Source organism: Egibacter rhizosphaerae, from assembly GCF_004322855.1.
In the GTDB taxonomy this organism is placed as follows: Bacteria; Actinomycetota; Nitriliruptoria; order Euzebyales; family Egibacteraceae; genus Egibacter; species Egibacter rhizosphaerae.
Genome location: NZ_CP036402.1, coordinates 4,424,927 through 4,482,110, shown reverse-complemented (window position 1 = coordinate 4,482,110; position 57,184 = coordinate 4,424,927). Strand labels below are relative to the sequence as shown.

Sequence of the window (57,184 nt, the reverse complement as noted above, 5' to 3'; positions counted from 1 at the left end):
GCACCTGAAGCTGAACGATCAAGCCCAGCGCACGGTGCTGTGCAAGGATCCCTTCCGCTCGAGCGACGAGCGCGTCGACAAGCTCATCGCGAGCATGTAGGGCCGCGCGGACCCGCAGTCCACCAGCTAGGGGTCCTCCTCGGCGCCGTCGTTGTCGTCGTTGCCGCCGCCGTTGTCGCCGTTGTCGCCGTTGCGGCCGTCGCCGCTCTGCCCGTCCGCGCCGTCGTCGCCGCCGTCGCCGCCGCCGTTGCCGTCATCGGCCCCATCACCGTCACCGCCACCGCCACCGTCGTCGGGCTCGTCCTCGTCGTCGGGCGGCGGGTCGGGGTCGTCCGGCGAGTCCTCGTCGTCGGTGCCGTTCCCACTTCCTTGCGAGACCGCGATCGTCACCGTGATGTTGGCGGAAACCGCTGCGCCCCCGCCGGGGGACTGGTCGACGACCTGGCCGGCGGGGGAGGACGAGCCCACCGGGTTGACCTGGACGTCGAATCCGGCGTTCTGCAGTGCGGCGATGGCCGCACCCTCGCTCGCGCCGACGACGTCAGGGACGTTGACCTCCGGCGACTCGCCGGTCGAGACGTACAGGTCGACCGTCGTCGCGATCTCGGTGGTGGATCCACCGGTCGGTGACTGCTGCACCACCTCCCCGGCAGGAGCGAACGAGCTCGTCAGGGTGATCGAGGAGCCCAACCGGGCCTGCGCGAGCTCGGCGACGGCCTCGTCCTCGTCCATCCCGGTCACGTCCGGAACCTCGACCTCGTCGCCGTCGAAGTCGGCGGCGAACTGGTCCCGATCGACGTCGGGGAACCGCTCGGGCTCGGCGTCCTCGAGCACCCGGGTCATGAACGTCTGCCAGACCGGGGCGGCGAGGTCGCCGCCCGTGGCCCCGGGCATCGGCACCTGCCCCGAGGGGTGGCCCACCCAGACCGACGTCGAGAGATTCGGCGTGAAGCCAGCGAACCAAGCGTCGGCGCTGTCGTTCGTCGTTCCCGTCTTGCCGGCGACGTCCCACCCCTGCATCCGGGCCGCGGTACCCGTGCCCTCGTTGACGGTCTCGAGCAGGATGTCGCGCCCCACCGCGTTCACCCCTTGGGGGATGACCTGCGTCCCGTCGAACTCGTGCTGGTAGAGCGTCTCGTCCCGGCTCTCGACGCGGTCGATCAGGTACCAGTCGTGGTGGATCCCGTCGTTCGCGATGGCCCCGTACGCGCTGGCCATCTCGACCGGCTTGATCCCGTGCGTCAGACCCCCGAGCGAGTACGGCCCCCACAGTTCATCGTCGTCGCCGTAGGCGGCACGATCGATCCCGAGCTCCTCGGTAAAGTCGACCACATCTTCGGGGCCGGCCATGAACCACAGCTGCGCGTAGTACGTGTTCACGCTGTTGCGGGTGGCCTCCGCGAGGTCGATCGAGTCGTAGTCGGCCCCTCCGAAGTTCCTGGCCTCCCACGTGTCGTCCCCGGGGGCCTCCTCGAACTCCATCGGGCTCCCGGACTCCAGCATGAGTTCCGGCGGGAACCCCTGGCGCAGGGCCTCGAACAGGGTGAACGTCTTGAACGCACTGCCGGGTGGACGTCGGCCCTGCGTGGCGAGATCGAACTGCTCGTCCTCGAAGCTGCCCCCCGAGTGCACGGCCTGTACCGCGCCACTGGCCGGCTCGACGGTCGCGATGGCCGCGGTCGGCTCGCCCTCAGGGAAGGACTCGGCGACCACGTCGCGGGCGATGTCCTGCAGGTCCGGATCGATGGTCGTGTGGATCTCGATCCCGCCACCGAACAGCAACTCCGCGCGCTCCTCCCGCGTGTCGCCGTACCGCTCGTCGGCGAGGAACTGGCGCTTGACCTCCTCGACCACGAAGGGCTCGCGGACCTCCCGCTCCCGGCGTTCCGCGATCTCGAGATCCGCCTCGGTGAGGTCGTCCACCACCCGCCCGCTCAGGTACCCCTCCTCGGCCATCGCACGGAGGACCCCGTCACGACGCGCGAGCGCAGCGTCGGGCTTCTCGCGAGGGTTGTACGCGTTCGGGGCGGCGATGAGCGAGGCCAGCAGGGCGCTCTGGTCGGGGCGCAGGTCGGCGGCGCCGACGTCGAAGTACTCCTCGGCCGCCGCCTGGATGCCGTACGCCCCCGAGCCGAAGTAGATCTGGTTGAGGTAGCGCTCGAGCAGGTCGTCCTTGTCGTGCTCGTCCTCGAGCGCCATCGCGTAGAGGACTTCCTGCAGCTTGCGGTCGAGGGTCTGGCTGTCGTCCAGGAAGTTGTTCTTCGCCAGCTGTTGGGTGATCGTCGACCCGCCCTGTGACACGCCACCCTCGCGGATGTTCGCGAACAGCGCGCGGCCGATGCCCTCGGGGTCATAGCCCTCGTGCTCGTGGAAGCGGCGGTCCTCGGCGGTCACGACGGCCTGCCAGACGTGATCGGGCAGTGCCTCGAGCGGCACCACCCGGCGGTCCTCCTCGTCCGCCAGCACCGACAGCAGCGTCCCGTCCGCGGCGTAGACGAACGACCGCTCCCGCAGGTCGGGCAACTCGGTGTCCTCGGGCAGGTCGGCGCTGACCTCGACCGCGTCGGCGACATCGAGCGCAGCCCTCGGCAACAGCGCCGTCACGAGGAGCGCGATGCCGACAAGGCCGGCCACGCCGACGATGAGGAGCGTGATCGCACGGACCGGCCAGGGACCCTCGCGCCGGGGTGGCGGCGCCTCGGGCCCCTCCGTGCCGGTGCTGGTGCGGCTCCAGCCGCTCGTGCCACGACCCCCGGGTTGATCGGCCACGCCGGTGCGTCCTCCCGACAACTGCGTCGCGCGCGTGCCCCCCGACACGCGTCGCCGGGCTCCGATCGGAGCCCGGCGACCCAGGGTATGTGACGCGGTGCGGTCCGCCACGAGGTGCACGGGCTACCCTCCTGGCCGATCGGATCGCCCACGCGACGTCGAAGGTGCAGGGGGAGTCGTTGGCAGGCCGGCTGGAGCGGTTGCTCAATCTCGTCATTGCCCTGCGCGACGCCCGCAGGCCGCTCACCGCCGAGGAGATCCGCACGACCGTGGCCGGCTACGGGCAGGAAGCCACCGCGTTCCGCCGCATGTTCGAGCGCGACAAGGCCGAGCTCCGCGCGCTCGGGGTCCCGATCGAGACGGCGCGCGCCGATCGCCTGGGCGAGGTCGAGGGCTATCGCATTCCCACCGACGCGTACGAGCTCCCACCGCTCGACCTCACACCGGAGGAGCTCACCGCGCTGGCCGCGGCCGCCCGAGCGGTGCAGCTGGACACCGCCGGGCTCGACGCGCCGGGTGGCCTGCGCCGCCTGGCGGCGACCGAGCAGGGCCAGGCCATTCCGAGCGCTCACAGCGGGGGACTCGCCTTGCGCCTCACCCCGGACGGCGAGGTGCTGCCCCCGCTCCTCGGTGCCTTGCGCGAGCAACGGCGGGTGCGCTTCGACTACGCGCCACCGGACCGCCGGCCCGAGACACGCAACGTCGAGCCGGCCGGGCTCGTGCATCGCAGGGGTCGCTGGTACCTCGTCGCGTGGGATCGGGACCGGGGCGCGGATCGCGCGTTCCGCGTCGACCGCATCCGGGGCGGGGTGACGTTCAACTCCGAGCCCGGCGCCTTCGAGAGCCGCCCGACCGTCGACGTCACCGAGGTCGTCCCGCCGGCCGAACCGGTGGAGCTCGAGGTCGCGGTCGCCCCGGGGGTCGAGGCCGAGGTCGCGCGAGCCGCCACCGAGCCGGGCCGGACCCGGACCGACGGGTGGACGCGATTCCGGGTGCTTCACCGTGACAGCGATGCGGCCGTGCGATGGGCGCTCGCGCACTTTCCGGAGGTCCGGGTCGAGGGGCCGCCGTCGGTCGTCGATCGAGTGACCGCGGCGCGGGCGCTGCTCGCGGCCGAGCCGTCGGACGCCCAGGCCGCCGACGTCGACGTGGACGGCTGGCGGTCGGCCCTGGTGGAGGCCGAGCGTGTGCGCGGCGAGGTCGAGGAGGCCGGGACACGGGAAGCCGCGGGGTCCGACGGCGGGGTGGCGACCCGCATCGACCGCCTGCTGGCCCTGGTCCCGTGGGTGTTGGCCAACCCCGGAGCGACGCTCGACGAGCTCGCGAACCGGTTCGGCGGGAGCCCCGAGGACATCGCCGCGGACCTCGACGTGCTCGGTTACTGCGGGGTGCCCGGGTACGGCGGTGGGGATCTCGTCGAAACGCGCGTGGTCGGGGACCGGGTCACGATCCGCCTCGCCGACTGGTTCCGGCGCCCGCTGCGCCTCGACCTGCCCCAAGCGCTGGGCCTGCTCCTCGCCGCGCACGCGGTGGCCGCGATCCCGGGCGGGCAGCCCGGGATCGCGGGGAGCGAGCCCCGTGCGGGCGGTCAGGCACTGCTGGAGCACGCAGCGTCACGGCTCGCGGCCGCGCTCGGCATCGACGAGGTGCCGGTCGCCCTGGACGTCACCGGCGACGGCGACGAGTGGGTCGCCGACGCGCGCGAGGCGGTCGAGGGCCGCCGCGTGGTCCGGCTCGTGCACCGCGCCGCCGACGCCGCGGAGCCCACCGTGCGCGAGGTCGAGCCGTGGGCGACGATCGGCGCGGACGGGTGGTGGTATCTGCGCGGCTGGTGCCGCAGCAGCCAGGCACCCCGGGACTTCCGGCTCGATCGCGTCCACCGACTCGAGACCACCGGGGAGCTCGCGGCCGCACCACCCCCCGACGCGACGGCCCGACCCCCCGGGTACCGGCCCGCCCCGGACCACCCTCTCGTCGTGCTCCGAGTGAGGTCGTGGGCCCGGTGGCAGCTCGAGGGGACGGGTGCCGTCGAGGAGGACGGAATCGCGGCACTGCGCGTGCGCTCCCTCGATTGGGCGGCCCGTCTCGTGCTCGCCGGGGAGGGCGGGCTCCGTGTCATCGACCCGCCCGAACTGGCGGCGCGGGTGGCCGCGCTCGCACAGGACCCAGGTGGGAGCGCCGGCCCGACGCGTCGCTAAAGGTCCCGCCTCGACAGTCGAGACCTCCCGTAGGGCCCGGACGGCCCACGCCCCGGTGCCGCGGCCGCAGCGCGGGGAACGCGGCACGAGCAACGCCGACGGACCAGCCAGCGGGGGCAGCGCGTCGAGAGAGGTGACCGGCATGACGACGATCAAGGCGACGTGTCCGCACTGTGGCGAGGTCAGCCTGACACCCGCCGACATCGACCTGCGGGTCGACCCCGGTGAGCCCGAGGACGCGTCGTACGGGTTCGTCTGTCCCGACTGCGCCGCGGCGGTCCGCAAACCGGCCGACCAGCGCATCGTCCGCCTGCTGGTGAGCGGCGGCGTCGAGGTGCGCGACCCGGAGCCGGAACCGCTCGAGCAGCGCCCGGCCGCACCCCCCCTGACCCGCGACGACCTCCTCGACTTCCACCGTCTGCTCGAATCGGACGACTGGTTCCAGCAGCTCTTGACCAACACGCCCGAGGACTTCTGACCACGACCGACAGGCCTCGCCCCGTTCGGCACCCGCGGGAAGGCCGATCGTGGGGGAGGGGGATTGTCAGCACGCGCAACCTGCGACAATGGGGGCATGCGCGCGCTACGGAGTCCGCCAGTTCCCGCGTCCGGCGCACCCGCGCCCACCGGGCGCACGGTGACACCGATGGGCGGCTCCTGGGGCGTGCGCCTGGCCTCGCTGCTGATCGCGATGGCGGGATTGCTGCTCACGACAGGACCGTTCCTGGGTGCCGCAACGGCGGACGCGACCGAGACGGACGCGACCGAGACGGACGCGACCGAGACGGGGGAGAGCGAGCAGGCAGAGTTGGCGGGCAGCGTGCTCGCGATCGAGATGGACGGCACCGTGACGCCCGCCATGCGCGACCATCTCGAGCGCGCCATCGACGACGCGGCGGCCGCCGATGCACGGGCCGTGCTCGTCACGCTCGACACCCCCGGCGGTCAACTGGAGACGACCCGCGAGATCGTCGACCTCATCCTGGGGGCGGACGTCCCCGTCCTCGTCCACGTCGCTCCCACGGGGGCACGCGCGGGCTCGGCCGGCACGTTCATCACCTACGCCGCCCACATCGCCGCGATGGCCCCTGGAACCACGATCGGCGCGGCGACCCCGGTGGACGGCGACGGCGAGGAGGTGCTCGACAAGTTCGTCGAGGACAGCGCGAGCTACATCCGGGTGCTGGCCGAGGAGCGGGACCGTGACGTCGAGTTCGCCGTCTCCGCGGTGCGCGAGGGCACCTCGATCAGCTCCGAGGAGGCCGACGATCGCGGCGCCATCGACGTGCTCGAGGACGATCGTCGCGGGCTGCTCGAGGCCGCCGACGGCCGCGAGGTCACGGTGGCGAGCGGCGAGACCACCCTCGACACGGCCGAAGCGCCCGTGGTCGAGCGGGAACTGGGCTTCGCGCGCCAAGTGCTGCAGGCCATCGCGAACCCGGACCTGGCCTTCATCTTCCTGAGCCTCGGGGTGCTCGGGATCCTCTACGAGTTCGCGAACCCCGGCGCGGGTCTGGGGGGAGCCGTGGGCGCGGTCATGCTGATCCTGGCCTTCTACTCGCTCTCGGTGCTGCCCACCACCCTGGCGGGGGTCGCGCTGCTCGCGCTCGCGGGCGCCCTGCTCCTCGGGGAGCTGTTCGCGCCCGGCGTCGGCGCGTTGGCGGGCGGCGGGGCGATCGCGCTCGTCGTCGCCGGACTGCTGCTCTTCGAGCAGCCCACCGGCCTGGGCATCTCCTGGTGGGTGCTGTTCCCGACCGTATTGCTCGCGGGCCTCGGGGCCGTCGGGATCGGGGTCGTGGCCGCCCGCACCCGCACGCGCCCGGTACGTTCCACCGGTCCCCAGCGGCTGGTCGGGCACGTCACCGAGGTCCGCCGCATCACGCGACGACCCACCGAGGTGCAGGTCTACCTGGACGGCTCCTGGTGGCAGGCGCGCAGCGACGAACCCCTCGAGGAGGGCCAGGAGGTGCGCGTCGAGGGCGTCGAGGGCCTCGTCCTCCGAGTGGCGCCGGTCACCGAGTCCGACTCGCCGTCCGAACCTCCGTCCGACTCCCCGTCGGATCCCCCTGCCGAGCCGCGCGTCGACACGCCGCCATCGAACGAGCCGGGCTCGCCCGACGCGTCGCGTGCCGGCGCGGACCGACCGCCGCGGGCACGCCCACGGCGCGACCGGCATCGCGAACCCGACCGGCCGCGCACGCGGCCGCAGCGTCCCGCGCCCGACCGACCGCCCGAGTCCGGCACCCCCGGCGAGCGATAGCGCCACGCGGGACCGCCCGGATCCGAACCCCAGCATCCGTCAGCCCCCAAGGAGCCCCCATGGACCTCAACACACTCATCACCATCGCCGTGGTGGTGATCGTCGTGGCCTTCGTCCTCAGCCAGTCGATCCACATCGTCAAGGAGTACGAGCGCGGGGTGATCTTCCGCCTCGGCCGTTCGATCGGCGCGAAGGGTCCCGGGCTGTTCTTCATCATCCCGGTGATCGACAAGATCGTGAAGGTCAGCCTGCAGACGGTGACCATGGACATCCCGCCGCAGGACATCATCACCAGGGACAACGTGACGATCCGCGTCAACGCGGTCACCTACTTCCGCGTCGAGGATCCGTCGAAGGCCGTCATCGACGTCGAGAACTACGGCTACGCGACCGCTCAGGTGGCCCAGACCACGCTGCGCAGCATCATCGGGCGCACCGACCTCGACGACGTGCTGACCGAGCGGGACCAGATCAACGCCGAGCTGCAGTCGATCATCGACAGCCAGACCAACCCGTGGGGGGTCAAGGTCTCGATCGTGGAGGTCAAGGACGTCGAGCTACCCGAGAGCATGCGTCGGGCCATGGCCAGCCAGGCCGAGGCCGAGCGCGATCGCCGGGCCAAGATCATCCACGCCAAGGGCGAACAGGAGGCCGCCGAGACGCTCTCCGAGGCGGCGGCGGAGCTCGCGAAGAACCCGGGGGCGATGCAGCTGCGCCAGCTCGCCACGATGAGCGAGATCGCCTCGGAGAAGAACTCCACGTTGATCTTCCCCATGCCGATGGAGCTGCTGCGCTTCTTCGAACGGTCCGCTCGGGACGACTAGCCTGCGGCGCGGCGGGTCGGCGGCCGCGGCCCCCGACCCGCCGCAACGGAGGAGCACTCGCGTCGGAGGAGCACTCGTGTCGGTGATGGTGACGGTGTCGATCGCGATCGCGGTCGCGATCGTGGCGGTGACGGTGCTCATCGCCATCCGGCTGGGCCAGCGGGCCGTGGCCCTGCAGCGTGAGGCGACCTCGCATGCCCGCCGCTTGCAGCCGCTGCTCGAGGAACTCGGTGACGAGGCCGCCGTCACGCAGACCGAGCTCACGCATCTGCAGGACCGCCTTGCGAGGCTGCGCAGCGGGCCGGCGGCCACGACCAGCCCCGTTGACCACGGGGGCGAGCGGCCCGACGGCAACTGAGGCTTGATCGCGCGTACACTGGCGGTGATCTGATCGCGACCCGGACCGCGGGCGCCGATCGCCGGAGGAGGAGGCACCGATGCTCGCATTCACCCTTCCCCAAGGGCCCGAGCTCATCATCATCCTGGGCGTGCTCGTGCTGCTGTTCGGTGCTCGGAAGCTCCCCGAGCTCGGCGGTGCCGTGGGCCGCACCATCACCAACTTCCGCAAGGGCATGGACGAGGCCAAGGACGAACTCGACGCCGCCAAGGACGGCGGGGACGACACCGAGGCCGAGGACGTGGCAGACGGTGAGGGCGAGCGCCAGGGTGCCGAGGACCGCGACACCACCTAACGAGGGGGTCGCGGACCCATGACGGCGACCTCCCCGGGACCGGAAGCGACCGGCGACGACCAGCCGCGCGGCGGCGAGATGTCGTTGCTCGACCATCTGCGCGAGCTGCGTCAGCGCCTCGTCAAGAGCCTGGCCGCCATCGGCGTCGGCTTCGTCGTCGGGTTCGTCTTCCGCGAGTTCGTCCTCGACGTCTTGAGCCGCCCCTACTGCGATCTGCCCGACGAGGTCCGGGCAGGTCCCTCGGCCGTGGGCGACGGGGCGGAGTGCGCCCTCGTGGTACTCGCCCCGCTCGACGGACTGATGATCAGCATCAAAGCCGCCGCGATCGTCGCGGTGCTCATCGCCGCACCCGTCGTGTCGTACCAGATCTGGCGGTTCGTGATGCCGGGGCTGCGCCCGGTCGAGAAGAAGTACGCGATCCCGTTCCTGCTGGGCAGCTTCGTCCTGTTCGCGGGCGGTGCCGTGTTCGCGTACCTCGTGATCCCCCGAGGGCTGGCGCTGCTGCTCTCGTTCGCCGGTGAGGGCCTCGTTCCCCTCCTCGGCGCGCACGAGTACATCAACTTCATCCTGTTCACCGTCATCGCGTTCGGCGTGTCCTTCGAGTTCCCGCTGATCCTCCTCGCGCTCATCCTCACCGGCGCGGTCGGCAGCGCCGGCCTGAAGAAGTATCGACGGCACGCGATCTTCGGGACGTTCGTGGCCTCGGCGATCATCACTCCCACCGGGGACCCCTTCACGATGAGCGCGATGGCCGTGCCCCTGATCGCCTTCTTCGAGGGCTGCGTGCTCATCGCCAGGTTCCGCGAGCGGCGACGGGCCCGGCAGGGCCTGCCGACGTAGCCCGGGGCGCCCACCCCGAACCCGATCGACCCGTGTGACAGCGCGGGGTTCGTTCGTCACAGCCTGCAACCGGCTGCGACACTGGCTCGCGAACGGGACGGCGCGTCCGCCCCCGAGTCGTGTCGTCACCACAAACGTGAGCAACGTGAGCAACGTGAGAGGCTGATCCGTGTCAGGCCCACCGCCGCGCGCCGCGGCCCTGCTCCGTCGGCCGTGCCGCCGCGCGTGGGCGGTCGCCGTGACCGGCCTCGTCCTCGCGGGGCCGGCACTGGTCACCTCCGCACCGCTCCAGGCCGCACCCTCGGATCCCGGCACGGACGCACACGACGCGGAGGCGCAGAGCACCGGCGAGGTCCTCGTGCGCTTCGACGACGACCTCGAGGCGGCCGAGACCGACGACGTCCTGGCGGCCACAGACGCCGCGCGGGCGGTCGATCCGCGGGCAGCCGAGGTAGCCGAGATCGACGTCATCGAGCCCCGCGCGGGCGAGGTCGAGGCTTTGGCCGAACGACTCGACGATCACCCCGCGACGGAGTACGCGGAGCCGAACTGGATCGTACGCTCGCTGGACGAGCGGAATCCCAACGACCCCGCCTACCCACGCCAATGGGGCCTGGCGCGCATCGAAGCCCCCGGCGCGTGGCACGTCACGACCGGCGATCCCGACGTGACCGTCGCGATCGTGGACTCGGGGGTCGACACCGGCCACGAGGACCTCCAGGAGGCCACGGCCGAGGGACGTAACTTCATCGACGGCGACGACGACACGGAGGACGCGCACGGGCACGGCACCCTCACCGCGGGGGTTGCTGCCGCGCGAACCGACAACCTCCGTGGCATCGCGGGTGTGTGCTGGCGTTGCGAGCTGCTGCCGGTCCGTGTGCTCGACGACGACGGCGAGGGCACCGCTGCGGAGCTCGCGGCCGGCATCCGCTACAGCGCGGACGAGGGAGCCCAGGTGATCAACCTCAGCCTGGGCTCGTCGGAACGCTCGCAGACCGTCGCCCGCGCCATCGACGACGCGACCGAGGCCGGGAGCCTCGTCGTCGCCGCGGCGGGCAACGCCGGCGACACCGAGCGCATCTATCCCGCCGCGCACGAGCACACGCTGGCGGTCGCCGGATCCGACGAGGAGGACCGTCGTTACCCCTGGTCGACACACGGCGACTGGGTCGACCTCGCCGCGCCCGGCTGCAACATCTCGACGAGCATCGAGTCGAGCTCCGCGTACGCGACGTTCTGCGGCACCTCCTCGGCGAGCCCCGTGGTGGCGGGCGTTGCCGCCCTGCTGTTCAGCGACGACGCCGACGCGACCAATGACACGGTGGCCGACGGCCTCACCGAGCACGCCGCCCCCGTGGAGTACGTCCGCCACGGGCGCGTCGATGCGGATGCCGCCGTCCGGGGCCACGACAGCGACCCGGAGCCGGGCAACGGCGACGACGAGGGGGTCGCCACCACGCGCTACTCGGGCGCGAATCGCTACGAGACGGCGGCCGAGACGGCACGGGGGACGTTCCCCGACGAGGTCGAGCGCGTGTACGTGGCGACCGGCGAGCGGTTCCCCGACGCGCTCGCCGCCGGCCCCGCGAGCGCGGTGGCGGCAGGTCCCGTGCTGCTCACCCGCGGCGACACGCTGCCGGAGGCCACCGCGAGGGAACTCGAGCGGCTGCGCCCCGAAGGGGTGGTGGTGAGCGGGGGCCCGTCCGCGATCAGCGACGACGTTCTCCTCGAGATCGCCGGCGCGGCGAGCGCGAGCACCCGCCGCGTGTACGGCGCGGACCGGTACGAGACGGCCGCGGAACTCGCGGCCGACGGCTTCTCCCCCGAGGCGACCGATCGCGCCTACGTCGGCACGGGTGAGCAGTTCCCGGACGCGCTCGCCACGACGCCGCCGGCCGCCGCTGACGGCGCACCGCTCCTGCTCACCGCGGCTGATCGACTCCCGGCCGCGACCCGCGAGGCGTTGGGGACGCTCGACGTCGACGAAATCGTCGTGGTGGGGGGCCACGCCGCGGTCTCGGCATCCGTCGAGGAGACGCTCGCGGAGCTGGCCGATACGGAGCGCGTCGCGGGGAGGAACCGCTACGAGACCGCAGCCGAGCTCGCGCGTCGAGCACACCCGGCCTCCGCCGAGCGAGCCCTGTTGGCGACCGGGGGGGCGTTCGCCGACGGCCTGGCCGGGGGCCCGGCGGCGGTACGTCAGGAGGCGCCGCTCCTGCTCACGCCCGCCGACGGGCTGGCCGAGCCGACGGGGGAGGCCCTCGCGGGACTGCAGCCCGACCTCGTCGCCGCACTGGGCGGGGAGCGAGCGGTGTCCGAGCAGACCCTGGAGGAGGCCGCGCGGTCGGCATCGATGCGTCGGTAAACCCCGTCCCACCGTCGGGTGGTCAACACAGCGCAGAGCCGCGCAGGCCCGCGCACGGCCGCGCAAGCCCGCGCACGGCCACGGTCCCCCCGGCCCGCGTAGGGTGGACCCTGGACAGCACGCACAACGAGCGTGCCATCGACCCCGACCCTTGGCCCCTTCCCGAGCGAGCCCCGATGAGTGATCCCGACCGCTTCGCCGCGCGCTACGCACACCCCCTCGACGACTTCCAGGACGCCGGCATCACGGCACTGCACGAGGGTCGCAGCGTGCTGGTCGCCGCCCCCACGGGCGCCGGGAAGACGGTGGTGGGGGAGTACGGGGTGTGGCGTGCCCTCGATCGGGGCCGCCGCTGCTTCTACACGACGCCCATCAAGGCGCTGTCGAACCAGAAGTACGGCGACCTGTGCCGCGAGCACGGCGAGGGCCGAGTCGGCTTGCTGACCGGTGATCACTCGATCAACGGGGACGCGCCGGTCGTTGTGATGACCACCGAGGTGCTGCGCAACATGCTCTACGAGCGGTCGCGCGCCCTCGACGGGCTCGACACCGTGGTGCTCGACGAGGTCCACTACCTCGCCGACCGCGAGCGCGGCGCGGTCTGGGAGGAGACGATCGTCCAACTCGCCGCCGACGTGCAGCTGGCCTGCTTGTCGGCCACTGTCTCCAACGCGGAGGAGTTCGGGGCCTGGCTCGCGGCCACCCGCGACGGCTGCGACGTCGTCATCAGCGAGCGTCGCCCCGTGCCACTGGCCCACCACTACGCGGTGAACGACCGGATCGAGCCGATCTTCAAGGCCGGCAAACAGGGCGGGCAGGGACGGAAGGGCGCGAAAGCCGCTCGCGAGGCGGCCGCCGCCGAGGCACGCGGGGGCGTCCCGAACCCGGACCTCGTCATGCTGGAGCGACGCGCCCAGCAGCGCGGCCGGCGGGGCCGTGGTCCCGGCGGAGGCACGAAGCTGTTGCCGCCGCGTCGCAGCGACCTCGTCGCGTCCCTGCGCGAGCGCCGGTGGTTGCCGGCGATCGTGTTCGTGTTCAGCCGAGCGGGCTGCGACGGGGCGGTCGGCCAGTTGGTGGGCGACGGGGTGCGCCTCACCTCGAAGGAGGAGCGTGAGGAGATCCGCGCGATCGTCGACGACCGGGCCGCGGACCTCGAGCGGGCCGACCTCGACGTGCTCGACTTCGGCCCGTGGCGCGAGGCGCTCGCCCACGGCATCGCGAGCCATCACGCGGGCATGGTCCCCCTGTTCCGCGAGACCGTCGAGGAGCTGTTCGTCCGGGGACTCGTGAAGGTGTGCTTCGCGACCGAGACCCTCGCCCTGGGCATCAACATGCCCGCACGCACGGTGGTGATCGAGCGACTCGAGAAGTGGGACGGTCAGCAACACGTGCTGTTGAGCCCCGGCCAGTTCACCCAACTCACCGGGAGGGCGGGGCGGCGCGGTCTCGACGAGCGCGGGCACGCCGTCGTGCTGCACCAGCGCGACGTCGACTTCACGACCGTCGCGAGCCTCGTCGGGCGTCGCGTCGAGCCACTGATCAGCCGTTTCCAGCCGTCGTACAACATGGCGGTGAACCTGCTGCGCCGTCACGACCGCGCGGGCGCGGAGCAGCTGCTCGAGGCCTCGTTCGCGCAGTGGCAGGCGCGCAACCGGGTCGTCGACGACGAGGCACGCATCGAGCGCAACCGCGAGGCCCTGGAGGGCTACGCGGAGAACCTCGTCTCGGACTACGGGGACTTCCCCGACTACTGGGGGCTGCGCCGAGAGCTCAGCCGCCTCGAGAAGGCCGGCGCCAAGGCGCGTCGCGAGGCGCGGCAACGGGCGATCACCGAGGCGCTGGCCGACCTCGCCCCCGGGGAGGTCGTGCGACCCCCCGGTCGCAGGGACGACACGCCCGTCGCGGTGGTACGGGTGATCTGGACGAAGTCGGGCACGCCATTGGCCGAAGCGGTCACGACCGATCGCAAGCTGGTCCGCTTGGGCCCGCGGGAGCTCGACGGGCCGCCCGAGCGCGTCGGCAGGGTCCCGCTGCCACACGCCGGAGGACCCCGCCAGCCCGCCTACCGCAAACAGGTCGCGAACGCGCTCCGACAGGTGGAGACGGCGCCCCGCGTCGGGTCCCCGGGGGACGCCGGGAACGGCGACACCCTGCCCGAGACCGATGCGGAGGAGGCCGAACGGCAAGCCCGTATCGCGGAGCTCCGCGAGTCGATCGGCGAGCACCCGGTGCATCACGACCCGGCCCGATCGGAGATCGAGGTGTGGGCGCACCGCTACGACGAGCTGGAGCGGGACACGGCCAAGATCGAGCGGCGCGTCGCTCGCCACACGCACTCGCTCGTGGACACGTTCCGCCGCATCGTGGGCGTTCTCGGTGACCACGGGTACCTCGACGGCCCGCAGGAGGCTCCACGGCCGACCGACGATGGGCTGGCGCTCGCGGCCCTGCATCTCGAGGCGGACCTGCTGCTCGCGGAGTGTCTGCGTGCCGGGCTGCTCACCGACCTGGATCCGGCCGAGCTCGCCGCGGTCGCGAGCGTGTTCGTCCACGAGACCCGCATGAAGGACCCCCCGCCGGTGGCCTCGCCCACGGCACGGGTCGACGAGGTCCTCGACGCGATCGACGAGCGATGGCAGCGGCTCTCGGAACACGAGCAGGCGGCCGGGCTCCCGGTCACGCGCGAACCCGACCCCGGCTTCGTGGAGGTGGTGCACCGTTGGGCGCGCGGCGCGCACCTCGACGCGGCGCTCGACGGCAGCGAGCTCACCCCCGGGGACTTCGTCCGTGGCACGAAGCGGGTCGCCGACCTACTTCGGCAGCTACGCGACGCCGACACCGGCCTCGCCAGCCCGTCCCAAGCCGCCCATCGAGCCATCGTGCGCGGCGTCGTCGCCGCGGACCTCTAGGCTTGCCGGCGTACCCTTCGGGCCGGCACGCCGCCGGCCCGCCGAGCTGACGACTGCGAGCCGCCACCGTGGACGACACCACCAGCCCGGTCTGCCGTTCCCGCAGGACCCGCCCCACCACACGGTCCTGCTGCGCTGTCGGAGAACCCGGATGAGCCGGCCGGGCCCGTTCCGCCTGCTCGTCAACCCCACTGCGGGGGCCGGGCGCGCGCGGGCGGTCGCCTCGGCGCTGCGCGACGAACTCGGCGCCCGCGGGGCCGACGCGGACATCATCGAGGAGGCCGATCGGGCGGGCACCGAGCGAGCCGCCCGCAAGAGCCTCGACGAGGGCTGGCGGCACCTGGTCGCCGTCGGGGGCGACGGCACCGTCCAAGCGGTCGTGAACGGCATGGTGGCCGACGACCAGCCCGTCGCCGAGGACGCGGTGCTCGGCATCGTGCCCGCCGGGCACGGGGGGGACTACGCCCGAACGTTCGGGCTGAGCCTCCCCCCGAAGCAGGCGGTCGGGCGGCTCCTGGACCCGACGACCATGAGCGCCGACCTCGGCGTCGCCGAGACCACGAACGAGGACGGCGGTACGGCGCGGCGGTACTTCGTGAACCTCGCCGAGGTCGGGTACGGCGCGGAGGTCGCCCACCTCGCGAGCCGTCTGCCGCGCCGCCTCGGCCGCGTGCGCTACCTGCTCGCCGCGTGGGGCGCGATCAGGGGGGTCGACCGGCAACCCACCGTCGTGGAGATCCGCCACGGCCAGCAGACCGTCGACCTGGTCGACCTCGTCATCGCGAAGGGCCAGTTCTTCGGGGGCGGGATGCGCGTGGCCCCGCGCGCGCTGCCCGACAGCGGTCGGTTCAACGTCCTCGCCTTCACGGGTCAGCGGAGCCAGGTCTTCACGCTGACCCCCCAGCTGTATCGGGGCGGCCACCTGCCCCACCCCGAGATCCGTGAATGGCAGTCCCCGTTCGTGGCGGTGCCGGAGCCGGCCGGACGGCGGGTGGAGGCCGACGGCGAGCTCCTGGGCAGGACGCCCGCCCGCTTCTCGTTGCTCCCCGGGATCCTGCGCATCTCGGTGTAGGGCGCCCGCCCGCTGTGGGGGCACCCGGGCCCGGGCCTCGGCCTGCCCTCGATACGATGGCGCCGCACCGGTCGCGACCCCAAGGAGTCCTCCCGTGGCCCACGTCCCGCTCGACCGCACCGCGGCCGCGATGGAACGGGCGGGCATCGACGCCCTCCTCGTGGGGCCCGGTGCCGACCTGCAGTACCTCACCGGGTACCACGCGCTGCCGCTCGAACGCCTCACGCTGCTCGTCGCCCGCGCCGACGGCGCACACCATCTCGTGGTGCCGCGATTGGAGGTCGCTCGCGCCGAGGATGCCGGGCTCCCGGACAACCTGCGACTCGCCGTCCACGACGAGACCGACGACCCGTACGCGCTCGTCGCCGGGTTGCTCGACGGCGCGGGCGACCGCCTCGCCATCGGCGACCGCCTCTGGGGCATGTTCGTGCTCGGCCTGCAGCAGGCGTTGCCCGGTGCCTCCTGGCGCCTGGCTTCGGAGGTCACCGCGCAGCTGCGGATGCGCAAGACGGCCGCGGAGGTCGACGCTCTCCGCCGAGCGGGTCGCGCGATCGACCGGGTTCACGAGGCGTGTCCCGAGATCCTGCGCCCGGGACGCAGCGAGGCCGAGTGCGCCCGCGAGATCGCGGACCGCATCGTCGCGGAGGGTCACGACGACGTGCGGTTCGTCATCGTGGCGAGCGGCCCAAACGGCGCCAGCCCGCACCACGAGAGCGGCGATCGGATCCTCGCCGAAGGGGATCCGGTGGTCGTCGACATCGGGGGCTCGGTCGACGGCTACTGCTCGGACTGCACGCGCAACTACCTCGTGGGCGAGACCGGGGAGCCGGAGGGCTACCGCGAGGCCCACCGGGTGCTCGAGGATGCCCAGCGTGTCGCCACCGAGGCCGTGCGCCCCGGCGTCGCGGTGGGCGAGATCGACCGCGTCGCCCGCGCCCACCTCGCGGACGCGGGCTACGGCGACTACTTCATCCACCGCACCGGCCACGGGATCGGCCTGGAGGAGCACGAGGAGCCCTACCTGGTCGAGGGCCGGGAGTCAGCGCTCGAACCGGGGATGGCCTTCAGCATCGAGCCGGGCATCTACATCCCGGACCGCTTCGGGATGCGCATCGAGGACATCGTCGTCGTGACCGACGACGGCGCCGAAGTGCTCAACCGCCTGGACCGCGCACCCCGCCGCACGCAGCCGGCGGTAGCCGCGCGAGCCCACTGACGCGAGCGACACAGGCGAGGAGGCGACGGTGGTGACCGGTACCCGGCCAGGCGCCGACACCGACCGACACACCGCCCTGCTCGCGCGCGTGCACGAGTTCGTGCGCGAGCGGGTCGCGCCGCGCGCCGAGGCTGACGAGGCGCGCGGGCGGTTCCCCCGTGACCTCTTCGACGAGGCCGCGACCCTCGGCCTCGCGGGGTTCCCGTTCGATCGTGGCGAGGGGGGAGGAGGCGCGCCGACCCCGGTGACGCTCGGCGCGATCGAGGCCCTCGCGAGCGGCGCCCTCGCGCTCGGGATGGGACTGTCGGTCCACCACCTCGCCACGGGCGTGGTGCTCCGCCACGCCCACCCTGGCCCGCGCGAGATGATCCTGCCCGACCTGCTCACCGGTCGCCGTCTCGCCGCGTACTCCCTCTCGGAGCCCCAATCGGGCTCGGACGCGGCCGCGCTCGACACGCGCGCGGAGCGGGACGGTGATGCGTACGTGCTCACCGGCACGAAGGCGTGGGTCACCCATGCCGGGGCGGCCGACGTCTACGTCGTGCTGTGCCGGACGAGCAACGATCGGACGCGCGGCATCAGCGCGTTCCTCGTCACCGCCGACACGCCGGGCCTCCACTTCCCACCGCCGGAACGCAAGATGGGACTCGCGGCCTCGCCCACCGGCCAGCTCGTGCTCGACGGCGCGCGGGTCCCCGCCGATCACCTCCTCGGCGAGGAGGGCGAGGGCTTCCCGATCGCCCTTCGGGCCCTCGACGGGGGGCGGCTGGGGATCGCGGCGTGCGCGGTCGGGGTCGCTCAGGCCGCGCTCGACCGTGCCGTCGACCATGCACGGGAACGCGAGCAGTTCGGCCAGTCGATCAGCGACTTCCAAGGGGTCCAGTTCATGCTCGCGGACATGGCCGCCGCAGTGGCCGCCGCGCGCGCCCTCTTCCACGACGCCGCGACCCGCCGCGACAGGGGGGAGTCCTACGGCCAGCTCGCCGCGATGGCCAAGCTCACCGCGACCGACGGGGCGATGCGCGTCACCACCGACGCGGTCCAGCTGTTGGGGGGAGCCGGCTGCCGCGCGGACGAGCCCGTCCAACGATGGTTCCGCGAGACCAAGGTGCTGCAGATCCTGGAGGGCACCAACCAGATCCAGCGGCTCGTGATCGCCCGCGGCCTGCTCGATCCACGATGACCCGGAACCCTGTGGACCCTCCCGACGGCGTCCCGGCGCACCCGTCGAACGATGGTGACGTCCCGCAGGGTCCCTCACGGGACACGGAGGTGATTCGGCGCGCGCGGCGAGCCGGCGGACTCGTGGCCCTGACCGTCGGTGGCCTGCTCGTCACCGGCGTCGTGGGGCTCGGGGGCAGCGGCCGCGCCGGCGGCCTTGCCGCCTTGGTGGGGCTGCTGTTCGGCGTGATGGTCACGGCCGGGTGGCTCGTGCTCGCCGGCCTGCTGGACCTCGCCGCCGACGAGCTGCCGTCGCGACGACGAGTCGTCTGGACGATCGCCAGTGCCGCCATGGCCGGGAGCCTGCCGCCGCTGCTCGTCGGCGTCGCGCACGGCATCGTGTAGCCGCCTCGACAACGTCGCCTGCCTGAGAGACCAGGAGCACAGCCGTGGGAACGCCGACATGACCGAACCGCTCGTCTGCACCGACTGCGGGGCCTCGTTCACCCTGCCGGACCGGGTGGTCGCGCAGTACCCGAACTGGCGCCCCGCGCGCTGTCGGCGGTGCCACGGTCGACGCGCCGGCGGCTCCGGCGGCGCGGATCCCAAGGGGGCCCCCAGCAAGCAGGGTGGCGCGCGTCGGCGCGGTGGCAGCCGGGAAGCCGACCGCACGACCGCGGAGGTCCTCGAGCACTTCGACGAGGGGCCCGACACCGGTGTCTTCACCGACGGGGCGGCGGACCCGAACCCCGGGCCCGGGGGTTGGGGGGCCGTCTACGTCCTCGAGGGCGAGATCGTCGACGAGGCCTGCGGGTCGGAGGCGCACACCACGAACAACCGAATGGAGCTCACGGCGCTCATCGCCGGCTACGACCTCGTGCCCCCGGGCGAGGCCGTGACCGTGTTCACCGACAGCCGCCTGGCGGTCGACACCATCACGAAGTGGGCGCCGGGTTGGAAGGCGCGGGGGTGGCGCCGCAAGAACGGCGAGGTCGAGAATCTCGACCTCGTGAAGGCCCTGTACGAGCGCGCGACGGCCCGCCCCGAGATCGAGCTGCGATGGATCCGTGGCCACGCCGGCTCGCGCTGGAACGAGTACGCGGACGCCCTCGCGACGGCCTACCGCCGAAGCGAACGTTAGCCCTGACCCACCGGGCCACAGAGCGGACGCGAAACGGGTTCGATCGGTCGGCCGGTGACCTCGATGTTCACCCCTTCCTCGCAGGTCACAGGCGCCAGCGAGTAGGTTGACGGCGCCTCGTCCGAGGCCTACGGTCCCGCCTCGTGGCGTACGGGTTCGCCCGTATTGGGGCCACGCACCACGCCGACGGGTTCGTCTCGCCACCCGCCACCCACGGGGGCATCCGAGGGTGGCCGAGGCGGCGGCGTGCAACGGAGCTTGAAGGCATCATGAGTGCCGAGTACCCGGTGCGACCGGGACGGGCAACGGACGGCTCAGTAGAGAACGCGTGGGAGTGCCCGTTTCCCGCGACGGTGCCAACGGTCGTCCATGCTCGCGCCGACGGGCCCCGGGCCATCCCGGGGCCCGTCGACCTCTGCCCATCTCCCCTCCACCCCCACGGGAAGCCGGGAGCGTGGACGACGGGCACACGGCGAGCGCGCCGAAGGACCACACGCGACACGGTCGGGAACACGCGGGCACACTGATGCGTTTGCCCACCCCCATCGCCGGGGCAACCCCGGTGAGGGTTGTGGCCGACGGGTTTCGGCCGACCCTGACACGACCAGCATGGACGAACCGGCGGAGCCCGAAGGGCTCGGGAAGCCGCACCTACTGAGAGGCGAGCGGAGCGGGCATGTCGACACCCGACGACATCGGCGACGAAGAGTTCACTGACCTCGACCAGGAGGATGAACTCAGCGGTCTGGAGCAGATCGACAAGATCGACGAGCTCCCCGACAGCGAGGACACGGACACGACCACCGAGGACGAGGAGTCCGACGAAGGATCCACGAGCACCGCCGACGACAGCGACGATCTCGATGACGACGACGCCCCCGAGGAGGAGGAGGAGTCGCTCGACGTCATCCTTGCGCGGGAGCAGGACCTCGAGGAGGAGTTCGCGACGGTCGGGGAGGCACCCCGCTCCTCACCGACGAACATCCCGGCCGGCGAGGACGAGTTCACGTGTCTGTCCTGCTTCCTCGTGAAGCGTCAGGCGCAGCTCGCCGATCCCGAGGAGCAGATCTGCTTTGACTGCGTATGACCGCTGAGTCGCTCTCGGCGGCGCGTCCGGCAGGCATGGGCGCCGGGCCCGGTCGCCCCGCCCGCTCCCTGTGGGTCCTCGTACCGCTGTCGGCGTTCGGAGGGGTCCTCACGAGCACCGGGTTCCCGGCGAGCGACCTCGCGCCGCTCGCCCTCCTCGGCGTCGCGGTGGGGCTCGGGGCGTGCGCTGCGTCCGGCACGGCCGGCCGCGGCGCGATCACGGGACTCGCCTACGGGGTCGCCTTCGCGGGCGTGGTGTTCGCGTGGGCGCTGCAGCTGGAGGTTCTGGCCTATCTCGCGCTCGCACCGATCCAGGGGGCCTTCTGGGTCCTGACGGGCGCTGCGGCCACCGTGGCCGCCCGTCGGCTCGGCCCACTGGGCTGGACGGTCGCCGTGGCGGCGACGTGGACGCTCGTCGAGGCCCTGCGGGCGCGCGCACCGATGGGCGGGTTCGAATGGGGTCAGCTGGGGTTGTCGAGCGCCGAGTTCCCGGTGCGCGAGGGAGCCGCGATCGTCGGCACGCTCGGGCTGACCGGGTTGTTGGTCGCAGTGGCGGCCGCCCTCGCCGCGACCCTGCAATGGTGGGGCGAGGGTCCGCTGCGCGCGCTCGTCCCGCTGATCCTGGCCCTGGCCGCCACCGGCTCGGTCGCCGCGATCGGAGCGGCGGACTGGACCGAGGACGTCGGCAGCCTCGAGGTCGCGATCATCCAGGTCGACGATCCCTGTCCCGGCGAGTACGCCGCCGAGTGCCCCGGCATGCGGCAGGAACTGCTCGCCGACCACATCGCGGCCGTCGGGCGCCTCGACGAGGACGTCGACCTCCTGCTGTGGGGGGAGGGCGTGCTGCGCGGGGCCACGCCGGAACAAGCGGGCGCCGCGTTGCACGAGGCCGCCGGGGACCTGCCCGCTCCGCTGCTCGCGGGCACGAGCTCGCCCGAGGAACCCGACCGCTTCTACAACCGCAACGTGCTCTACGAGCCCGACGGCACCGTGGTCGATGCGTACGCCAAGCGTCACGCCGTGCCGTTCGGCGAGTACGTCCCGTTCCGGAACGCGCTCGGGTGGATCGCGAACGTCGGCGACCTCGTGCCCACCGACATGGTCTCCGGGGGCCTGCCGGGCGAGCTCGCGGTGCCGGACCATGCCGTGAGCCTCGGGACCGTCGTCTCGTGGGAGGTGACCTTCGCGCGGCTCGTGCGCGACAGCGCCGCGGACACGCAGGCGCTCACGGCGCTCACCACCCAGGCGAGCTACGAGGAGGCGCCGGTCAGCGATCAGCTCCTGCAGGCCGCGAGGTTGCGCGCCGCCGAGACCGGTCGTGGAGCCGCGATCGCCGCGACGACCGGCCGCTCGACGATCATCGAACCGGGGGGCGCGCAACCGGCACAGACGGAGTTGTACGCCGCGGACGAGCTGGTCGGCACGCTCGAGCTGCGCGACGGCGCGACGCCCTTCGTCCGCTTCGGGGAGTGGCCCGTGATCGCGCTCGCGCTCGCGCTGGGTCTGCTCCAGGTGCTCGCGTCGCGGCGCCGCAGAAGCTGACGACGGCACGGGTGGGCAGGTACGCTGCCCTCTGCGCTCCCGTCATCTAGCGGTCCAGGATACCGGCCTTTCAAGCCGGCGGCGCGGGTTCGAATCCCGTCGGGAGCACACTCAACGGAAGAGTTTGCCAAGGCCCTTTCCGGTGGCCCGGCCCGCGACACGGCGACCGACACGCCGGCCCACCCGGCCCTTCTTGACGGCCTGGTAGTCGCCCATGAGCCGCGCGATCTTGTAGAGCAGACTCCGCATCCGGGCCCTCCTTGCCGCTCGCGCGCGCGAGCGCGTCAGCACACCGTCAGTGTGCACACTCGTTGTGATGTGCCACATCGCCGCGGGCGCGGCCCTGGAGCGTGAAAGTGGCGCGGCGACCGCGGGTCCCCCACGAATCCGACGGTCGCCGCGCCTGGGCCGGCCAGAGACGGGCGGGATCGTCGCTGGCGGCTCCCCGGAGCGTCACCATGCACTTGCTCACCGTAGTCGTCAAGGGATCCGAACAGAAAGCGGGCAACGGCGCCTGTTGACACCGGTGCCCGGCCCGATCGGCCGTCTCGCTAGACTACGGGGGCACGGAGCGACCGACTGAAGGGTGCGACGGCGTGGCGACGAAGAACGACCAGGTCTACCGCGTGGCCGTGGACCGCCAGAAGGCCGCTCAGGCCGCCGGCAACTACGAGCTCGCCGATCTGCCCGGCGCGCTGAGCGAACCCGCTGCCGCCGTCAGGGTCGGCAAGGCCGCGAGCCAGGACAAAGTGCTGGCCGGCGCGGAGCGGCTGGACGACGTGGCCGAGTTGAAGCGCGGCACCGCGCTGGCGGTTTACGGCCGACCGGAGTCGCGATGGGCGAACGCGTACTACCGCCGCACCGGTGGAACCTCGTCCATGACCGAGTTGCTGTCGTACGCGCGACAGCTCATCGGCATGAACCCCTCGGGGACCTTGGTCGTCTGCCTCTGCGGGCACGCGGGGCAGGGCCCGTGCATCCCCCTCTGGGCCCCTCGCGACGATCTCAGTCTCACGGTGCAACCGAACGACCTCGTGCTGCGGTTCGAGGACGTCGTCGAGGACCAGTAGTCCGTGGACATCGCGGGGCTGCGCGGCGAGGCGCTCGCGATGGCCGATGCCGCCGACGAGATCGCCCGCCGGTACTTCGGCGGCCCGGTGGCGGCGTCCGCCAAGCCCGACGGCTCTCCCGTGACCGCGGCCGACCATGAGATCGAGACGGCGCTGCGCGAGTGGATCGCGAGGAGCCTGCCCGGCCACGCGATCCTCGGGGAGGAGGAGGGCGGCGCCCTGGAGGCCGGGAGGCCGACATGGGTGATCGACCCCATCGACGGCACCAAGAACTTCCTACGCGGCGTTCCGGTCTTCGGCACCCTCATCGCTCTGGTCGTCCACGATGAGGTCGTTGTCGCCGTCGCGAGCGCGCCGGCACTCGACGAACGGTGGGACGCCGGAACCGGTCTCGGCACACGCCGCAACGGCCGACCCGTGCGGGTCAGCGCGATCGAGCGCCTCGAGGACGCCCACCTCCAACACGGGGGCCTCGAGTTCCTCCGGGACGATCCCGTGCTGTGGGAACGCCTCGGCGAGCTGGCCACGGACTCGTGGAAGACCGGCGGGATGGGCGACTTCTGGATGCACATGCTGGTCGCAGGGGGGATGGCTGAGGCAGCGTTCGAAGCCGATCTCGCCATCTGGGACCGCGCCGCGCTGGTGTGTCTCATCGAGGAGGCCGGGGGTCGGGCAACCACGTGGAGCGGTGAGGGAGTCCTTCACGGCGACGGGACGATCCTCTCCTCCAACGGGCTGATCCACGACGCCGTGCGCACCCGGCTCACCACCTCGACCCGGTCCCGATAGCGGGGCAGGACCCACCCGGCAGGTCGAGCGCCTTTCGTCTGGCGAGGGCCCCCGCGCGCGACGTCGGACGGGCCTCACCGGCCATACGTTAATTCTCAGTTAACCTGCCGGACACTTCCCATTTGCCTTGCGGCTCTGGGACTGTTACGACGGGCTCCTACCGTCCTCGGACGGGGACCCCAGGCAACCGCGCCGACCGGCACAGGTCGACGCCCCGGAAAAGATTGGATCTCGCCGATGAAGCGTGTGCTGTGGCTCACACTGGCTCTCGCCTTGTTCCTGGCCGCCTGCGGTGAAGGCGCCGACGAGGAACCTGCAGACGTGATGGACGATGAGGAGGACGAGGAGGAGGCCGTCGCCGACGAAGACGAGGACGACGACCCCGACGAGGACGTGGAGCCCGAGGACCTCGGCGGCGAGGAGGGCGACATCGTCATCGACTTCTGGCACGGCCTCGGTGGCGACGACGAGATCTTCATCGAAGAAGAACTCGCCCAGGCCTACAGCGAAGAGACCGACGGCGTGGTGGTGAACGCCCAGAACCGCGGGACCTACGAGGAGGTCCTGGACCAGTCGGTGAGCGCAGCCGGCACCGACCAGGCACCCCACATCGCGCAGCTCTACGAGATCGGGACCCAGATCGCTCGCGACTCGGGGATCTTCGCGCCGATCCACGAGCTCGACCAGGAGGGTGCGATCGACCCGGACGACTACATCCCGGCCGTCTCGAGCTACTACACGGACGAGACCGGCGGGCTCTACAGCGCACCGTGGAACTCCTCGAACCCGATCATGATGGTCAACCGGGACATCTTCGAGGAGGCCGGCCTCGACCCTGACGATCCGCCCCAGCGGTTCGGCGAGATCATGGACGCGTGCGACGACATCATCGCGGAGACCGACCTCGACGGCTGCTTCGGCATGCCGATCCACGCCTGGTTCTTCGAGCAGATGGTCGCGAACCAGGGCGGGCTCCTCGCGAACAACGAGAACGGTCGTGACGGCCGCGCCGACGAGGTGCTCCTCGACAGCCCCGAGGGCGTCGCGGTCATGGAGTGGTGGCAGGAGATGGACGAGGAGGGCTACTGGATCAACTCCGGTGCCCGCGAGGACTGGGACGACCCGCGCACCCTGATGGCCGACGGGCAGATCGCCATGTCGGTGGACTCCACCGCGTCGACCCGCGCCTACCAGGACTCGCTCGAGGAGCTCGACAACGAACTCGGCACCGCCTTCCTGCCGATTCCCGACGACGCCGAGCGTCACGGCACCGTGATCGGCGGCGCCAGCCTTTACGTGCTGGAGGACCAGCCCGAGGAGGAGATCGCCGCGGCGATGGAGTTCATCAACTGGCTCTCCGAGCCCGAGCAGGACAAGGCCTGGCACCAGGCCACGGGGTACTTCCCGGTCCGCACGGAGTCCCGTGAGGAGCTCGAAGGGGAGGGTTGGTTCGACGAGAACCCGAACTTCGGGACCGCTCTCGACCAGCTCGAGGAGACCGAGGTGAGCCCGGCGACGCAGGGCGCGGTCATGGGGCAGTTCCCGCAGATCCGGTCGATCGTGCTGGACGCGGCCGAGGCCGCGATGTTCGAGGGCCTCGACCCGGCGGAGGCGCTGGAGGCGTCGAAGCAGGATGCCGACAGCGTCCTGCAGGAATACAACGCCGACGTCGAGTAGCCCACATGGCGCAACTCACCGAGCGGGGGAGGCGGCCGACCGGCCGTCTCCCCCCGAGGGTTCCGGACGGAGGAAGCGGCGGGACTCGGGGGACGACGCCGCCAGCGCGTTCGCCATCACGCACGCGGCGACGTTCCCGCGTCGCCGCGCCGCGCTGTGGTTCCTGCTGCCGTCGATCATCATCCTCGCGCTGTTCATCTACTACCCGATGCTGCGGACGTTCTGGCTGTCGCTCTTCAACGTCCGCTTCTACGGTCAGCAGCAGAACTTCGTGGGCATCGACAACTTCGTGCGGCTCTTCACGGACCCGTCGAGCTACGACTCGGTGGTCCGTACCGCGGTGATCTCGACGATCGTGATCGTGTCGACGATCGCGATCTCGCTCCTCCTGGCGTCCCTGCTCAACCAGAACATCCGCGGAGCCCGGGTCTACCGGCTGCTCTTGATCTGGCCGCTCGCCCTGTCGACGGCCATCAGCGGCATCGTGTTCCTGGCGCTGTTCAACCCGAACTTCGGGATGGTCAACGCGGTGCTCGAGCCGTTCGGCATCCAGCCGGAATGGTTCCGCGACCGCACGCTGGCGCAGGTCGTGCTCATCGTCACCCTCATCTGGAACCGGGTGGGCTTCAACCTCGTCTTCTACACGGCGGCCTACCAGAGCCTGCCGAGCGAGACGCTCGAGGCAGCCCTCGTGGACGGGGCGAACCCGTGGCAGCGCTTCCGGCACGTGACCTTCCCGCTCCTGACACCGATGACGCTGTTCCTGCTCGTGACCAGCACGGTGTTCGCGTTCTTCGACGCCTACGCGGTCGCTGACGTCTTCGGCGGCGGGCCACTGGGCGCCACGAGCATCCTCATCTACGAAGTGACCGAGAACGCCTTCCGCGACGACCGCATCGGCCTCGCGGCCGCACAGTCGTTGTTGCTCTTCGCCGCCGTGGCGTTCATCACCGTCGTCCAGCTGCGGCAGGGCCGCAAGCGGGTCACCTACCAGTAGGGGGCAAGCTGATGCGACCCAAGCGCAGTGCGGTGATCGCGACGCACCTCGTGCTCGGGGTGACGACGTTCCTGTTCGTCTTCCCCATCATCTGGGCGCTCGCGAAGTCCACCCAGGACCTGGGCACCTCGGTGTCGACGAGCCTCGCGCTCGGCGACCAGTTCGTGACGAACGCGTGGGCCGCGCTCGACCGCTTCGGTCTCGGTCAGATGATGGGCAACACCATCTTCGTCACCGCGGCGGTGACCCTCGGAAAGACGGTGCTGTCGCTGCTGGCCGCGACCGCGTTCGTCTACTTCCGGTTCCCCTTCCAGGGCCTCGCGTTCGCCCTGGTGCTGTTCACCTTGATGATGCCGACCGAGGCGCTCATCCGGGCGCTGTTCGACCTGGTCGGGGACCTCGGCATGCTGAACAGCTACGAGGGGTTGATCCTGCCCTTCATGGCGTCCGCGACGGGAACGTTCCTGTTCCGCCAGCACTTCCTGCGCATCCCCCGCGATCTCGTGGAGGCCGCGCAGGTGGACGGGGTCGGACCGTTCCGGTTCCTGCGATCGTTCCTCGTCCCGTTGTCCTGGAACATCATCGGCGCGTCCGCCGTGATCGACGTCGTCTACATGTGGAACATGTACCTGTGGCCGCGCTGGGCCGCGACCGACCCCGAGGTGATGATGGTTCAGGTCGGCCTCGTTCGGCTGCTCAGCGAACAGCAGGTCAACCACTGGGGGATCATCATGGCGGGGGCGATCATCACGATGATCCCGCCGTTGATCATCTTCATGTTGTTGCAGGAGCGGTTCACGCGGGGATTCGCCCTGAGCGGCGACAAGTAGTCCACACACCAGGCGAGGGGGCCGGCTCGTCCCGGGCCGACCGCCTCGCCTGACGACGGCGCCAGCGAACCCGCCTGACGACCGTGCTAGGGGAGCAGAACGGCCTTGCCGAAGAGATCCCCGTCCACCATGCGCCGATACGCGGTCGTGGCGTCCTCCAGGCCGTAGGTCGCATCGATCACCGGTCGAGCCCCCGACGCCGCGAGGAGGCCGATGAGCGCCTCGAACTCGTCGCGCGTGCCCATCGTCGAACCGAGGACGCGCAACTGTTTCGCGAACACGCGATGCAGCGCGGCCGGGGGATTGGGTCCGGTCGTGGCACCGGCCACGACGACCGCGCCACCGGCGGCCAGCGCCTTGAGGGAGTGGTCGAACGTCGCCTCGCCGACGGTCTCGATCACGACATCGACCCGTTCGGTCAGCCGTCCACCCGGCTCCACGGCGTTCACGGCACCGAGTTCGAGGGCTCGGGCGCGCTTGTCCTCGTGGCGGCTCGCGACGTGGACCCGGAGGCCCGCCGCGTGCCCCAGGACGATCGCGGCGGTGGCGACGCCGCCCCCGGCGCCCTGGACCAGCACCGACTGCCCCGGTCGGGCTCCGCCCTTGACGAACAGCATGCGGTAGGCGGTCAGCCACGCGGTCGGCAGGCAGGCGGCCTGCGCGAACGACAGCTCGGGCGGCTTGGCGAGCAGGTTGCCGTGCGGCACGGCGACGCGCTCGGCGTGGGTGCCGTCGAAGATCTCCGACAGCAGACAGAAGCGGCCGAACACATCGGTCTCGTCGTGGGGGCCGCTGCCGGGCACGTCCGTGCCCGGCTTGGGGGCCACGGCGTGACAGACGACCTCGCGCCCGTCCTCGGTCACCCCTGCCGCATCGGTGCCCAGGACGATGGGGAGGTTGTCCGGTGACGTCGCGATGCCGCGCAGCGTCGCGACGTCGTGGTGGTTCAGGCTCGCGGCGCGAACGTGCACGACCTCCCAGCCATCCGGAGGGTCCGGTTCGGGATGGTCGCGCACCTCGAGGGCCCCGAGCGGGTCGTCATGGGATCCGTGGGTGGCGATCGCAGCACGCATGTGCGGGACCCTACCCCGCGACCGGGCGCGATGTGCCCCCACGGCGGTCGGTAGCCTTCGTCCCGAGAGATCCCACGGTCCGCTCGCCGGATCCACGACGGAGGACCCGATGATGGCGGAGGAGCACTCGGGGGAGCGGTCGGCTCGGCTGCAGGACCGGGCACCGACGTCCCCCGGCCTGAAGGAGCAGCTGCTGGGCCCGGGCCGGCCCCGCAAACCCTGGACCCACTTGTTCGTGATGGCCATGGGGCTGCTGGTCGTCGCCAGCCTCGCCGTCCCCGCGCTCATGGGGGACGAACGCGTCGACGTCGCGTTCACCCTCACGCTGCTCGGGTTGCTCGGCGCCGGGACGGGCGAGTTGCTCCCTCCCACGCGACGGGCGCTCACCGTCGCGCTGCGACTCGGCGGCGTGGCCCTCGCCCTGCTGGGGATCGGCCTGCGGCTGCTCTGACGCGCGAGCGGGTCGGTCAGGAGCCTCGCAGACCCGCCACCTCCTCCTCGAGCTCCTCGACGAACGCCTGCGCAGCAGCGATCCGGTCATCGACGCGGTGCCGCTCGTCATCGACCACGCTGCGTCGACGACCCACGGCCTCCATGAGACCCTTCGTCGTCGCGTCCACCGAGCGACGCAGCTTGCGGGGGACCTCGTCGATGGCCTCGCGCGTCTCGGCCGCGAAAGCGTCCAGCCGACGGCGCTCACGGTCGAGGAACTCGCGATAGACGAGCAGGTCGGCGTGCTCCTCACGCGCTCGGAGCAGCGTCGCGTAGGCCGCCTCGTACTCGTCCGACCGGCGAGCGGTCACCGGTGCACCTCCCCGGTCGGGGTCCCGCTCGGCGCGGCGGCACCGAGCGTGTGGGCGAACTCGCCGAGCATCAGCGCCTCGCCCACGCACGCCCGATACCAATCGTCGAGGCGCAACGACTCGTCGATGCCGTGCGCCCGCGTATCGGGGTCCGCCACCCCGGTGAGCAGCACGGGAGTGTCGGCGCCGAACGCCCGCACGAGCGGGTCGATGAACGGGATCGAGCCGCCCGAGCCGGCATGGACGAGCGGCTCGTCGAAGGCTGCGCTCAGCGCCCGGCCGGCGGCCACGCACGCCGGCTGCTCGGGATCGAGCGTGAACGGGGCGGCGGCCGCCCCCGGGGTGACGGCCACGTCGAGCCCCCAGGGCGCCGAACGCTCGAGGTGCTCGCACAGCAGCGAGCGCGCGCGCTCGGGGTCCTGGCCCGGTGCCAAACGGACCGAGACCTTCGCCCGCGCCTGCGGCTGCAGCGTGTTCGACGCCCCCTCGACAGCCGGCGCGTCGAGACCGATGACCGCCACCGCCGGCTGCGTCCACAGGCGCTCCAGCGGATGGTGGTCCGGGTCACCGGCCAGCGGCACGCCTTCCCGGAGCCCGGCCTCACGGCGGAAGGCCTCCTCGTCGAACGCCAGCTCCTGGATGCGCTCGCGCTCGCGCACGGTGAGCGGCCGCGCGTCGTCCCCGAAGCCCGGGATCGCCACGGCCCCTCGCTCGTCGGTCAGGGTGGCCAACAGCCGGGCGAGTCCGGCGACCGGGTCCGGCACCGGGCCGCCGTACGTCCCCGAGTGCAGGCCGTGGCTGGTGGCGGTCACCGTGACCTCGGCGTCGACGAGGCCGCGGAGCAGGTACGTCAGCGTCGGGACCCCGGCCTTCCAGTTGGCCGTGTCGCAGACCACGAGCGCGTCCGCCTGCAGCCGCTCGCCGTGCGCGACGAGGAACTCGGCGAGGTGCGGGCTGCCGACCTCTTCCTCCCCTTCGACGATGACCTTCGTGTGCACCGGTGGCGCGCCGGCCACGGTGCGCCACGCGTCGAGCGCCGCGGCATGCACGAGCACCCCGCCCTTGTCGTCGGCGGCACCGCGGCCGTACAGGCGCCCGTCACGCTCGGTGGGCTCGAAGGGCGGAGAGCTCCACGCGGCCTCCTCGCCGGGAGGCTGCACGTCATGGTGGGCGTACAGCAGCACGGTGGGGGCGGCGGGATCCTCGGCCCACGCCTCGCCGTAGGCGGCCGGTGGCGCACCGTCGACCTCCAGCAGTTCGGCGTTGTCGGCCCCGCGTTCGGCGAGCAGGTCGACCACCGCCTGCGCGCTCCGGCGCACCGGCTCGGCATCGAATCCGGGCGCCGAGACGCTGGGGATCCGAAGGAGCCGCTCTAAGTCGACCCGATGGGTCGCCATACGGTTCGTCACGACCTCGATCAATTCCTCGGCGTGGGATGTCGCCAGTGTGTCGGTCCGCATCCTGCTCCCTTGCGACCCGTCGACGAGGTGCGCCCGCGAGCCTACCCGCGCGCTCAGCGCGCGTGTCGGCGATGTTGACACTGACGTCAGCGTCAGTACGCTGGCCGTGTCCACGAGCCATTCTGCCCGTGCCCAGGGCGAGCTATCCGGTGCGCGTCCACGGTCGGGCGAGAGCGGCGGTCCCACGTTTTCGTCCGCGTTGCCCGGCGACGTATGCTGCAGACGCGTGAGGAACTGACACGCTGGGGCGTGGGCCCCGTGCACCCACTCGCTTGGTGGACACGGCCAGCCCGCGGCCACGGGACCGCCACTTGGCACGAGTCCGTGGGCGACCGAGACTGCCGTTCACCACTCCCGCCACGGGACCGCTCCCTCCGAGGAGAACATGGCCGCAGCATCCACCCACCGCGCCTCCCGCCCCCCCGTCGGGGTGGTCGAAGCACTCGGCACCGCGGTCCCGCCGCACGTGGTCACCAACGACGACCTCGCGCAGCATCTCGACACCAACGACGAATGGGTCCGCACCCGCACGGGCATCGCCGAGCGACGGTTCGCCGACCCCGACACGTCCACGGGGGACCTCGCGGTGGAGGCCGGCGCCGACGCGCTCAAGGCCGCGGGAGGCGACGTCGACACCGTGATCGTCGCCACGACCACCCCGGACCGCATGCTGCCCGGCACCGCCCCCGAGGTGGCCAGCCGGCTCGGGCTCGGCGACGCGAGCGCCTTCGATGTGAACGCTGCCTGCGCCGGCTTCATCTACGCCCTCCCGGTCGCGAGCGGCCTCGTCGCCACCGGCACGGCCGACCGCGTCCTGGTCATCGGCGCCGAGGTGATGAGCCGCATCGTCGATCCTGACGACCGCAGCACGCGCGTGCTCTTCGGCGACGGGGCGGGTGCCGTCGTCGTCCGCTCCGGGCACGCCGACGAGCCGGGTGCCGTGGGCCCGTTCGACCTGGGCAGCGACGGCGACCAGACGCACCTGCTCGAGGTTCCGGCCGGCGGGACGCGTCAGCCGATCGACGACCACGCGATCGAGAACCGCCACCACTTCCTGCAGATGGACGGCCGCGAGGTCTATCGGCAGGCCGTGCGCCGGATGGTGTCGTCCAGCCGCGCGGTCCTCGCGCAGGCGGGCCTCGAGGTCGACGACGTGGATTGCCTCATCGCCCACCAGGCCAACGCCCGCATCCTCGAGGCCGTGGCGGACCGCCTCGAGATCCCTCGGGACCGCTGCGTGTCGAACGTCGGCCGCTACGGCAACACCTCGGCGGCCTCGATCCCGCTCGCACTGGCCGACGCCAGCCTCGAACCGGGACAACAGGTACTGCTGACCTCCTTCGGCGCCGGCATGGCGTGGGGATCCTCGCTCATGACGTGGCCGGATCTGCCCACCCCCGACCCGACATAACCACCACGACCCGATCGCCACCGCCACAGGCGGAGAAAGGACCGACCCGAGCATGACGGTGTACGACAAGGTGAAGGAAGTGCTCGTCGAGAAGTTCGGGGTCGAGGAGGGCGACGTCTCGCCCGAGGCGACCTTCGAGGATCTCGATCTCGACTCGCTCGACCTCGTCGAGTTCGCCCTCGCCGCCGAGGAGGAGCTCGGCGTGGGCATCTCCGACGAGGAGGCCGAGCAGCTCGAGTCCGTCCAGGACACCGTCAAGCTCCTCGAGCAGAAGGGCGCGCAAGCGTGAGCGACATCGCCATCACGGGCCTGGGCCTCGTCACGCCGGCGGGGCTGGGGACCGAAGCGAGCTGGCAGGGGCTGTGCGCTGGTCGCTCCGCGGCCGCCAAGGACCCCAACCTCTCCGACCTCGAGATCGACATCACCTGCCGGATGCCCGACCTCGACGTCGGCGAGGTGCTCGGCAAGAAGGCGGTCCGTCGACTCGACCGGTTCGTACAGCTCGCACTCGTCGCGGCCAAGGAGGCGATCGCCGACTCCGGCCTGGATCCCGAGACGTGGGACGGGCCGCGAGTCGCCGTGGTCCTCGGCTGCGGCATGGGCGGCGCGTGGACCTGGGAGACACAGCACACGCGCATGCTCGAGCACGGGCCGGGCAAGGTCAGCGCGATGCTGATCCCGATGCTCGTCCCGAACATGGTGGCCGGCCAGGTGGCGATGGAGTACGGGGCGAAGGGACCGAACCTCGTCACGGCGACCGCGTGCGCGTCCGGAGCGACGGCGATCGGGACGGCACGCGATCTGCTGCGCTCGGGCGCCTGCGACATCGCGATCACCGGCGGTACCGAGGCGAGCCTCAGTCCGCTGTCGATCGCCGGCTTCGCACAGATGGGCGCGCTGTCGAGCCGCATCGACGAGCCGGAGGCCGCCTCGCGGCCGTTCGACGTCGACCGCGACGGCTTCGTCGCCGGCGAGGCCTCGGCCATCCTCGTGCTCGAACGCGACGACGACGCCCGGGCACGCGGGGCGCACCGCCACGCGGGGGTTGCGGGCTACGGAGCGAGCGCCGACGCGCACCACATCACCGCCCCCGACCCCGAGGGCCACGGAGCCGAGTTGGCGATGACCGAGGCGATCCGGGATGCGGGCCTTTCCCCGAGCGACGTCCAGCACGTCAACGCGCACGGCACGTCGACGCCGCTCAACGACGCGTCCGAGGCCGCGACGCTCCGCCGGGTCCTGCGCGACGACTTCGTCGTGACCTCCAACAAGGGCGTGACCGGCCACGCACTCGGTGCCGCGGGCGCCATCGAGGCTGCGTTCACCGCGCTCACGATCGAGCGAGGGGAGATCCCTCCCACCGCGAACCTCGACAGCCAGGATCCCGAGATCGAACTCGACATCGTGGCGAAGGCACCACGCTCCCAGAAGGTCGATGTCGCGATGAGCGATTCCTTCGGCTTCGGGGGCCAGAACGCCGTTCTCGTCCTCACCTCCGTCTGATCCGACCCACGCGCCGGTCGTGCCCGGTCGCGGCGCGCGACTCGCCGCGTCCGCCTCGTGTGCTTGCGGGTACGTGCGGACGCCTACCTCCGACGCGCAGCGGGAGACCACATGTTGCTGAACGGCAAACGAATCCTGGTGACGGGCGTGCTGACCGAGACGTCGATCGCCTACTCGATCGCTCGAATGGCTCAGGAGCAGGGCGCAGAGATCGTGCTGACCGGCCACGGGCGCACCCTGCGCATCACCGAGCGCATCGCCCGCAAGCTGCCCGATCCACCGGACGTGCTCGAGATGGACGTCACCCAGGAGGGCCACATCCCGGCGACCGCCGCCCGGCTGGCGGAGCGCTGGGACGCGGTGGACGGGATCGTGCACGCGATCGCGTTCGCTCCCTCCGAAGCGTTGGGCGGCAACTTCCTGCAGGCGGCCTGGGAGGACGTCAGCACGGCCCTGCACATCTCGACCTACTCGTACGTTGCGATCGCCCACGCGCTCGCCTCACAGCTGCGCGCCGCCGGCGGAGGATCGATCCTCGGGCTCGACTTCGACGCCCAGCTCGCCTGGCCCGGCTACGACTGGATGGGGGTCGCGAAGGCGGGCCTCGAGTCGGCCAACCGTTACCTGGCGAGGGACCTCGGTCCCCAGGGCACACGCGCTAACCTGATCGCGGCCGGCCCCGTCAAGACCATGGCGGCGAAATCGGTCGAAGGGTTCGAGCTGTTCGAGGAATGGCACCGGCGCGCGCCGCTGGGCTGGGACGTCCTCGACCCCGAGCCGGTCGCCCGTGTGGCCTGCGCCCTCCTGTCCGACTGGATGCCGGCGGTGACTGGCGAGGTCATCCACTGCGACGGGGGAACGCACGCCATCGGCGGCTCCTCGGACGGCTAGGACCACCCCCGCTCGCATGTCTCACAGGAGCGGGTGCCAGACCCGCCGATGTTTTGGCACAATGTCGTGCCTACTGGTGCGTGTGCGCATCTACGAGTTCACTCATGATGTTTGACGCCACCGACGGATGTGAATCCAACGGCGCGGGACGAGACCAACCATCTGGCCGGGGGAGCGAGCGTGCCCGCCATCGAAGTAGAGGGGCTGCATAAGCGATACGGGGACACCGTGGCCGTCAACGGCGTCGATCTGCAGGTCGAGGACGGCGAGGTCTTCGGCGTCCTCGGTCGTAACGGCGCCGGCAAGACCACCACGGTCGAGTGCATCGAGGGCTTGGAGGAGCCGGATGCTGGCCGCGTCTCCGTGATGGGCCACGACCCGATCGAGCAGCGATCGAAGGTCCGGCAGATCCTGGGAGCGCAACTGCAGGAGTCCCGGCTGCCCGAGAAGCTGCGGACCGAGGAGGCGGTGCGACTGTTCCGCTCCTTCTACCGAGAGGGGGAGGATCCCGACCACCTCGTGCGGGCCCTCGGCCTCGAGGACAAGCGTGGCACCTACTTCCAGAACCTCTCCGGCGGGCAGCAGCAACGCCTCTCGGTCGCGCTGGCGTTGATCGGACTCGCGCTGGCACTGGCCGTGGGCTTCGGCGCGTTCGGCGTCGCCGCCCCCCAGAACCTGGGCGGGTCGCGATCGCGCTTCTTCTCGGGCTGGGAGCCATGTTCTCGTTGGGCCTGCTCGTGGCGGCGGTAGCCCCGAGCCCGAATGCGGCGATCGGCATCGGCCTCGTGTTCGTCCTCGGGATGATGGCGTTGAGCGGCGGGTTCGGTCCGGTCGACGCGCTGCCCGGGTGGCTGGTGACCGTGGGGGAGTACGCGCCCCTCGGCGCGGCGGCCACGACCGTGGGGGAGGCGTGGGCCGGCGCCACACCCAACCCGTCGCGCCTCGTCGCCCTGGGGGTGACGATCGTGGTCGCGCTCCTGGCCGCCATCAAACTCTTCCGCTGGGAGTAGTGGCCGACGGCCTGCGCGCCCTGGTCCGGTAACGAGCCGTCGGACCGCGCGTCCCCCTCCCGGCCGGCTCGGCAGCCTACGCTGGGGTCGTGCGTCACGATCGCGCTGCTGAGCCGACCGAGTTCCCCGACGCGCGTCTCGCGCCCGGGGACGCACCACTCGCGTTCGGTGGCGCCATCACCCCGTCGACCCTCGCGGCCGCCTACCGGCGCGGGATCTTCCCATGGCCGGTCGAGGGCACGACGACCTGGTGGTCTCCCGATCCACGAGGGGTCCTGCCGCTCGAAGCCCTACGGGTCTCGCGATCGCTGCGGCGGACCCTGCGGCGCGCCGGCTGGCGTTGCACGACGGACACCGCCACGGCCGCGGTCATCGCCGAGTGCGCCAGCGGCCGACCCGAAGGCACCTGGATCACCCCCGAGATGGCGGAGGCGTACGATGCCCTGCGACACAGTCCGGTCGGTAGGACGGCGGTGCACAGCGTGGAGGTCTGGGACACCGAGGGCGGACTGGTGGGCGGGCTCTACGGGGTGGCGGTCGGCGCGGTGTTCAGCGGTGAGTCGATGTTCCATCGCGCCACCGATGCGTCGAAGGTGGCTCTCGTCGACCTCGTGCGGAGGCTGGGGGAGAGGGGCTTCGAGCTGATCGACGTCCAGCTGCCGACCCGCCACCTCGCCTCGCTCGGCGCGAGAACGGTGCGGCGCTCGGCGTTCCTCGCCGAGATCGAGCGCCTGCGCGACGTCGCGACCGGTTGGCCCCTCGAGGCCTGGGAACCGGCGACCGACCACGAGGCCGTCCGTGGCCTGCGGGGACGGACCACCCGTTGAGACCTCCCGCCACGTTGCTCGCCCTCGCCCTCGGACTCGCGGCATGCGCGCCCGCCGACGAGGAGCCGCTGCGGCTGCGGGCCGACGGCCCGCCCGCCCCTCACGAGGCCGAAGCAGACGTGTGTGACGACGGCACGGGTCGCGTGGTCAAGCGGGTGATCGGAGAACAACTGGCTGCCTTCGCTGCCGACGACGTGGAGGGTGCGTGGGATCTCGCGAGCGACAGCTTTCGGGACGCGGTCAGCGTGCCGGAATTGCGCCGCATCGTCGAGGACTCGTTTCCCGCCGTGCTCGACTCGAACAACCACCGGGTGACGTCCTGCATCGACGACGGCAGCCGGGCACACGCCGTCGTGCATGTCGAGGGTGACAGCGTCCCCGACGAGCTGCTCGGCTACCAGCTCGTGCTCGAGCACGGCAGCTGGCGGATCGACGGGGCGGTGCAGCTCGACCCCGAGGATCCCGATGTGGACGATGACGGCCTCGATCCGGGATTCGTCGCCGAGCGCCCCACTGACGCTCCCGTGACGGTCCCGCCCGGGCGATCAGCCCGCCCCAGGACCCGCCGTGATCTTCGCGTAGGCTCGAACCCCGCGAGACTGCGCACCGACGACACAACCACCGAGCGTGGAGGACGCGATGAGCAGCTCACCGCCGCCTTCCGGGCCACCGCCCGGGGACCAGCCACCGCCCGGGGACCAGCCGCCGGGAGGGGGCCAGCCACCGCCCGGGGACCAGCCACCGGGAGGACCACCACCGGGAGGGGACCAGCCACCGGGAGGTCCACCACCGGGAGGGGACCAGCCACTGGGAGGTCCACCACCGGGCGGGGACCGGACCTTGGCGCAGGTGGCCCACCTCTCATCGCTGGTGCTCTTGCTCGGGATCCCGTCCTTCGTGGGGCCCTTGGTGGTCTTCGCCCTTCGGCGCAACGACCCGCTGGCCGGACCGCACGCGCGCGAGGCGCTGAACTTCCACCTCACGTGGCTGATCGTCGTGCTCGCGTCGTTCGTTCTGAGCCTCGTGACCCTCGGACTCGGCCTGATCGTGCTACTCCCCGTGGTCATCATCGGCCTGATCGTTTGGATCATCGGTATGGTGCGCGGTGTGCAAGCCGCGGGGGAGGGGGTCCCGCACTCGGAGTATCCGCTGACCATCCGCATGATCCAGGACTGAGCAACCGCTCGAGCGCGCTCCAGCGCAGGAGAAGGCGACGGTCGCAGGAGCTCGGCGACCGCGGAGCTCGGCGACCGCGGAGCTCGGCGACCGCGGAGCTCGGCGACCGCGGAGTTCGGCGACCGCTCGCTGGGCAATCCCGGTGGGACGTGGCATCATCTCGCGAGTGACCGACACATCCGCTGCGACGCAGCACCTGCGCGAACTCGCGCGGCTGCGCCGCGTCCGCGACCGGATCGACCGGGGGTACGCGCAGCCGCTCGACGTCGAGGCCCTCGCTCGCGGCGTGCACATGTCGGCCGGGCACCTCAGCCGTCGGTTCCGGCGCGCCTACGGCGAGTCGCCGTACGCCTATCTGATGACGCGACGGATCGAGCGGGCTATGGCGCTGCTGCGACGGGGCGACCTCAGCGTCACCGAGGTGTGCTTCGCGGTCGGTTGCTCGTCACTGGGCACGTTCAGCACGCGCTTCACCGAACTGGTCGGCGTGCCACCGAGCGTCTACCGGCAGCAGGCGGCCGAGACGCGTGTGACCGCAGGGATGCCACCGTGCGTCGCGAAGCGGGTGACGCGACCGATCAGGAATCGAGAAGCGCCGGTCCCGGGCCGTGCCTAGCGTGACTGGCACCAATGACGCCAACCACGTGAGGTGACCGCCATGGACATCAGCATCCACGCGACCTTCCTGCCGCACGACGACCCGGAGGCCTCCCTGGCCTTCTACCGCGACGCGCTCGGCTTCGAGGTTCGCAACCAGGTGGAGTACGGCGGGATGCACTGGAACACCGTCGGCCCACCCGATCAGCCCGACGTGAACATCGTCCTGTACCCGCCGGGCGCCGAACCCGGCATCACCGACGACGAACGCCGCACCATCACCGAGATGATGGCCAAGGGCACCTACGCCAGCCTCATGTTGGCCACAAAGGACCTCGACAGCACCTTCCAGCAGGTGCAAGCCGCCGACGTCGAGGTCGTCCAGGAGCCGACCGACCAGCCCTGGGGCGCACGGGACTGCGCCCTGCGCGACCCCGCGGGCAACATGATCCGTATCCAGGAGAGGCCCTGAACCAGGATGACCACGGCCGAGCGGACGCACACGCAGTCGACAACGCACCACGTTGCCGACAACCACGACCTGATCCGGGTTCAAGGGGCGCGGGAGAACAACCTCAAGGACGTCAAGGTCGAGCTGCCGAAGCGGCGACTGACGCTGTTCACCGGGGTCTCCGGATCGGGGAAGAGCTCGCTGGTCTTCGGCACGATCGCTGCCGAGTCACAGCGGCTGATCAACGAGACCTACAGCGCCTTCGTGCAGGGATTCATGCCGACCGCGGCGCGACCCGACGTCGACGTCCTCGACGGGCTGACCACCGCGATCATCGTCGATCAGGAGCGGCTCGGCGCGGACCCCCGTTCCACGGTCGGGACCGTGACCGACGCCAACGCGATGCTGCGCATCCTGTTCAGCCGCCTCGGGGAGCCGCACATCGGGCCGCCCAGCGCATTCTCGTTCAACACCGCCTCGGTGCAAGCGTCGGGGATGATCAAGCGGGGGGAGGGCAAGGCCGAGAAGGCGACCTTCTCCCGCACCGGGGGGATGTGTCCACGCTGTGAGGGACGCGGATCGGTCAGCGACGTGGACGTCACGGCGCTGTACGACGAGGACAGATCGCTGAACGAGGGTGCGATCACCGTGCCCGGTTACAAGGCAGGGGGCTGGTCGGTCCGCTTCTACACCGAGTCGGGGTTCTTCGATCCGGACAAGCCGATCCGGGACTACACCGAGACCGAGCGACACGACCTGCTGTTGCGTGAAGCCACCAAGGTCACGATCGGTGGCACGAACATGACCTACCAGGGGCTCGTGCCGCAGATCCGGTCGTCGATGCTGTCGAAGGACCGCGACGCGATGCAGCCGCACATCCGGGAGTTCGTGGATCGTGCGGTCGTGTTCACGACCTGCCCCGAGTGCGACGGGACACGGCTGAGCGAAGCCGCCCGGTCGTCGCAGATCGCCGGCAAGAGCATCGCCGACGTGTGTGCGATGCAGGTCAGCGACCTCGCCGGTTGGCTCCATGATCTCGACGAGCCATCGGTCGCGCCGCTGCTCGCCGGTCTGCAGCACCTCCTCGACTCCTTCGTGGAGATCGGGCTCGGGTACCTCTCGCTGGATCGAGCGTCCGGGACGCTGTCGGGCGGCGAGGCGCAGCGCACGAAGCTCGTCCGCCACCTCGGCTCCGCCCTGACCGACGTCACCTACGTCTTCGACGAGCCCACCATCGGCATGCACCCCCACGACGTGCAGCGGATGAACGACCTCCTGCGGCGGCTGCGGGACAAGGGCAACACGGTGCTGGTCGTGGAGCACGAACCGGACACGATCGCGGTCGCCGACCACGTCGTCGACCTCGGGCCCGGCGCCGGCACGGAGGGCGGAACCGTCTGCTTCGAGGGCACCGTGGACGGGCTGCGCGCCAGCGACACGCTCACCGGACGCCACCTCGACGACCGGGCCGCCCTCAAGGAGGAGGTGCGCACGCCCACCGGGACGCTGGAGATCCGCGGCGCCGACACCCACAACCTGCAGGACGTCGACGTCGACATCCCGCTGGGCGTGCTGTGCGTCGTCACGGGGGTGGCCGGGTCGGGCAAGAGCTCCCTGATCGAGGGATCGATACCGGCCGACGCCGAAGTGGTCATCGTCGACCAGACCGCGATCCGCGGCTCGCGGCGCAGCAACCCGGCGACCTACACCAACCTGCTGGACCCGATCCGCAAGGCCTTCGCGAAGGCCAACGGGGTCAAGGCGGCGTTGTTCAGCGCCAACTCGGAAGGCGCGTGCCCGATGTGCAACGGTGTCGGCGTCGTCTTCACCGAGCTCGGCTTCATGGAGACGATCGCAGCCACCTGTGAGGAGTGCGAGGGCCGACGCTTCGAGGCCTCCGTGCTCGACCACAGGTTCGGTGGCCGCAACATCGCCGACGTGCTCGAGATGTCCGTGGCCGAGGCCGTGACCTTCTTCGCCGAGGGCGACGCGAAGCTTCCCGGCGCGCACAAGATCCTGGTCCGGATGGAGGACGTCGGGCTCGGCTACCTGCGTCTCGGCCAACCGTTGACCTCACTGTCCGGCGGCGAACGCCAGCGACTCAAGCTGGCCACCCACATGGCCACCGAGGGCGGCGTCTACGTGCTCGACGAGCCCACCACCGGGCTGCACCTCGCCGACGTCGAGCAGTTACTCGGTCTGCTCGACCGGCTGGTCGACGGCGGCACGTCCGTCATCGTGATCGAGCATCACCAGGCCGTCATGGCCCACGCCGACTGGATCATCGACCTCGGACCCGGGGCCGGCCACGACGGTGGCCGCATCGTCTTCGAGGGCACGCCCGGCGAGCTCCTCGCTGGCCGTTCGACGCTCACCGGCGAACACCTGGCGGCCTACGTCGAGTCCTGACCGAGGAGAACGAGGTGGGATGCACCGCTTCCGGCGGCTTCGCCAATACCCCGATAAGATACGTTCTGTAAACTAGAGCTGGTGCGGGCCCTCGGTGCGGGCCAGTGACCGCTCGGCTCAACAATCACCCCACCGGCGTGGTGAGGCACTCCTCCACGCTCGCCAGGCGGCGGTGGGCGGCGTCCAACTCGGCCTCGTAGCGCTCGGACGTCCGCTCGGCCTCGGGTCGCCGCGCCCAGGCTGCGCTGGCGACCTCGAAAGCCGCCAGCGCGCCCGCGGCGAGCGCCGGCACCCGCGGGTCACCGACATCGAGCGTCAGACGTGCCGCGATCGCGTCGGCGAGGCGCTGCTGGCGGACCATCGCGGCTCCACGTCGCCGTTCACGCAGCGCGGGGTCGCCGTCGATGAGCGCTCGGCGGCGCCGCCACGCCTCGGGGTCGCGTCGGTGGTCGCGACCGAGCGCGCCCGCGGCGGCGCGAACGGCCTCGTCGAACCGCTCCCCCGCCGGGCGCTCACGGAACGCGCGCACCCAGGGCTCCACCTCGTCCTCGAAGGGCAGCCCGACGAGGTCCTCCTTGCGCGGGAAGTACCGAAAGGCGCGAGGATGGCACACACTGCCAAGAGTCATACTGCGCCAGTTTAAGACGCGGTTGCGGCACGTGGGGCTGCGCGAGACGTCGCCCGCCGCCGACGTCCCCCAACGCTTCCTCAGGACCGCTCATGCACCGTAGGTCTCGCGCATCCGGTCGGCGTACGGGGCGAACCGGCCGGCGGCGGCGAGGGCGGCGCGCAACCCGCGATGCGAGGCCACGCCCTGGCCCGCGATGTCGAACGCCGTGCCGTGGTCAACCGACGTGCGCAGGATCGGCAGACCGATCGTGACGGTGATGGCGCCCTCGAAGTCCCAGGTCTTGGCAGCGATGTGCCCCTGGTCGTGGAAGTGCGACAGCACCCCGTCGAAGCGGCCCTGCAGTCCCTGGTGGAACACCGAGTCGGCGCCGACCGGCCCGGAGACATCGTTGTGGCCGGCAGCGCGCGCGGCCTCGCACGCGGGTCCGATGGCATCGATTTCCTCGGTGCCGAACTTCCCGCCCTCGCCGACGTGGGGATTCAGCGCGGCGACCGCGAGGCGGGGCGCGTCGTGGCCGAGGACCCGCAGAGCGGTGAGCGACTCGTCGATGGCGTGGCGCACAGCGTCCTCGGTGACCCGGTCGATCGCCTCGCGCAGCGACATGTGGCGGGTGGTGAAGAAGATCTTCAGGTCGTCGACCACGAACATGGTTCCCGACCTGCTGGTGCCGGTGAGCTCGCCGAGCATCTCGGTGTGGCCGAGGTGCGACGAGCCGGCCGCCCAGATCGCCTCCTTGTTGATCGGTGCGGTGGTGATGCCGGCGACCTCGCCGTCGAGCGCGAGTCGCGTGGCGGTCTCGATCGCCGCGACGGCGCTGCGCCCGGCGTCCGCCGAGACCTCCCCGAAGGCGAGGTCGTCGCCGGTGATGGCGAGGTCGAGAACCTCGAGGGTGCCGGGCTCGAAGCGCGCCTGCTCGACGCTGGTGATTGGTCGGACCTCGACGTCGAGGCCGCAGATCCGTGCAGCGTGGCGGAGCACCGGCGCATCGCCGATCGCCAGGGGGCGCAGCGGCGCGTCAGGGGCGACGTCGGCGAGCGAGCGGGCAACGATCTCGGGGCCGATGCCGGCGGGATCGCCCATGGTCACGGCGACGATAGGGGTGCTCATCGGGTCGGTGCTCCTTCCGTTCGTGGGTACGCACGGGCGGCGGTGCGAAGTGCGTCCACGCACGCAGCGGCGGTCTGGGGGCCGCCGATCAGCCCGCCCTTGGTGGCGACGGGCACGCCGTCCCAGGGTCCGTCGACGACGCGACCCTGCACCGCGAGCGGCTCGATCTCCGCCTCGAGCAGCAGCGCGGTCGCGTCGAGGGCGTCGAGGGCAGCCTCCGTGACGTCCCCGCCGGTGACGTACACACCGCTGATCGACCGGGCGTCGAGCACCGCGCGGACCAGTGCGCCGAGGGACTCCGCGACGCGCTCGGCCTCACCCGAGGCAAGGTCGACGACCGGCTCGTCGCCGTCGGCGGTGGTCAGCGCGACTACCTGGGCGCCGCGGTCGAACGCGGCGAGCAGCTCGGCCACGGCCCGGTCGACGTCGAGCGAGGCCGGAGAAGTACGCACCAACTCGGTCCCCGGGCGGGTGGCGAGACGATCGAGCTGGTGTCGGGTGACCTCGGTGACGCTGCCGGCGACGACCAGTGCGGGCGGCAGAGCGGGTCGCAGCCCGAGCGCCTCGGCGAGCTCGACCGCCAGGGGGCCGGGGTCGACGGGGAACCCAGCGGACCTCCTCGGCGAGCCGAGCGGCACCGGCGGCCGCGGCCGCGAGGTCGTCATCGGTGACCGCGTCGAGCACCATGAGCTCGGCGTCGGTGGAGGCGAGCGCGTCGCGGATCACGTCAGGGCCGGCCCGCAGGGTGTCGATGTCCACCGCGCCGACGGAGCGGTCGGTGCCCGAGGCGAGCACCTCGTGCACGCGGGAGGTGGTCACCGGGCCGCGGGGGTCACGGGCCGCCGCGGTGCTGGCCAGCGGCTCGCCGTTCACGAGGTGCAGCCCTCCGACGGTGATGCGCCCGGCCCGCGGGTAGGCGGGGGCGACGAGCGCGCGGCACGGCCGCGTGTCGTCGGGGTCGCCGGTGAGCGCGGCGAGCAAGGCGTCGACCTCGGCGCCGACGTTGCCACGCAGCGTCGTGTCGATCCGCTTGCCGACCAGCGGGCGGGGGCCCAGCGCGGCGAAGGTCGTGCGGACCTGCCGCGCTGCCTCGGCCGGGGCGAGGTGGCGGGTGGGCACCGCGCAGACCACCGCGTCGACATCGGCCGGCTCGACGGCAGCGTGAACGCCCCGCAACGTCGCCGCGCGCCAGCCCCGGGCGGCGAACCCTCCAGCGGCGGCGTTGGCACCGGTGAGGTCGTCGGCGACGATCGTGACCGGAGCGCGGATGGGGCGGCTCAAAGGCGGCTCACAGGACGAACGAGGCGATGGTGAGACAGATGAACCCGACCGCCCACAGCGCGGTGGTGATACCGCTCCATCCCTTCAGCGCCGCGGTCCCCTCGAGGCCCGTGAACTTGGTGACCACCCAGAAGTAGGAGTCGTTGTAGTAGCTGAAGAAGATCGAGCCGACGAGGATACCGAGCGCAGCGAGGGTCGGGTCGAGCCCGAGGGTGCCGAGCAGCGGCGCGGTCAGCGACGCCCCGGTGATCATCGCGACGGTGCCCGAGCCCTGCGCGAAGCGGACGAGCGTCGCGACGAGGAAGGGGATCAGGTAGGCGGGGATCGCGAGGTCGAGGACGGCCTCGGCGAGCGCGTCGCCGACGCCGGACTCGCGCAACACCTCGCCGAGTGCGCCGCCGGCGCCGGTGATGAGGATGATCAGGCCGGCCGAGGCGGCCCCGGCCCCCAACCAGCTCTGCACCTGCTTGCGGCCGGTCGCCGCGGGCACCAGCGCGTAGATAGCGATCAGCGCGCCGATGATGAGCGCCACCACCGGGTCGCCAAGGAAGGCGGCGACCTCGGCGAAACCGGCCTCGGGGGCGACCGCCTCGGTCACGGTGTTGCCCACGATGAGGATCAGCGGCACGAGTAGCGGCAGGAAGGCGCGCAGCGCGCCGGGCGCTGCGGTCGTGGTCGTCGTGGGCTCGGCGCGGGTCTCGGTCTGCGTGGCGGTGCCACCCCCGTCGGTGGTCGGCGCGCTCTCGCCCTCGTCGACCTTGCGGCGGACCTCGGCATCGACCTCGGCGTCGAGCTTGGGGCCGATCCACTTGGCGTAGAAGACGACGGTGGGGACCATCGGGATGGAGAACAGCAGCCCGGCGACGATCAGGGTCCCGAGGTCGACGTCGAGGATGCCGGCGACCGCCAGCGGCCCGGGGGTGGGCGGGACGAGGTGATGCGTGATGGTCATCCCGGCGCCGAGCGCCAGCGCGAGCATCACGAACGACTTGCCGGCGGTGCGCGACAGCGAGCGGGCGAGCGGATGCATGATCACGTAGCCGGAGTCGCAGAACACCGGGATGGACACGACGCTGCCGGTCCCGGCCATCGCCCACGACTCGCGGCCGCGGCCGACGGCGCGCAGGAACGCGTTCGCGAGCGAGTCGGCACCACCGGAGACCTCGAGAAGCTTGCCGATCATCACGCCAAGGCCGATCACGATCCCGATGCTGCCGAGGGTGTTGCCGAAACCGGTGACGATGGCCTCGGTCGTCGCGCCCATCGGCAGTCCGGCGATGAGGCCGACCGCGATCGCGGCGAGCAGTAACGCGATGAACGCGTCGATGCGGGTACGGATGATCAGCACGATGATGATCGCGATGCCGATCACCAGCGCGAGCAGCGGTTGAAGCTCCATGCGGGCGCCTCCCGGGGTCGGCTCGGTGGGGCGTGAACGAAGCGGTCGGATCCTAGGACTGAGTGATCGGGCCGATCAAGAGTCCGTAGGATGCGGCCGGCGTGAGCGCGGCCGGCGTGGCGCAGGAGAGGAGCGGTCGATGCAGGCGGAGCAGCGGCGACAGCGGATCCTCGCGGAGCTGGCGCTGGGCGAGGTCCAGGTCGCCACGCTGTGCGCGCGGCTTGAGGCATCGGAGGCCACGATCCGCCGGGATCTGCGGGTGCTGGTCGAGCGGGGGCAGGCACAGCGGACCTACGGGGGTGCCGCGCCGTTGCGTGGCAGCGAGCCGACGGTGCGGGAGAAGGCCGAGCGCAACGTGGACGCCAAGCACCAACTGGCCGCCGCGGCGGCGGCGAGCGTCCGCGACGGCGACATGCTGGTGCTCGACGCGGGGACCACGACGGCGCGGCTGGCCTCGGAACTGCACGGTCGCCGCGGCCTGACGGTGCTGACGAACGGGCTGAGCGTCCTGGACGTACTGCGCGAGCACGAGGACATGGAGCTGATCGTGGTGGGCGGCGCGGTGCGGTCGATCAGCCAGGCGCTGCTGGGGCCGGTGGCGGAGTCGGCGATGCGGCTGGTGCAGCCCGACCACGCCTTCATCGGCGCGGACGGGGTGCATCCGCAGTGGGGGGTGAACTGCGCCTCCCTGCCGCACAGCTCGTGGAAGCAGGCCGCCGCGCAGGCCGCGCAGCGGGTGACGGTGCTGGCGGACGCGTCGAAGCTCATGGCCGCGCCGTACCGGTGGTGGGCGCCGATGCCGAGCGGGACGACCGTGCTCTCCAACCACGACGCCCGCGCCGACCAGCAGGCACCCTTCGTGGACAGCGCGTTGGAGCTGCAGGTGACGTGAGGGTGACGCTGCTCCGACTCCTCGGGCGGCGATCACCGTGAGCCCGGCCCGGGCTCACTGTCCCGGCCCGAGGTACCGGGAGGCCGCTGGCCTCGTGGGAGAATGCACGCACATCCTGCGACGAGGAGGTGGAATTGAGCGCACTCACCGGACGTCGGGTGCTCGTGACCGGCGCGTCCAGCGGGATCGGGCTCGCGACAGCGCGTGCGTGCGCCGCGGCGGGTGCGCGCGTCGCACTCGTCGCCCGGCGCGCCGAGCGACTCGAGGTGCTCGCGGACGAGATCGGCGCCGTCGCCTGCCCCGCGGACGTGACCGATGAGGCGGCGGCCGTACAGGCCGTCGACTTCGCCGCCCACGCCCTCGGAGGCCTCGACGCGGTGGTGAACAACGCCGGGGTGATGCGCCCGAGCCTTATCGGCGAGGGGCGCGTCGCCGACTGGCGGGCGATGCTCGAGGTGAACGTCCTCGCGCTGCTGCTCGTCGCGCACGCCGCGCTGCCCCACCTACGGTCGGCCGGCCGTGGGGACCTCGTGACCGTGTCGAGTCAGGCGGGGCGGCGGGTCCCCAACGCCGCTGCGGGCGTCTACAGCGGCTCCAAGTTCGCCGCCCACGCCGTCAGCGAGGGGCTGCGACGGGAGCTCCACGCGGAGGGGATCCGCGTCACCGTCATCGCGCCGGGGATCGTCGAGACCGATCTGCTCGAGGGCGACGACCACGACGCCGCGCGCCGGCTGCGGGAGCGAGCCTCCGAGCTCGGCCTCTCCCCCGAGGCGGTCGCCGGGCAGATCGTGCACGCCCTCGCCCAGCCACCGGAGGTGCTGCTGCGCGAGATCGCGATGTCGGCGACCGCCCAGGACACCTGAGCCCGGAGGGAACCCCGACTCGCGCGTAGGCTGTCCCGCGATGGGTTACCTGGAGCTGTTCGTCATCTTCCTCGGCTCGATCGGGCTCGCGCTGCTACTGGGAACCGGCACCGCCTACCTGCGCTATCGGCGGACCGGCAGCTTTCCCGGGCAGCCCGAGGACGCGCGCCCGGAGGCCACCGCGGCCGCGGTGCGCGGCGCGAAGGTGCGGATGGTCCTCGGCGCGGCGCTCGCGGCCCCTTTCGCGTGGATCCTCGCGCGGCTGCTGGCCTGACGGGGCCGAGGAAGGCGACCCGCGATCAGCCCGCCGACGGGTCGACCCACACCGGCGAGGACCAGGCCATCTCGCCGTCGACGAGGAACGCGCGGGCGTAGTACCACGTCGAGCCGCCCGCGGGGTCGTCGGTCGCGTCGAGGGTCGCGTCCGCCGACCCGAGGCTCGTGAGCCCGCCGGTACCCGCCTGCAGGCCGATTCGTCCGCTGCCCTGCGGCGTGCCCTCCACCGGGCCGGCCGCAGCCTCCCCGAGGGTCGTCTTGAGCAGGCCCCCGGCGGTCTCGACCACGACCTCGGCGGTCGGCGGCCCGAGGAGCGTCAGCTCCACGCCGCCGCGCTGCGACTCGTAGAGCCCGCCTCCGCCGAGCGCGTGGGTAGACGCCCGCCAGTGGGCGGCGTCGTCCGCGACCTCGGTGAGCTCGGGGCTCCAGTACGGGGTCTGCAGGACCGCTCCCCCGTCGATGCGCAGGCTCCCGCTCCAGTCGGTGGGTTCCTCCGCGAGGCCCCACTCGACGCGCACGGGGACCGCGAGCCACCCCTGCGGCAAGTCGAGTGCGGGGATGCGGGCGGCGACGACCTCACCCTCTCGCAGCACCTCGAGCCGTGCGACGTCGCGGTAGCCGCGCACGCTCGCGTACAGCGTCACCGGCCCGTCGCGGACGATCTCCTCCCCCAGGAACGCCCCGTCGACCCGGAAGTCGAGCGCGATGCCCCGCGTGGTCGCGGCGATCGTGCGCCGGGCGTGCAGCCCCTCGAAGACGCTGGCCCGATCCAGCCGCGGCGCGTACACGCCGACGTAGCTCGCGCCGTTGCCGTGGTCCGACGAGGCGAGCAGCCCGAACCGGTGGCCGCGGCGGAGGCCGTCGAGCGTGAAGGTCCCGGTCAGCGTGCCGTCGGAGTACTGGCGGAACGCGCCGTCGTCCTCGTAGTTGCCCCGGCAGGCCTGGAAGATCTCGACCGCGCGCAGGTAGTCGGGGTCGTAGTAGCTCCAGTCGTAGGGCACCATCACCGCGCCCGGGTGGTGCGGGATCGTGATCGCCGGGTGGTCGGGGTGCTCGCGCAGGGCCGCCCAGAGCTTCGCGGGGTCGTCCGTGGACTCGGCCTCAGCGGAGAAGATCGGCGCGCCGCGAGGCACATCCCCGTAGATGACGTTCTGGTGCCCGAGCCAGCTCGTCCACTCGAACCCGTAGAGCGGCACGAACCGCCCGTCCACGCGGAAGAGGTCCGCGAGCTTCTGGATCCCCCACCACTGGTAGGCGTTGGTGTTCTCGGCGTGGTCGGTGACCGCCCAGAAGTCGTACTCGCTCACGTCCCACGCGTAGCGGTAGAAGTCGTCGAGCGCGGGCTCGTCGCCGGCGGTGCAGCGGCTGATCAGCGAGTGGCGGTGCAGGTCGCCCCACCACAGCGTTAGCGTCTCGCCCTCGGTCTCGACCGTGACGCGCTCCCGCTCGGCGTCGACGAAGGGGCGGACCTCGGTCCGCGTGTCGGCGTGCACCGCCGCGACCGGCGCGGGTGACGCGGCCGGAGACCCCTCGACGGGCCGTACCCGGCCCTCGCGAATCCTCCCCGGAGCGGCGACCGCGTCCCACACGACCTCACCGTGGTGCGCTCGGCGCTCGGCCTGCTCGCGCCCGCCGAAACCCTCGGTCCACTCGAGGCTGCGGGCGCACCGGTCGTCGGCCTGCCACGCGAGCGCGGCGCCGCCGCGTGGGTCGGCGGCGAGGGCGGGCTCCTCGAGGCCGGCGTCGCTGCCGGCGAACGTTGTCACCGGTCCCCAGCCGTCGGGCCCGAGGGGCTGCGCGGCGACCTCCCAGTGGTAGTGCAGCAGCGGCAACCGGCGCATGATCCGGTAGGTGAGCCAGAGACCTCCCCTCGCGTCGGCGACCAGGACGGGCAGCCCCGCGGGGTTCACCTCGAGCCCCGGCGCGAGCTCCCCCGCCGCCTCGCGGACACCGTCGTCGTCGATCCGGACGACGGCGATGCGGGCGGACACGTTCGGTCGCAGCTCCGCGGGGATGTAGCGGCCCGTGTCGCGGTGCAGGTGATCGCCCGGGGCCTCGGTCGCGCCGGCGGGCTTGAGCTGGGTCGGTCCCGAGCCACCGTGGCCGTGCACGGTCACGAGGTCGAACGCGCACCACAGCTCGCCGGTCGAGGTGACGGCGAGGCTCGGGTGCACCCCGTAGTCCGCGCCCTCGGTGAGCGCCCGCGGCGGATCGCCCTGACCGTCGCGATCGACCACCCGCTGCAGGATCCGGTAGCCCTCCGAGTAGGCGCTCCAGACGACGGCGAGCCGCCCGTCGGGCAGCGGGGCGATCGACGGATCCCACGCGTTGCCGGTGCCCTCGGGGCTCACCCGCGTGATCGCCCCCCACTGCCCGTCCTCGTAGCGACGACGGAAGATCGCGAACCCCTCGCCGGCACGGCCCTGCCAGCACACCTCCAGGGCGCCGTCGGCGGCGACCGCGGCCTCCTGGTTGAAAGCCGGATGCGCCGCGGGACCCTCGTGGCTGATCCGCACCGGGGCCTCCCAATGGCCCTCGCGATGGGCCTGCGCCCACACGCCCACCTCCCCGGCCGGGGGCTCCGGGCCGCTGGCGGCGGCGTAGCAGACCCACGGCGTGCCCTCGGCGTCGAAGATCGCCGTGGGACGCACGCAGTCGACCGGCGTCTGGTGCAGGGCCGCGGCTGGAACGAGCGGCACCCCGTCGGGCCCCGCGACGCGCGCCCAGACCCGCTCGCCGCGACCCGGCTCCCAGACGAGCCACGCCGTGAGCACGGCATTGTCGCCGGGACGCACCGCGACCGTCGGCCGCGCAGCCTCCTCGGCCTGGTGAACGGGGGTGCCGTCTCCGCGCTCGTGGCCGGGTATGGCGGGCGCACGCGCGAGCGCGTCGCGGCCGGCAGCGAGCATCGCGGGGAGCTCGCCGCCGCCCTCGTCGACCCAGATGTAGCGCAACGGGTCCGGATCGAGCGTCGCGATCACCTCGGTGACGTCGCGCCCCCCACGCATCGCGGCGACCAATTCGCGGTTGAACGCGAGGACGTCCTCCTCGAGCTCCGGGGTGCCGTCAGCGGGCGGGTGGGCGTGTGCCATCGAGACTCCATGAAGGCCGGTCGTCGGGCGGGTGCGGGTGGAGGCGCCTAGAACGCGTCGGGGACGACCTCGGCCGCGTCCTCGCCGTCGGCGGTCTCGACGCCCTCGAGCCATCCCTCGACGATGTCGGGGTTCTCGCCGAGCCACTCTCGCGCGACCTCCTCCTCGGCGCGTTCCTCCTGCTCGAGCTCGTGGATCCAGTCCGACTGGGTCTCGATCTCGGTCTCGAGCTGGGACAGGAGCCGCACGAGGTCGGGGTCCTCGTCCTCGAGCCCGCTCCGGGTGACCGCGCGGACCTCCCCGGCCCCGGGCCAGACGTCCTCGGGATCCTCGAGGAAGGTGAGGTCGTACTCGACGGTCATCCAGTGCGGGGTCCACCCGAGGAAGACGATCCACTCCTCCTCGTCGTAGACGCTCTCGAGCTCGGCGAGCATGCCGGGGGTGCTGCTCTCGACCAGCTCCCAGTCGCCGAGGCCGTACGCGTCGTCGTCGATCGCGTCCATGATGGTCTCGTTGCCGGGCGCACCGGCCTCGATGCCGTAGATCGTGCGGTCGAACTCGTCGGCATGGTCGTCAAGGTCGGCGAACGAGGTGACGCCGGCGTCGGCGACGTAGGCCGGCACCGCCGGCTGGTACTCCGTGCCCTCGAGGTACGTGCCGACGACGTCGACCTCGTCGTCCTCGATGCGCTCACCGAAGGTCGGTTCCTGGCTCGGCCACCAGTTGCCGAGGTAGACGTCCACGTCGTCGGTGTCCAGGGCCTCGGCGGTGACCTCGACGCTCATGTCGTCGGTCTCGGTCGTGTACCCCATCTCGCCGAGGATCTCCTCGACGACCTGGGTGGTCATGACCAACTCCGGCCACGCCTGGACGGCGAAGGTCGTCTCGCGTTCCTCACCGCCGGCCTCGTCACAGGCGGCGAGGCCGAGGACCGCGGCGGCGAACAGCGCGACGGATGCACCGCGGCGCCGGGACCGGCGGGTCGGACAGGACATCGAACGGTCGCCACGCATGGCGTCTCACTCCCTGATCGGATCGGGGCAACCCGCGACGGGCGGATCCCGCGACGGGGCTTACGCGACCGGTGCCCGGGGGACCCCGGACAGGCCGATGGCGGGCGCGTGGGCCCGCAGTCGCTCCGCGGCTTGGATACAGCGCTCGCCGAGCTCCTCCAGGCGCTCGGGTGGCATGCGGTAGGACGGTCCCGAGACGACGATCGCGGCGCGGCATCGGCCGCTGGGGTCCCGGACGGGGGCGGACGCCCCGTGCAGGCCGTCCTCGACCTCACCGACGGCGCGACCCCAGCCCGCCTCGCGGATCGCGGCGAGCTCCCGGGCAAGTTCCCCGGGGTCGGTGACGGTCCGGTCGGTGTACGCCACGAGCGGCTCGGCCGGGAGCTCGAGCTCCTCGTCGAACGCCATCAGCACCTTGCCGTCGGCGGTGCAGTGGCTCGGGGTGCGCCGCCCCGTCCACGACCCGATGCCGATGATGTGCGGGCCATCGGCCTGGACGAGGCTTACCGCCTCCCACCGGTCGAGCACCGACAGCGTGACGGTCTCCCGACAGTCGGCCGCGAGCTGCTCCATGACCTCCCAGGCGGCGCTGAGCGCATCCAGGCGATTGCCGACGACGAGCCAGCCGAGTCGCCCCACCTCCGGGCCGAGCCGCAGCGCGGCCGGCGATCCCTCGAGGAATCCGCGACCGGTGAGCGTGCTGGTCAGCCGCGAGGCCGTGCTGCGGTGCAGCCCGAACGCCTCGGAGATCTCGGCCGTGCTCATGACCTCCCGGTCCGCGTCGAACCGGGCGAGGATCTGCAGCACGCGGTCGGCCGTCTGAAGCATGGTGCACAGTATGCACATGGATCCAGATACTGCACAACCTCCGCGCAGCACGTGGACAAAGGACGAACAAGATCGGCGGGTTTGGCCCGATCGCCAGGTTTGGCCCGATCGGGAGGTTGGCCGGACAGGCAGGCCGGCCCGCTCGATCAGCGGCGACGTGGCGTGCGACCGACTGGATCCTCCCGGTCGGCCTCATCGGCCTCCCCGATCCGGTCGGTGCCGTCAACCCCGTCAGCCCTGTCGCCCGCGCCAACCCCGCCGGGCTCCGCCGCGCCCTCCGCGTCGTTGCGGTGGAACTGCTGGGCGCGCAGCAATACGTCCAGGTCGCCGGCGGGCATCGGCCGGTGGTAGTGGTAGCCCTGGGCCATGTCACAGCCGAGCTCCGGCAGCCGATGCTGCTGGACCTGCGTCTCGACGCCCTCGGCGATCGTGCGCATCCCGAGGGTGCGCGCGAGTATCACGATGCTGCCGACCATGGCACCACCCTGGGGATCGGTCTCCAGGGCTGCGACGAAGCTGCGGTCGATCTTGAGCACGTCCGCGGGGAACCGGTGCGCGTAGGCGAGCGAGGAGAAGCCGGTGCCGAAGTCGTCGATCGCGACGCGAACCCCCGTGCCCGCGAGCTCGTCCAACCGTTGCCGCGAGCCTTCGAAGTCTTCGACCAGGACGGTCTCGGTGATCTCGATGCACAGGCGGGCCGGGGGCAACCCGGTGCGCTCGAGCGTGCTCGCGACGCGTCGGGGCAGATCAGGGGAGTCGAGCTCGGCCCCCGAGAGGTTCACCGCGACCCATGCCCGGTCGTCGGGCCACGCTGCCGCGTGTGCACAGGCCTCCCGCAGCACCCACGCGCCCACCTCGTGGATGGTCTCCGTCCGCTCGACCTCGGGCATGAACGCACCCGCGGGCAAGAGCCCCCGTTGGGGGTCACGCCACCGGATCAGCGCCTCCGCGCCGACCGTCTCCCCGTGGGCCACCGAGAGGACCGGCTGGAAGTGCAGTTCGAACTCCCCGCGAGCCAGGGCGCCTCGGATGCTGCGCTCGGTGCGGCGCCGACGCACGTCGGCCGTCAGGGACGGAAGGGACGGCTGCACGAGCAGGGCCGCGACCTGGCCGACCGCGACGAAGAAGACGGTCCGGGTCAGCCATTCCGAGGGGTTCTGGGCGGTGCCCTCACCGACCAACTCCGGCGTCAGGGGGCCCGCGAGCAACCCCGACGCGAGGGCCACCACCAGCGCACCGACGTGCCCGAACCGCAGGGCGGCGAACAGGACCGGGAAGTAGTACCAGTGCGGCACGACGCGCGCCGCCCCGCCCAGCAGCCAGCTCGCGCCCCACGAGAGCACGACCATGCCCACGACGGCCCCGACGGCCCACCACACCGAGATGATGGAACCCGCGCCGGCGGCGCGGTGCACGGCGCGAGCCACCGCGGTCCGTCGCCCGGCCGCTGGCGGACGATTCCCGCCTCTCGTACTGGTCACCTCACCCCCTCGGCCGGCAAACCACCAGCCCTGGGCTCAACGTCAGCGGCACCTCCCCCGTTTAAGCACAACCGCGAACACGTCCTCCCCGCGCACGCCGCGACCGGGCCGGTCAGCTGCGCACCAACCGCTCGATCGCCGCGCTCGCCTCGGTCACCATCGCGTCGGCGCTCTGGCCGTCCTCGCCCTGGGCGGCATTCGCGACGCAGTGGCGCACGTGCTCGTCCAGCAGCCCGAGCGCCACACCCCGCAACGCGCTGGTCGCCGCGGACACCTGCGTGAGCACGTCGATGCAGTAGGTGTCCTCCTCGATCATGCGCTGCAGGCCTCGGACCTGCCCTTCGATCCGCTTCAGCCGGGCCAGATAGTCGTCCTTCGACACCTCGTAGCCACGCATCCGGTCGCGCTCCCTTCCTCGTCGAACTCGCCGATCCCGGTGGGCACTGCTTCCGTGAATGATACCCCAAAGGGGTAGCGGGTAGACTGGCGGCAGCACCCGTCCCCACGCATGCTGGCACGGCCACCCTGGAGGATCCGATGACGCCCACTCCCCCGTCGCCCACGTCACAGGGCCACGACGCGGCCCCCGACGGGGCCGGCGACGCGCTGGACCTCCCCGTCCGCGGGATGACCTGCGGCTCGTGCGCTGCACGAGTCCAGCGGATCCTCGAGCGGCAGGACGGCATCGCCCGGGCGGACGTGAACTACGCCACCGGCCTCGCGCACGTCAGTCTCGACGGGCCGGTGGACACCGCGCAGCTGGCCGACGCCGTGGAGCGGATCGGCTACGAGCTCGACCCGACCGGCGGGACGGCTCCCGAGGGGGACGGCGAGCACGAGGGCTCCGCAGCGGACCACGAGGCCGAGCTCGCACGCTACTGGCGCCTGCGCGCGGCGGTCGCGCTCCCCCTCGCCGCCGTGGTCGTCGTGATCTCGATGGGCTTCATGGCCGCCCTCGAGGCGAGCCCGGCGCTGCAATGGACCGTCGCAGGGCTGACGGTCCCGGTCCAGTTCTGGGCGGGCTGGCCGTTCATCGTCGAGGCGGCACGCCGGGCGCGCCACCTGACCGCCAACATGGACACGCTCATCGCGATCGGGACCCTCGCCGCGTTCGGGTTCTCGAGCGTCGAGCTCGTGACCGGGGGTGGGGAGCTCTACTTCGAGGTCGCCGCGGGGATCGTCGCGTTCCTCGCCCTGGGGCGGTACTTCGAGGCGCGCGCGAAGTCGCGGGCCGGCTCCGCCCTGCGCGCCCTCGCCGAACTGGGCGCGAAGGAGGCGCGACGCGTCACCCCGGACGGTCGCGAGGAGCTCGTGCCCGCCGAGCAGGTGGCGGTGGGCGACCGCCTGCGCGTGCGGCCGGGCGAGAAGGTCCCGACCGACGGCACGGTCGTCGACGGCGCGTCCGCGGTCGACGAGTCGATGCTCACGGGCGAGTCCGTCCCGGTCGACAAGCACCCCGGCGATCGCGTGGCGAGCGCGACGCTGAACACGAGCGGGGCACTCGAGATCGAGGCCACCGCCGTCGGCAGCGACACCGCGCTCGCGCAGATCACCCGGCTCGTCACCGAGGCGCAGGCCGGAAAGGCGCCGGTGCAGCGGCTCGCCGACCGCATCTCGGCGGTGTTCGTGCCGGCCGTCATCGTCGTGGCCGCGTTGACGTTCGGCGCGTGGTGGCTGGTGGCCGCGAACCCGGTCGGCGGGCTCATCGCGGCCGTGGCCGTGCTCATCATCGCGTGCCCCTGCGCGCTCGGACTCGCCACCCCCACGGCGATCATGGTCGGCACGGGCCGCGGCGCCGACCTCGGCATCCTCATCAAGTCGGTCGAGGTCCTCGAGCAGACACGCCGCATCACCACCGTGGTTCTCGACAAGACGGGAACCCTCACCACCGGACGAATGGCGGTCCAGGAGGTCGTGGCCACGTCGGGCGAGGAGGAGGCCGTGCTGGGCGTCGCCGCTGCGGTCGAGGCCTCCAGCGAGCACCCGATCGGCGCAGCGATCAGCGACGCCGCCCAGTCGCGCGGCGTGGCGACGGCGGCGGTGCGCGACTTCGACGCTCGTGCCGGCTACGGGGTCACGGCTCGGCTCGACGGGCGGATCGCCGGTGGCCCGGCGGAGGGGACCCAGGTCTGGGTGGGCCGGCGCAAGCTCATGGCCGAGGCGGGCCTCGGCGTCGACGAGCCGCTCGAGGAGGCCATGGACCGGCTCGAGGCCACCGGCCAGACCGCCGTCCTCGTGGGCTGGGACGGCGAGGCCCGCGGCGTCATCGGCGTCGCCGACACCCTCAAGGACGGGGCCGCCGAAGCGATCCGGGCACTGCGCGAGCTCGACCTCGACGTCGTGATGATCACCGGCGACCAGTCGCGCACCGCGGAGGCCGTCGCCGGGCAGGTCGGCATCGATCGGGTGCTCGCCGAGGTGCTGCCCCAGGACAAGGTCGCCGAGATCGCGTCCCTGCAGGGCGCCGGGGAGCGCGTCGCGATGGTCGGCGACGGTGTCAACGACGCCCCCGCGCTGGTGCAGGCCGACCTGGGCATCGCGATCGGCACGGGCACCGACGTCGCGATCGAGTCGGGCGACCTCACCCTGCTGCGCGGGGACCTCGCGGGGGTCCCGGCCGCCATCCGCCTGTCGCGCCGCACTTACCGCACGATCGCCCAGAACCTGGGGTGGGCGTTCGGCTACAACACCGCCGCGATCCCGCTGGCCGCCGTGGGACTGCTCAACCCGCTGATCGCGGGAGCCGCCATGGCGCTGTCGTCGGTGTCGGTGGTCGCCAACGCGCTGCGGCTTCGCCGATTCACGGGGTGACGCGGTTCGTCCACTCGACGGCGTGAGGCGGTTCGTCCGCTCGACGGGGTAGCGCGGGGCATCCGGCGTGCCGCGTGCGATCCTGGGAGGACGATGCGCGCAACCTCCCGCGATCCCTCCGCTACCGGTGGCGACATGCGACACGCCGCTGCGCGTGCCAACGAACCCGGCAAGAAGCCCCACGCGACGCCGAGTCGCGGTCTCTCACGGCGACAGCGCGGCGTCCCCAGCCGTGCGGGTGGCCCCGCCCGCCCCAAGCCGTCCGCCAGCGGCCCCGGACGCGCCACGAAGCGACGGGACCCCGACCGCGGCGGCGGGACGTGGGGCGCCCCTCGGATTGGCGGGATCCGCAGCGCGGCCCTCGACGCGGTCGCCGGCAGCGCGTTCGCGGTCGGGATCGTGGCCCTGGTCGAGTTCACGGGTCTGCTGACCGCCGGCACCACGGCGACCTGGGGGCC

The 57,184-nt window shown here is 72.1% G+C and carries 53 protein-coding genes, 1 tRNA gene and 2 pseudogenes (2 of these 56 cut by a window edge); 41 read left to right on the top strand and 15 right to left on the bottom strand.

Annotated features, from left to right (window positions below; all coding sequences use genetic code 11):
• Positions 1–100, top strand: partial view of a Pup--protein ligase gene (gene pafA, locus ER308_RS20560; RefSeq protein WP_131156712.1) — the final stretch only. It extends 1,256 nt beyond the left edge of the window; the window shows 100 of its 1,356 coding nt (coding positions 1,257–1,356); its start codon lies beyond the left edge, outside the window; it ends in the stop codon at positions 98–100.
• A gap of 26 nt (positions 101–126) precedes the next feature.
• Here pafA and ER308_RS21900 read toward each other — a convergent pair whose 3' ends face one another.
• Complete coding sequence (locus tag ER308_RS21900) at positions 127–2,769, bottom strand: transglycosylase domain-containing protein (RefSeq protein ID WP_165492288.1); 2,643 nt, start codon at positions 2,767–2,769, stop codon at positions 127–129.
• 179 nt (positions 2,770–2,948) lie between these two features.
• Here ER308_RS21900 and ER308_RS20540 point away from each other — a divergent pair, with 179 nt between their 5' ends.
• The 17 genes from ER308_RS20540 to ER308_RS20460 all read left to right on the top strand — a co-directional run bounded on the left by ER308_RS20540 (position 2,949) and on the right by ER308_RS20460 (position 22,186).
• Complete coding sequence (locus tag ER308_RS20540; protein ID WP_131156711.1) at positions 2,949–4,967, top strand: helix-turn-helix transcriptional regulator; 2,019 nt, start codon at positions 2,949–2,951, stop codon at positions 4,965–4,967.
• Between the two features lie 142 nt (positions 4,968–5,109).
• Positions 5,110–5,445 (top strand): hypothetical protein, encoded by a 336-nt coding sequence (locus ER308_RS22165; protein WP_205745774.1) that lies wholly within the window; start codon positions 5,110–5,112, stop codon positions 5,443–5,445.
• Between the two features lie 168 nt (positions 5,446–5,613).
• Positions 5,614–7,227, top strand: coding sequence for an NfeD family protein (locus ER308_RS20530; RefSeq protein WP_131156710.1), 1,614 nt, complete (start codon positions 5,614–5,616; stop codon positions 7,225–7,227).
• A 59-nt stretch (positions 7,228–7,286) separates the two neighbouring features.
• Positions 7,287–8,051 carry a slipin family protein gene (locus ER308_RS20525; RefSeq protein ID WP_131156709.1) on the top strand — a complete coding sequence of 255 codons (765 nt, stop codon included), beginning with the start codon at positions 7,287–7,289 and terminating at the stop codon, positions 8,049–8,051.
• Between the two features lie 76 nt (positions 8,052–8,127).
• Complete coding sequence (locus ER308_RS20520) at positions 8,128–8,409, top strand: hypothetical protein (protein WP_131156708.1); 282 nt, start codon at positions 8,128–8,130, stop codon at positions 8,407–8,409.
• A 79-nt stretch (positions 8,410–8,488) separates the two neighbouring features.
• On the top strand, positions 8,489–8,743 hold the full coding sequence (locus ER308_RS20515) for a Sec-independent protein translocase subunit TatA/TatB (protein WP_131156707.1): 255 nt from the start codon (positions 8,489–8,491) through the stop codon (positions 8,741–8,743).
• An 18-nt stretch (positions 8,744–8,761) separates the two neighbouring features.
• Complete coding sequence (gene tatC / locus ER308_RS20510; RefSeq protein WP_131156706.1) at positions 8,762–9,583, top strand: twin-arginine translocase subunit TatC; 822 nt, start codon at positions 8,762–8,764, stop codon at positions 9,581–9,583.
• Positions 9,584–9,752: 169 nt separating this feature from the next.
• The gene (locus tag ER308_RS20505) at positions 9,753–11,951 is read left to right on the top strand and encodes a cell wall-binding repeat-containing protein (RefSeq protein WP_131156705.1); all 2,199 of its coding nucleotides are present in this window, start codon (positions 9,753–9,755) and stop codon (positions 11,949–11,951) included.
• Between the two features lie 176 nt (positions 11,952–12,127).
• A complete protein-coding gene (locus ER308_RS20500; RefSeq protein ID WP_131156704.1) occupies positions 12,128–14,860 on the top strand; it encodes a DEAD/DEAH box helicase in 2,733 nt (910 codons plus the stop codon).
• Between the two features lie 151 nt (positions 14,861–15,011).
• Entirely contained in the window at positions 15,012–15,932 is a 921-nt protein-coding gene (locus ER308_RS20495; protein WP_131156703.1) for a diacylglycerol/lipid kinase family protein, read from the top strand.
• A gap of 94 nt (positions 15,933–16,026) precedes the next feature.
• A complete protein-coding gene (locus ER308_RS20490) occupies positions 16,027–17,148 on the top strand; it encodes a M24 family metallopeptidase (RefSeq protein WP_131156702.1) in 1,122 nt (373 codons plus the stop codon).
• Between the two features lie 28 nt (positions 17,149–17,176).
• On the top strand, positions 17,177–18,331 hold the full coding sequence (locus ER308_RS20485) for an acyl-CoA dehydrogenase family protein (protein WP_131156701.1): 1,155 nt from the start codon (positions 17,177–17,179) through the stop codon (positions 18,329–18,331).
• A complete protein-coding gene (locus tag ER308_RS20480; protein WP_131156700.1) occupies positions 18,328–18,714 on the top strand; it encodes a hypothetical protein in 387 nt (128 codons plus the stop codon). Before ER308_RS20485 ends, ER308_RS20480 begins: the two co-directional genes overlap by 4 nt.
• Positions 18,715–18,772: 58 nt before the next feature.
• Positions 18,773–19,450 carry a ribonuclease H family protein gene (locus tag ER308_RS20475; protein WP_131156699.1) on the top strand — a complete coding sequence of 226 codons (678 nt, stop codon included), beginning with the start codon at positions 18,773–18,775 and terminating at the stop codon, positions 19,448–19,450.
• A 676-nt stretch (positions 19,451–20,126) separates the two neighbouring features.
• Entirely contained in the window at positions 20,127–20,537 is a 411-nt protein-coding gene (locus ER308_RS20470; protein ID WP_131156698.1) for a DUF4193 family protein, read from the top strand.
• Positions 20,534–22,078 (top strand): apolipoprotein N-acyltransferase, encoded by a 1,545-nt coding sequence (gene lnt / locus ER308_RS20465; RefSeq protein ID WP_131156697.1) that lies wholly within the window; start codon positions 20,534–20,536, stop codon positions 22,076–22,078. The genes ER308_RS20470 and lnt overlap by 4 nt, the downstream gene beginning before the upstream one ends.
• Before the next feature lie 35 nt (positions 22,079–22,113).
• Positions 22,114–22,186 (top strand) — tRNA-Glu (locus ER308_RS20460).
• Positions 22,187–22,189: 3 nt separating this feature from the next.
• On the opposite strand, the gene ER308_RS21895 is transcribed toward ER308_RS20460, so the two are convergent.
• Positions 22,190–22,327, bottom strand: a complete 138-nt coding sequence (locus tag ER308_RS21895) for a hypothetical protein (protein WP_165492287.1) — start codon at positions 22,325–22,327, stop codon at positions 22,190–22,192.
• Positions 22,328–22,674: 347 nt separating this feature from the next.
• On the opposite strand from ER308_RS21895, the gene ER308_RS20455 reads away from it, so the two are divergent.
• The 5 genes from ER308_RS20455 (at position 22,675) to ER308_RS20435 (ending at position 27,441) form a co-directional block, all read left to right on the top strand.
• The gene (locus ER308_RS20455; RefSeq protein WP_131156696.1) at positions 22,675–23,148 is read left to right on the top strand and encodes a hypothetical protein; all 474 of its coding nucleotides are present in this window, start codon (positions 22,675–22,677) and stop codon (positions 23,146–23,148) included.
• Between the two features lie 3 nt (positions 23,149–23,151).
• Positions 23,152–23,937 (top strand): inositol monophosphatase family protein, encoded by a 786-nt coding sequence (locus tag ER308_RS20450; protein WP_131156695.1) that lies wholly within the window; start codon positions 23,152–23,154, stop codon positions 23,935–23,937.
• A 237-nt stretch (positions 23,938–24,174) separates the two neighbouring features.
• Positions 24,175–25,614: an ABC transporter substrate-binding protein gene (locus tag ER308_RS20445; protein WP_131156694.1), complete on the top strand. Its 1,440-nt coding sequence runs from the start codon at positions 24,175–24,177 to the stop codon at positions 25,612–25,614.
• The gene (locus ER308_RS20440) at positions 25,571–26,611 is read left to right on the top strand and encodes a carbohydrate ABC transporter permease (protein ID WP_205745773.1); all 1,041 of its coding nucleotides are present in this window, start codon (positions 25,571–25,573) and stop codon (positions 26,609–26,611) included. The genes ER308_RS20445 and ER308_RS20440 overlap by 44 nt, the downstream gene beginning before the upstream one ends.
• 11 nt (positions 26,612–26,622) lie before the next feature.
• The gene (locus ER308_RS20435; RefSeq protein ID WP_131156693.1) at positions 26,623–27,441 is read left to right on the top strand and encodes a carbohydrate ABC transporter permease; all 819 of its coding nucleotides are present in this window, start codon (positions 26,623–26,625) and stop codon (positions 27,439–27,441) included.
• Between the two features lie 86 nt (positions 27,442–27,527).
• Here the strand turns inward: ER308_RS20435 and ER308_RS20430 are convergent, their stop codons facing one another.
• Complete coding sequence (locus ER308_RS20430; protein WP_131156692.1) at positions 27,528–28,514, bottom strand: zinc-binding dehydrogenase; 987 nt, start codon at positions 28,512–28,514, stop codon at positions 27,528–27,530.
• 109 nt (positions 28,515–28,623) lie between these two features.
• Between ER308_RS20430 and ER308_RS20425 the strand changes: the two genes are divergently transcribed.
• Positions 28,624–28,965: a DUF8011 family protein gene (locus ER308_RS20425; RefSeq protein WP_205745772.1), complete on the top strand. Its 342-nt coding sequence runs from the start codon at positions 28,624–28,626 to the stop codon at positions 28,963–28,965.
• Between the two features lie 16 nt (positions 28,966–28,981).
• On the opposite strand, the gene ER308_RS20420 is transcribed toward ER308_RS20425, so the two are convergent.
• Entirely contained in the window at positions 28,982–29,317 is a 336-nt protein-coding gene (locus ER308_RS20420; RefSeq protein ID WP_131156690.1) for a hypothetical protein, read from the bottom strand.
• Positions 29,314–30,777 (bottom strand): M20/M25/M40 family metallo-hydrolase, encoded by a 1,464-nt coding sequence (locus tag ER308_RS20415; RefSeq protein WP_131156689.1) that lies wholly within the window; start codon positions 30,775–30,777, stop codon positions 29,314–29,316. Before ER308_RS20415 ends, ER308_RS20420 begins: the two co-directional genes overlap by 4 nt.
• A gap of 385 nt (positions 30,778–31,162) precedes the next feature.
• Between ER308_RS20415 and ER308_RS20410 the strand changes: the two genes are divergently transcribed.
• The 12 genes and pseudogenes from ER308_RS20410 to ER308_RS20355 all read left to right on the top strand — a co-directional run bounded on the left by ER308_RS20410 (position 31,163) and on the right by ER308_RS20355 (position 41,052).
• Complete coding sequence (locus ER308_RS20410) at positions 31,163–32,188, top strand: beta-ketoacyl-ACP synthase III (RefSeq protein WP_131156688.1); 1,026 nt, start codon at positions 31,163–31,165, stop codon at positions 32,186–32,188.
• Positions 32,189–32,240: 52 nt separating this feature from the next.
• Positions 32,241–32,477 (top strand): acyl carrier protein, encoded by a 237-nt coding sequence (locus tag ER308_RS20405; RefSeq protein WP_131156687.1) that lies wholly within the window; start codon positions 32,241–32,243, stop codon positions 32,475–32,477.
• On the top strand, positions 32,474–33,691 hold the full coding sequence (gene fabF / locus ER308_RS20400) for a beta-ketoacyl-ACP synthase II (RefSeq protein ID WP_205745771.1): 1,218 nt from the start codon (positions 32,474–32,476) through the stop codon (positions 33,689–33,691). The genes ER308_RS20405 and fabF overlap by 4 nt, the downstream gene beginning before the upstream one ends.
• A gap of 111 nt (positions 33,692–33,802) precedes the next feature.
• Positions 33,803–34,582 carry an enoyl-ACP reductase FabI gene (fabI, locus tag ER308_RS20395; RefSeq protein ID WP_131156686.1) on the top strand — a complete coding sequence of 260 codons (780 nt, stop codon included), beginning with the start codon at positions 33,803–33,805 and terminating at the stop codon, positions 34,580–34,582.
• Positions 34,583–34,762: 180 nt separating this feature from the next.
• Entirely contained in the window at positions 34,763–35,332 is a 570-nt protein-coding gene (locus tag ER308_RS20390) for an ATP-binding cassette domain-containing protein (protein WP_131156685.1), read from the top strand.
• On the top strand, positions 35,299–35,592 hold the full coding sequence (locus tag ER308_RS20385; RefSeq protein ID WP_131156684.1) for an ABC transporter permease: 294 nt from the start codon (positions 35,299–35,301) through the stop codon (positions 35,590–35,592). Before ER308_RS20390 ends, ER308_RS20385 begins: the two co-directional genes overlap by 34 nt.
• A gap of 89 nt (positions 35,593–35,681) precedes the next feature.
• Positions 35,682–36,419 (top strand): leucyl/phenylalanyl-tRNA--protein transferase, encoded by a 738-nt coding sequence (aat, locus tag ER308_RS20380; protein WP_131156683.1) that lies wholly within the window; start codon positions 35,682–35,684, stop codon positions 36,417–36,419.
• A 119-nt stretch (positions 36,420–36,538) separates the two neighbouring features.
• Positions 36,539–36,871, top strand: a pseudogene (locus tag ER308_RS23320) (DUF4864 domain-containing protein); the annotation flags it as partial.
• Between the two features lie 187 nt (positions 36,872–37,058).
• The gene (locus ER308_RS22895; protein WP_131156682.1) at positions 37,059–37,595 is read left to right on the top strand and encodes a DUF4870 domain-containing protein; all 537 of its coding nucleotides are present in this window, start codon (positions 37,059–37,061) and stop codon (positions 37,593–37,595) included.
• 166 nt (positions 37,596–37,761) lie between these two features.
• Positions 37,762–38,211, top strand: coding sequence for a helix-turn-helix transcriptional regulator (locus tag ER308_RS20365; RefSeq protein WP_131156681.1), 450 nt, complete (start codon positions 37,762–37,764; stop codon positions 38,209–38,211).
• Positions 38,212–38,253: 42 nt separating this feature from the next.
• The gene (locus tag ER308_RS20360) at positions 38,254–38,664 is read left to right on the top strand and encodes a VOC family protein (RefSeq protein ID WP_205745770.1); all 411 of its coding nucleotides are present in this window, start codon (positions 38,254–38,256) and stop codon (positions 38,662–38,664) included.
• A 6-nt stretch (positions 38,665–38,670) separates the two neighbouring features.
• The gene (locus ER308_RS20355) at positions 38,671–41,052 is read left to right on the top strand and encodes an ATP-binding cassette domain-containing protein (protein ID WP_131156679.1); all 2,382 of its coding nucleotides are present in this window, start codon (positions 38,671–38,673) and stop codon (positions 41,050–41,052) included.
• 124 nt (positions 41,053–41,176) lie between these two features.
• On the opposite strand, the gene ER308_RS20350 is transcribed toward ER308_RS20355, so the two are convergent.
• From ER308_RS20350 to ER308_RS20330, 5 genes and pseudogenes are all read right to left on the bottom strand, one after another.
• Positions 41,177–41,680 carry a TetR/AcrR family transcriptional regulator gene (locus ER308_RS20350; RefSeq protein WP_131156678.1) on the bottom strand — a complete coding sequence of 168 codons (504 nt, stop codon included), beginning with the start codon at positions 41,678–41,680 and terminating at the stop codon, positions 41,177–41,179.
• Positions 41,681–41,770: 90 nt separating this feature from the next.
• Positions 41,771–42,790 (bottom strand): 4-hydroxythreonine-4-phosphate dehydrogenase PdxA, encoded by a 1,020-nt coding sequence (gene pdxA, locus ER308_RS20345; RefSeq protein ID WP_131156677.1) that lies wholly within the window; start codon positions 42,788–42,790, stop codon positions 41,771–41,773.
• Positions 42,787–43,455, bottom strand: a complete 669-nt coding sequence (locus ER308_RS22665) for a nucleotide-binding domain containing protein (protein WP_131156676.1) — start codon at positions 43,453–43,455, stop codon at positions 42,787–42,789. The genes pdxA and ER308_RS22665 overlap by 4 nt, the downstream gene beginning before the upstream one ends.
• A gap of 19 nt (positions 43,456–43,474) precedes the next feature.
• A pseudogene (locus ER308_RS23315) lies at positions 43,475–44,071 on the bottom strand (four-carbon acid sugar kinase family protein); the annotation flags it as partial.
• Between the two features lie 7 nt (positions 44,072–44,078).
• Positions 44,079–45,470, bottom strand: coding sequence for a GntP family permease (locus ER308_RS20330; protein ID WP_131156675.1), 1,392 nt, complete (start codon positions 45,468–45,470; stop codon positions 44,079–44,081).
• A 139-nt stretch (positions 45,471–45,609) separates the two neighbouring features.
• Here ER308_RS20330 and ER308_RS20325 point away from each other — a divergent pair, with 139 nt between their 5' ends.
• The 3 genes from ER308_RS20325 to ER308_RS20315 all read left to right on the top strand — a co-directional run bounded on the left by ER308_RS20325 (position 45,610) and on the right by ER308_RS20315 (position 47,499).
• Positions 45,610–46,362 carry a DeoR/GlpR family DNA-binding transcription regulator gene (locus ER308_RS20325; RefSeq protein ID WP_165492284.1) on the top strand — a complete coding sequence of 251 codons (753 nt, stop codon included), beginning with the start codon at positions 45,610–45,612 and terminating at the stop codon, positions 46,360–46,362.
• 134 nt (positions 46,363–46,496) lie between these two features.
• Positions 46,497–47,225, top strand: coding sequence for an SDR family oxidoreductase (locus tag ER308_RS20320; protein ID WP_205745769.1), 729 nt, complete (start codon positions 46,497–46,499; stop codon positions 47,223–47,225).
• A 40-nt stretch (positions 47,226–47,265) separates the two neighbouring features.
• Positions 47,266–47,499, top strand: coding sequence for a hypothetical protein (locus ER308_RS20315; protein ID WP_131156672.1), 234 nt, complete (start codon positions 47,266–47,268; stop codon positions 47,497–47,499).
• 25 nt (positions 47,500–47,524) lie between these two features.
• Here the strand turns inward: ER308_RS20315 and ER308_RS20310 are convergent, their stop codons facing one another.
• The 5 genes from ER308_RS20310 to ER308_RS20290 all read right to left on the bottom strand — a co-directional run bounded on the left by ER308_RS20310 (position 47,525) and on the right by ER308_RS20290 (position 54,312).
• Complete coding sequence (locus tag ER308_RS20310; protein ID WP_131156671.1) at positions 47,525–50,593, bottom strand: DUF3604 domain-containing protein; 3,069 nt, start codon at positions 50,591–50,593, stop codon at positions 47,525–47,527.
• A gap of 47 nt (positions 50,594–50,640) precedes the next feature.
• Positions 50,641–51,606, bottom strand: coding sequence for an ABC transporter substrate-binding protein (locus ER308_RS20305; protein WP_131156670.1), 966 nt, complete (start codon positions 51,604–51,606; stop codon positions 50,641–50,643).
• Positions 51,607–51,666: 60 nt separating this feature from the next.
• Complete coding sequence (locus ER308_RS20300; protein WP_165492283.1) at positions 51,667–52,434, bottom strand: IclR family transcriptional regulator; 768 nt, start codon at positions 52,432–52,434, stop codon at positions 51,667–51,669.
• A gap of 146 nt (positions 52,435–52,580) precedes the next feature.
• Positions 52,581–53,915, bottom strand: a complete 1,335-nt coding sequence (locus ER308_RS20295) for a putative bifunctional diguanylate cyclase/phosphodiesterase (protein WP_131156668.1) — start codon at positions 53,913–53,915, stop codon at positions 52,581–52,583.
• Positions 53,916–54,027: 112 nt separating this feature from the next.
• On the bottom strand, positions 54,028–54,312 hold the full coding sequence (locus ER308_RS20290) for a metal-sensitive transcriptional regulator (protein ID WP_131156667.1): 285 nt from the start codon (positions 54,310–54,312) through the stop codon (positions 54,028–54,030).
• Positions 54,313–54,452: 140 nt separating this feature from the next.
• Between ER308_RS20290 and ER308_RS20285 the strand changes: the two genes are divergently transcribed.
• Entirely contained in the window at positions 54,453–56,726 is a 2,274-nt protein-coding gene (locus tag ER308_RS20285; RefSeq protein WP_131156666.1) for a heavy metal translocating P-type ATPase, read from the top strand.
• 135 nt (positions 56,727–56,861) lie between these two features.
• A protein-coding gene (locus ER308_RS20280; RefSeq protein ID WP_131156665.1) for a hypothetical protein crosses the window boundary here: on the top strand, positions 56,862–57,184 show its start. It continues 361 nt past the right edge of the window; only the first 323 of its 684 coding nucleotides appear in the window; it begins with the start codon at positions 56,862–56,864; the stop codon falls past the right edge of the window.

Excerpts from the sequence above, each read along its gene's own strand:
- ER308_RS22165 (WP_205745774.1), top strand. The coding sequence starts at position 5,110 with ATGACGACGATCAAGGCGACGTGTCCGCACTGTGGCGAGGTCAGCCTG.
- ER308_RS20530 (WP_131156710.1), top strand. The coding sequence starts at position 5,614 with ATGGGCGGCTCCTGGGGCGTGCGCCTGGCCTCGCTGCTGATCGCGATG.
- ER308_RS20525 (WP_131156709.1), top strand. The coding sequence starts at position 7,287 with ATGGACCTCAACACACTCATCACCATCGCCGTGGTGGTGATCGTCGTG.
- ER308_RS20515 (WP_131156707.1), top strand. The coding sequence starts at position 8,489 with ATGCTCGCATTCACCCTTCCCCAAGGGCCCGAGCTCATCATCATCCTG.
- tatC (WP_131156706.1), top strand. The coding sequence starts at position 8,762 with ATGACGGCGACCTCCCCGGGACCGGAAGCGACCGGCGACGACCAGCCG.
- ER308_RS20500 (WP_131156704.1), top strand. The coding sequence starts at position 12,128 with ATGAGTGATCCCGACCGCTTCGCCGCGCGCTACGCACACCCCCTCGAC.
- ER308_RS20495 (WP_131156703.1), top strand. The coding sequence starts at position 15,012 with ATGAGCCGGCCGGGCCCGTTCCGCCTGCTCGTCAACCCCACTGCGGGG.
- ER308_RS20480 (WP_131156700.1), top strand. The coding sequence starts at position 18,328 with ATGACCCGGAACCCTGTGGACCCTCCCGACGGCGTCCCGGCGCACCCG.
- ER308_RS20475 (WP_131156699.1), top strand. The coding sequence starts at position 18,773 with ATGACCGAACCGCTCGTCTGCACCGACTGCGGGGCCTCGTTCACCCTG.
- ER308_RS20470 (WP_131156698.1), top strand. The coding sequence starts at position 20,127 with ATGTCGACACCCGACGACATCGGCGACGAAGAGTTCACTGACCTCGAC.
- lnt (WP_131156697.1), top strand. The coding sequence starts at position 20,534 with ATGACCGCTGAGTCGCTCTCGGCGGCGCGTCCGGCAGGCATGGGCGCC.
- ER308_RS21895 (WP_165492287.1), bottom strand. The coding sequence starts at position 22,327 with ATGCGGAGTCTGCTCTACAAGATCGCGCGGCTCATGGGCGACTACCAG.
- ER308_RS20445 (WP_131156694.1), top strand. The coding sequence starts at position 24,175 with ATGAAGCGTGTGCTGTGGCTCACACTGGCTCTCGCCTTGTTCCTGGCC.
- ER308_RS20440 (WP_205745773.1), top strand. The coding sequence starts at position 25,571 with ATGCCGACAGCGTCCTGCAGGAATACAACGCCGACGTCGAGTAGCCCA.
- ER308_RS20435 (WP_131156693.1), top strand. The coding sequence starts at position 26,623 with ATGCGACCCAAGCGCAGTGCGGTGATCGCGACGCACCTCGTGCTCGGG.
- ER308_RS20430 (WP_131156692.1), bottom strand. The coding sequence starts at position 28,514 with ATGCGTGCTGCGATCGCCACCCACGGATCCCATGACGACCCGCTCGGG.
- ER308_RS20425 (WP_205745772.1), top strand. The coding sequence starts at position 28,624 with ATGATGGCGGAGGAGCACTCGGGGGAGCGGTCGGCTCGGCTGCAGGAC.
- ER308_RS20415 (WP_131156689.1), bottom strand. The coding sequence starts at position 30,777 with ATGCGGACCGACACACTGGCGACATCCCACGCCGAGGAATTGATCGAG.
- ER308_RS20410 (WP_131156688.1), top strand. The coding sequence starts at position 31,163 with ATGGCCGCAGCATCCACCCACCGCGCCTCCCGCCCCCCCGTCGGGGTG.
- ER308_RS20405 (WP_131156687.1), top strand. The coding sequence starts at position 32,241 with ATGACGGTGTACGACAAGGTGAAGGAAGTGCTCGTCGAGAAGTTCGGG.
- fabI (WP_131156686.1), top strand. The coding sequence starts at position 33,803 with ATGTTGCTGAACGGCAAACGAATCCTGGTGACGGGCGTGCTGACCGAG.
- ER308_RS20385 (WP_131156684.1), top strand. The coding sequence starts at position 35,299 with ATGTTCTCGTTGGGCCTGCTCGTGGCGGCGGTAGCCCCGAGCCCGAAT.
- ER308_RS22895 (WP_131156682.1), top strand. The coding sequence starts at position 37,059 with ATGAGCAGCTCACCGCCGCCTTCCGGGCCACCGCCCGGGGACCAGCCA.
- ER308_RS20360 (WP_205745770.1), top strand. The coding sequence starts at position 38,254 with ATGGACATCAGCATCCACGCGACCTTCCTGCCGCACGACGACCCGGAG.
- ER308_RS20355 (WP_131156679.1), top strand. The coding sequence starts at position 38,671 with ATGACCACGGCCGAGCGGACGCACACGCAGTCGACAACGCACCACGTT.
- ER308_RS20350 (WP_131156678.1), bottom strand. The coding sequence starts at position 41,680 with ATGACTCTTGGCAGTGTGTGCCATCCTCGCGCCTTTCGGTACTTCCCG.
- pdxA (WP_131156677.1), bottom strand. The coding sequence starts at position 42,790 with ATGAGCACCCCTATCGTCGCCGTGACCATGGGCGATCCCGCCGGCATC.
- ER308_RS22665 (WP_131156676.1), bottom strand. The coding sequence starts at position 43,455 with ATGACGACCTCGCGGCCGCGGCCGCCGGTGCCGCTCGGCTCGCCGAGG.
- ER308_RS20330 (WP_131156675.1), bottom strand. The coding sequence starts at position 45,470 with ATGGAGCTTCAACCGCTGCTCGCGCTGGTGATCGGCATCGCGATCATC.
- ER308_RS20325 (WP_165492284.1), top strand. The coding sequence starts at position 45,610 with ATGCAGGCGGAGCAGCGGCGACAGCGGATCCTCGCGGAGCTGGCGCTG.
- ER308_RS20315 (WP_131156672.1), top strand. The coding sequence starts at position 47,266 with ATGGGTTACCTGGAGCTGTTCGTCATCTTCCTCGGCTCGATCGGGCTC.
- ER308_RS20310 (WP_131156671.1), bottom strand. The coding sequence starts at position 50,593 with ATGGCACACGCCCACCCGCCCGCTGACGGCACCCCGGAGCTCGAGGAG.
- ER308_RS20305 (WP_131156670.1), bottom strand. The coding sequence starts at position 51,606 with ATGCGTGGCGACCGTTCGATGTCCTGTCCGACCCGCCGGTCCCGGCGC.
- ER308_RS20300 (WP_165492283.1), bottom strand. The coding sequence starts at position 52,434 with ATGCTTCAGACGGCCGACCGCGTGCTGCAGATCCTCGCCCGGTTCGAC.
- ER308_RS20290 (WP_131156667.1), bottom strand. The coding sequence starts at position 54,312 with ATGCGTGGCTACGAGGTGTCGAAGGACGACTATCTGGCCCGGCTGAAG.
- ER308_RS20285 (WP_131156666.1), top strand. The coding sequence starts at position 54,453 with ATGACGCCCACTCCCCCGTCGCCCACGTCACAGGGCCACGACGCGGCC.